This window comes from Streptomyces sp. NPDC048111 (assembly GCF_043202815.1).
Taxonomy (GTDB): Bacteria; Actinomycetota; Actinomycetes; order Streptomycetales; family Streptomycetaceae; genus Streptomyces.
Genome location: NZ_JBIDBD010000008.1, coordinates 1 through 57,047 on the forward strand (window position 1 = coordinate 1; position 57,047 = coordinate 57,047).

The window sequence follows — 57,047 nt, forward strand, 5'->3', positions numbered from 1 at the left end:
CGCCCGGTTACATTCCGAACCCGGAAGCTAAGCCTTTCAGCGCCGATGGTACTGCAGGGGGGACCCTGTGGGAGAGTAGGACGCCGCCGAACAATATTTCAGGACCCTTGGTCCCAGCGTTCACGCTGGGACCAAGGGTCCTTTTTGTTTTTCCGCTCTGTTTTGCCGAAGCGCGTCGGGCAGCCGACTGCGCGAGAATGACTGCAGTACCCGAAGACTAGGAGTCACGATGTCCCCCAACTCTCCCGACGACCGTCCGGAGCGCGAGCCGCGCCGTCAGGACGGTGGCGACCGGGGCGGCTACCGCGGTGGTCGAGACGACCGCGGTCCGCGTCGTGACAACGACCGGGGTGGCTACGCCGGGCGTCGTGACGACAGTCGTGGTGGCTCCTCCGGCGGTGGCTACGCCCGCCGTGACGACCGCGGCGGCCGTCCCGCCGGCGGTGGCTCGTCTTCGTACGGTGGCCGTCGCGATGACCGTCCGGCTCCGCGTCGTGATGATGACCGTGGCGGGTTCCGTCGCGATGACAACCGCGGTGGCGGTGGCTTCGCCGGGCGTCGTGATGACAACCGTGGCGGGTCGTCTTCGTACGGGCGTCGTGATGACCGTCCGGCTCCGCGTCGTGATGATGACCGTGGCGGGTTCCGCCGGGACGACAACCGTGGTGGCGGCGGTGGCTACGCCGGCCGCCGTGACGACAACCGCGGTGGCGGTGGCGGGTACGCCGGGCGTCGTGATGACCGTCCGGCTCCGCGTCGTGATGATGACCGTGGCGGGTTCCGCCGCGATGACAACCGTGGTGGTGGCGGCGGTGGCTTCGCCGGCCGCCGTGACGACAACCGTGGTGGGTCGTCTTCGTACGGGCGTCGTGATGACCGTCCGGCTCCGCGTCGTGATGACGACCGTGGTGGGTTCCGTCGGGACGACAGCCGTGGTGGTGGCGGCGGTGGCTTCGCCGGGCGTCGTGATGACAATCGCGGTGGGTCGTCTTCGTACGGGCGTCGTGATGACCGTCCGGCTCCGCGTCGTGATGACGACCGTGGTGGGTTCCGTCGCGACGACAACCGTGGTGGCGGTGGCTTCGCCGGGCGCCGGGATGACAACCGTGGCGGCTCGTCCTCGTACGGGCGTCGTGATGACCGTCCGGCTCCTCGCCGCGACGACGACCGCGGTGGCTCGTCTTCGTACGGTCGTCGTGACGATCGTCCGGCTCCGCGTCGTGATGACGATCGTGGTGGGTTCCGTCGCGATGACAGCCGTGGTGGTGGCTTCGGCGGGCGTCGTGATGACAACCGTGGTGGGTCGTCTTCGTACGGGCGTCGTGATGACCGTCCGGCTCCGCGTCGTGATGACGACCGTGGTGGGTTCCGTCGGGACGACAGCCGTGGTGGTGGCGGTGGCTATGCCGGGCGGCGCGACGACCGTCCCGCTCCTCGCCGCGATGACGAGCGCGGTGGCTCGTCTTCGTACGGGCGTCGTGATGACCGTCCGGCTCCTCGCCGCGATGACGACCGTGGTGGGTTCCGCCGGGACGACCGCGGTGACCGTGGCGACCGTGGTGGCTATCGCGGGCGCGACGACCGTCGGGACGACCGGGGTCGCGACGAGCGCGGTGGCTATGGCCGCCGTGACGACCGTGACCGGGACCGCGACCGCGAGCCCGTCAAGCGGCTGCCGATCGACGAGGACATCACCGGCGACGAGATCGACGCCGATGTGCGCCAGGAGCTGATGAGCCTGCCCAAGGGGCTCGCCGAGGACGTGGCGAGCAACCTGGTGATGGTGGCGCGGCTCATCGACGAGGAGCCCGAGCAGGCCTACGCCTACTCCCGCATCGCGCTGCGCCTCGCCTCCCGTGTGGCCGCCGTGCGCGAGGCCGCCGGCTTCGCCGCGTACGCCACGCAGAAGTACTCGGAGGCGCTCGCGGAGTTCCGTGCCGCGCGCCGGATGACCGGGACCGTTGAGCTGTGGCCCGTCATGGCGGACTGCGAGCGCGGGCTCGGCCGTCCCGAGCGGGCGCTGGCCATGGCCGGTGAGCCCGAGGTGCAGAAGCTGGACAAGGCCGGCCAGGTCGAGATGCGTCTGGTCGCGGCCGGCGCCCGCCGGGACATGGGGCAGCTGGACGCCGCCATCGTGACCCTGCAGAGCCCCGAGCTCGCGTCCAACTCCGTCCAGCCGTGGACCGCCCGCCTGCGCTACGCCTACGCCGACGCGCTGCTCGCGGCGACGCGTGAGGACGAGGCCCGTGAGTGGTTCGCCAAGGCGCTCGAGGCCGACAAGGACGGCTCGACCGACGCCTCCGACCGGCTCGCCGAGCTCGACGGTGTCGACTTCGTCGACGCCATGGTCGAGGACGATGTCGAGGCGAACGACGGCGTGGACGCGCCCCGTTCCGAGGTCCAGGACGGCCCCGAGATCGAGGACGCGCCCGAGTTCGACGACGAGGGCGAGGAGGAGGACGACTTCGAGGGTGACGACGCCGATGTCGCCGCCACCGCCGAGATCGTCGACGCCGACCTCGTGGAGCCCTCGCCGGGTGAGGCCGCCGCGACCGCGCCGGTCGAGAAGGACGCCGAGGACGCCGACGCCGCCAAGGACGTCGCCAAGGGTGACAAGAGCGCCTGATGGTCCTGGCGCCCGGCGTCGGATGACGGTTGGCGGGTTCTGACGGTCGGCGGTGTGATGTCGTCGGATGTCAGTCGTCAACCGTCAGCCGTCAACTGCCGGGTGTCGGCGGGCGCTTGAGGGACAGCGCAGGCCGACTGCACGACGAAGAGGCGGTACCCGAACCGGGTACCGCCTCTTCGTCGTGCAGTCGGCCGTATTCAGTCGGCCCTGTTCAGTTGACCGTCAGGCTGCGCAGGACCAGGCCCGTGGCCGGCTTCGGGCCGAACGACGTCGACTTGCGCGGCATCGTCACGCCCTGGCGGGCCAGCTCCCGGACGACCTCCTCGCGTACCGGGTGCATCAGGACCGCCGTCTTGCCGTGGCGTTCCGCCTGTTCGACGGCGGCGGCCGTGTCATGGATGTACGCGATCTCGTCGGGGGTGTCGGGGATGCGCCAGATCTCGTCCAGCAGCGTCGAGTGGAGGACCGTCGCGTCCAGCGAACGCCAGGCCGGCGGGCGGTCGGCGCGGATGGTGCGGGCGAGCAGCGCCTCGTCCGGGCGGTCGAGGAGGTGGAAGCGGCCGTCGCCGGCGAGCAGGAAGGCGTTGCCCTGCTGGGCCGCCTCTGCGAGGACGTCCATGGCGTGCGCCAGGGGCACGTCGAGGGTGCGGACGCGGAAGGCGCCCGCCTCGGTGACCGCCGCGAGGGCCCCGGACACCGGCAGGCGGTGCAGCAGGCGGTGGATGGCGCGGACGCGCAGCGGGTAGCGGACGGTGTCCACGAGGAGGACGAGTCCGAAGTCCCAGGGGCCGGGGGAGCTTTGTTCGTCGCGCAGGCGCAGATAGGTCGCCCAGCGGTGGTGGCCGTCGGCGATCACCGCCTGGTGGTGGGCGAGGTCGGTCCGGACCTCGGCGAGGTCGGCCGGATCCGTGAGCGCCCACAGCCGGTGGCGGAAACCGTCCTCCGTGGTGGTGCGCAGCAGTGGCTCGCGCTCGATCGCGCGGTCGATGACGGCGGTCGCGCCGTGCGTGGTGCCGTCGCCGCGGTAGGTCAGCAGGAGGGGTTCGAGGTGGGCGGCGGTGGTGCGCATCAGGGCCGCGCGGTCCTCGACGACGTGCGGCATCACGTCCTCGTGCGGCAGGACGATGCCCTCGGCCGGTTCGGAGAGCGCGAGGGCGCCGATGATGCCGCGTTGCAGGATGCCGTCGCCCTCCTGCTCGTACACGTAGAGGGCGGGCTGCGGGTCGGGGGCGAGGACGCCCTCGTCGAGCCAGTCGTCCAGGGTCAGGGCGGCCTGCTGGTTGCGGGCGGCCGGGGAGGCGGCCTGCGGGAGGATCAGCCGGACGATGTTGTACGGGTCCGCCGATTCCAGGTGCAGCAGCCCGTCGGGGCGTACGACGACGTCGTACGGCGGTGAGGTCACCGCCGCCAGGCTGCCCACCCGCTCGGGAACATAGCGCAGTCCGCGGAACGGGATCAGGCGCAGCCCGAGGTCCGCACGCCCAGTTGTGCTCATCTGGGCATCGTATGTGGGGGACGGGCATGCGCGATGATCGGGGGGAGAGCGTCGATCGAGGAGTGGATGAAGATGAGCCAGACCGGCCGGATCATGCCGAGCGGCAGCGAACGGGCGCTGAACGAGGCGTACGACACCGCCCTGCTGGATCTGGACGGGGTCGTCTACGCGGGCGGCGAGGCGATCGACCACGCCGTGGACGCGCTGGACCGGGCGCGGGACGGCGGGATGCACCTCGCGTATGTGACCAACAACGCGCTGCGGACGCCGGACGCGGTGGCCGCGCATCTGAGCGAGCTCGGGGTGCCGGCCGAGGCGTCCGATGTGATCACCTCGGCGCAGGCCGTCGCGCGGCTCGTGTCCGATCAACTGCCCGAAGGGTCAAGGGTGTTGCTCATCGGGGGCGAGGGGCTCCGGGTCGCGCTGGAGGAGCGGGGGCTGGTGCCGGTGGAGTCGGCGGACGACGATCCGGCCGCGGTCGTGCAGGGTTATGGGGGTCCGGACATCACCTGGTCGCGGTTTGCCGAGGCGTCCTACGCGGTGGCGCGCGGGGTGCCGTGGTTCGCGTCCAACACCGATCTGACGATTCCGAGCGGGCGGGGCATCGCGCCCGGCAATGGCGCCGCGGTGGAGGTGGTGCGGATCGCGACGGGGGCCGAGCCGCAGGTGGCGGGCAAGCCGCTGCCCCCGATGCACCGCGAGACCGTGCTGCGCACGGGCGCCGAGAAGCCGCTCGTGGTCGGGGACCGTCTGGACACGGACATCGAGGGCGCCTTCAACGGCGGCGTCGACTCGCTGCTGGTGCTGACCGGTGTCACCGACGGCGCCCAGCTCCTGGCCGCGCGTCCCGAGCACCGGCCGACGTTCGTGGACGCGGATCTGCGCGGTCTGCTGGCCGGGCAGCCCGAAGTCGGCGAGAAGGACGGCCGGTTCGGGTGCGGGGGGTGGACCGCGTCCGTGGCCGACGGCGGGTTTGCGCTGGACGGCGACGGGGAGGCGATGGACGGGCTGCGGGCGCTGTGCGCGGCGGCCTGGAGCCATGCCGGTGACGGTGTCTGCGAGCTGGACGCGTCCAAGGTGCTGGAGCGCCTCGGGCTGTAGGCGGCCGGGGGCTCGGCCGGAGCCGGCCGGGGGATCGGGTGGCAGCCGGCCGGTAGGCCGGCGCGGGCTGATTTCCGGCGTGCCAGGGGTCGCGAGCGTACGGGGAAGGGCCTCGGGGCCCGGCCTTGCGGTGTGGTGCGTTGCCGGGGGCATGCCAGGTAAAGTGCAGGGTAGGCTAACCTAACTTCCGTGTTGGTAGACAGTCCTCCTCAGCAGCGCGGCGGCACCACGTCCGCGCTCCCGGCCGCCTCCGCGAAGCGCCGTACGCTGCGCGCCGCGGGCCTGGCCGGGTCCGTGGGCGTGCTCGCGCTCGTCGCCGTCGCCAGCATCGCGGTCGGCGCGAAACCGATGCCGCTCGGCGACGTCTGGCACGGCCTTTTCCACGGGTCCGGCACCGCCAACGACGTCCTCGTCCATGACGTACGGGTGCCGAGAACGCTGCTCGGGCTGCTCGTCGGGGCGGCGCTCGGACTGGCCGGTGCGGTGATGCAGGCGCTCACCCGCAACCCGCTCGCCGAGCCCGGCGTCCTCGGGGTCAACGCGGGGGCGGCGGCGGCCGTGGTCTCCGCCATCAGTTTCCTCGGGGTCAACTCGTTCACCGGATATGTGTGGTTCGCGTTCCTCGGTGCGGGTGTGGTCTCGGCGGCGGTGTATCTGCTCGGCGGCAGCCGGGCCGCGACGCCCGTGCGGCTCGCCCTCGCCGGCACGGCGGCCGGCGCCGCGCTGTACGGCTACATCAACGCCGTCCAGCTCACCGACTCGGCCGCCCTCAACCAGCTGAGGTTCTGGCAGGTCGGGTCGCTGGCCTCGGCCGACATGGCGACCGTCCGCAAGGTCACGCCGTTCATCGTCGTGGGCGTCGTCGTGGCCCTGCTGCTGGCGCGCCCGCTCAACGCGATGGCCATGGGCGACGACACCGCTCGCGCGCTGGGCGCCCATCTGACCCGGACCCGCGTCGCCTCGATGGTCGTGATCACCCTGCTGTGCGGGGCCGCGACCGCCGCGTGCGGGCCGATCGTGTTCATCGGGCTCATGGTCCCGCACATCGTCCGGGCCATCACCGGACCCGACCTGCGGTGGATCCTGCCGTACGCGGCCGTGCTCTCGCCCGTCCTGCTGCTCGGCTCCGACGTGGTCGGCCGGGTCGTCACGCGGCCCGCCGAACTCCAGGTCGGCATCGTGACGGCGCTCATCGGCGGGCCCGTCTTCATCCATCTCGTACGGCGCAGGAGGATGGCCCAGCTGTGAAGGCGATACGTACCCCCGGAGGCCTCTCCTTCCGGGCCGAGCCGCGCGCGATGATCGTGGTGGGCGCCCTCGCGGTGCTGGCGCTCGCGGCCGCGGTCGTCCTGATCGGCACCGGTGACTTCACCATCGCGCCGGGCGACGTCGTCAGCAGCCTGCTCGGTTCGGGCACGCCCGCGCAGGACTTCGTCATCAACGAGCTGCGGTTGCCGCGCGTACTCGTGGCACTCCTGGTGGGGGCCTCGCTCGGCATCTCGGGGGCGCTGTTCCAGTCGATCTCCCGCAATCCGCTGGGCAGTCCGGACGTCATCGGCTTCGGGCAGGGCTCGTCGGTGGGGGCGCTGACCGTCATCGTGCTCTTCCAGGGCGGCGCCGTCGCCGTCTCCCTCGGCGCGCTGGCCGGCGGGCTCGTCACCGGCGTGGCCGTCTACCTCCTCGCGTGGAAGAAGGGCGTGCACGGCTACCGTCTGGTGCTCGTCGGCATCGGCGCCGCCGCCATGCTCACCGCCGGGATCCACTACCTGCTCACCAAGTCGACGCTGGTGGACGCGGCTCGCGCCATGGTCTGGCTCACCGGTTCCCTCGACGGGCGCGACTGGGCCCAGGTGTGGCCGCTGCTCGTGCTGTTCGTGGTGCTGCTTCCGGTCGTGCTCGTGTACGGGCGGGGGCTGCGGATGCTGGAGATGGGCGACGACGCGGCGTTCGCGCTCGGCGTGCCCGTGCAGCGCACCCGTACCGTCCTGATGCTCTGCGCGGTGCTGCTCAACGCCTCGGCGACCGCGGCGGCCGGGCCCATCTCCTTCGTCGCGCTGACCGCGCCCCAGCTGGCCCGCCGCCTGACCCGGGCCACCGGTCCGAACATCCTCGCCTCCGCGTGCATGGGCGCGGCGCTCCTGGTCGTCGCCGACTGGGCCGCGCAGCGGCTGTTCGGCGGGACGACGCTGCCGGTGGGGGTGCTGACGGGGATGGTCGGCGGGGTCTATCTGCTGTGGCTGCTCGTCACTGAGCGGCGGGCCGGGCGGATATGAGGGGGCGAGTGGGCAGGCTTGGTGCTGGTGCTGGTGCTGGTGCTGGTGCTGGTGCTGGTGCTGGTGCTGCTGGTGCTGCTGGTGGTGCTGGTGACGTGCGTGGTGTCGGCAGTGCTGGTGGTGTGCGTGGTGCCCGCAGTGCTGGTGGCGCGGGGGGTGCCGGCGGTGGGGAGTTCCGGGCCGGCTGCTCGTCGGGGCGCCGTTTCGATTCGCCGCCTCACCCCAACTCCCTTACGGCTTACGGTTCTTCTGGCAGGAGTACGAGCATGCAGCGCCTCAGCGCCGAATCGGTCACCCTCGGCTACGACCAGCGGGTGATCGCCGAGGATCTGTCGGTGGAGATCCCCGACCACTCCTTCACGGTGATCGTCGGGCCCAACGCCTGCGGCAAGTCCACGCTGTTGCGGGCCCTGTCCCGGATGCTCAAGCCGAACCAGGGGCGGGTGCTGCTCGACGGACAGAGCATCCACTCACTGCCCGCGAAGAAGGTCGCCAGGACGCTCGGGCTGCTGCCCCAGTCCTCCATCGCGCCGGACGGCATCACCGTGGGGGACCTCGTCGCGCGCGGGCGCTACCCGCACCAGGGGCTGCTGCGGCAGTGGTCGCCCGAGGACGAGCGGATCGTCCAGGAGTCCATGGAGGCGACGGGGGTCGGCGGGCTCGGGGAGCGGTACGTGGACGAGCTGTCCGGCGGGCAGCGCCAGCGCGTCTGGATCGCCATGGCGCTGGCTCAGCAGACGCCGCTGCTGCTGCTCGACGAGCCCACGACGTTCCTGGACATCCAGCACCAGATCGAGGTCCTCGACCTGTGCGCGCAGCTCCACGAGGAGCAGGGGCGCACGCTGGTCGCCGTGCTGCACGACCTCAACCAGGCGGCTCGGTACGCCTCTCATCTCATCGCCATGCGGGAGGGGGAGGTGGTGGCCCAGGGGGCGCCGGGTTCCGTGGTGACTGCGGAGCTGGTGGAGCGGGTGTTCGGGGTGCGGTGTCAGGTGATTCCGGATCCTGAGACGGGGACGCCGTTGGTGGTGCCGGGGGCTCCGCGGCGGGGGGTGTGCGCGGGGTGACCCCCGGGGGGCTTGGGGTTTCGGCCCCGGCCGGGGGGGGCTTGCCCACCCGCCCGCCCGTGCAGCGGGGTTGCGTCAGCTGAGCCCTGGGGCTGCGCCCCAGACCCGCTGAGGGGCTCCGCCCCTCGGACCCCGGCGGGGCTTCGCCCCTGCACCCCCGGGGGGCTTGCCCACCCGCCCGCCCGTGACGGGGGTCGGATAGGCCCGGCCCCTGGGGCTGCGCCCCAGACCCGCTGAGGGGCTCCGCCCCTCGGACCCCGGCGGGGGCTGCGCCCCCTGCACCCCCTATCGCGCCTGAACGGCGCTCGTCCTCAAACGCCGGACGGGCTGAGGATGCCGGTGCTGGCCCGCACCGTACCGCTAAGGGGCGCGGGGAACTGCGCGAGTAGCGACCGCGGCCCGCAGGCGACCGAGGGGTTGGGGGCGCGGGGAACTGCGCGAACTCCGGGTACTCCCAATACCGCCAGGGGCGCGGGGAACTGCGCGAAACCCCGGGCACCCCCAGCGCCCCCAGCACCCCCACGGGCGCGGGCCCGGGATGGCCCTGTGGGGGGTCAGAGCAGGGTGCGTAGGCGTAGGAGGTCTCGGAGGCCGGCCTCCAGGCGTACCCTTCCCGCGCCCCACGCCCGCGCGAAATTCAGCGCGCCCCCCACCAGGGCCACCAGATCATCACTCGTCATCGCCAACCGGATCTGCGCCTTCTGCGCCGGCGGCCCCGCCGCGGTGTCGCGTACCTCGATGCGTCCGTCCTTCAGGCGGCCCGAGAACGTCGTGTCCAGGTCCGTGATGTGGCAGCTCAGCGAGCGGTCGAGGGCCGCCGCCGCGCGGGCGTCGCCGTCCGCGCGGGCCAGATTGTCCGAAAGTCTGTCGAGTGCGCGGCGGCACTCCTCCATGGTCGCCATCGGGACCGACCGTACCTCAGGGCTTCGCGGTAGCGTCTTGGCATGAGTGACTCGACGCCCGGCCCGCAGGGCCCGCCCTCCGTCACGGCGCCCTCCGTCACGGCGCCCCCCGCCGCTGCGCCGTCCGACGAGGGGATCGCCGCGCTCGGGGTCGCCCGGACGCCCACCGGGGACGCCCGGGTCGACGGGCTGGTCGATCGGCTCGGTGATCTGGACCACCTCGGTACGGACGAGCACCTGGAGGTGTACGAGGATGTACACCGGGGGCTGCGCGACTCACTGACCGCGCTGGACACCCCCCGGCCGGGAACCTCCGGGCCGGTCCGGGCGTTGGCCGACCAGGTGGGCGACCGGCGGCCCTGAAGCCCGCCCGCCGGATTCCGATCAAGAACGCCGATCACGATGTCCGATCGCGCGCGCCGATCACGAACTACGACTACAGGAGCTGAACCGAACGTGGCAGGAGTGGCACGCCGCCGCCTCGACGCCGAGCTGGTGCGCCGGAAACTCGCCCGGTCGCGGGAGCACGCCGCCCAGCTGATCGCCGCGGGGCGGGTGAGCGTCGGCAAGACCGTCGCCACCAAATCCGCGACCCAGGTCGAGACCGCTGCCGCCATCGTCGTCGTCGAGGACGACAGCGATCCGGACTACGTCTCGCGCGGCGGGCACAAGCTGGCCGGGGCGTTCGAGGCCTTCGTCCCGCAGGGGCTGAAGGTCGAGGGGCGCCGGGCGCTCGACGCGGGGGCCTCCACCGGCGGCTTCACCGATGTGCTGCTGCGCGCGGGGGCCGGCCACGTCGTCGCCGTCGACGTCGGCTACGGGCAGCTCGCCTGGTCCCTGCAGAGCGACGAGCGGGTCACCGTCAAGGACCGTACCAATGTGCGGGAGTTGACCCTCGAAGACATCGACGGCCGGCCCGCCGACCTCGTGGTGGGGGACCTCTCCTTCATCGCGCTCGGTCTCGTACTGCCCGCCCTCGTGCGCTGTTCGGCGCCCGACGCCGACCTGGTGCTGATGGTCAAGCCGCAGTTCGAGATCGGCAAGGATCGGCTCGGCAGCGGCGGCGTCGTGCGCAGCCCGGAGCTGCGGGCCGAGACGGTGCGGACGGTGGCGGCCCAGGCCGCCGGGCTCGGCCTCGGCGTGGCCGGGGTCACCGCGAGCCCGCTGCCCGGGCCCTCCGGCAACGTCGAGTACTTTCTGTGGCTGCGGGCCGGGGCGCCCGCGCTGGATCCCGCGGACGTGGAGCGCGCAGTGGCGGAGGGACCTCGTTGAGTTCGTCAAGGAACGGCCTGGGGGACGACCCGGGCAGCAGGCCCGAGGACGGCGCCGCGGCGCGGACCGTCTTCCTGCTCGCGCACACCGGGCGGCCCGCGGCCATCCGCAGCGCGGAGCTGGTCGTACGGGGCCTGCTGCGCAGCGGTCTCGGCGTACGGGTGCTGAGGGCGGAGGCGGACGACCTGCCGCTGCCCGCCGACGCGGAGATCGTCGAGGACGCCACGCCCGAGTGCCTGGACGCCTGTGAGCTGCTCATCGTCCTCGGCGGCGACGGCACGCTGCTGCGCGGCGCGGAGCTGGCCCGGGCGTCGGGCGTGCCCATGCTCGGCGTCAACCTGGGGCGTGTCGGCTTCCTCGCGGAGGCCGAGCGCGACGACCTCGACAAGGTCGTCGACCGGGTCGTGACGCGGGCCTACGAGGTCGAGGAGCGGATGACGCTCGACGTCCTGGTGCACAACAACGGTGATGTCGTGCACCGGGACTGGGCACTGAACGAGGCCGCCGTGCAGAAGGTCTCGCCCGAGCGGATGCTGGAGGTCGTCCTGGAGATCGACGGCCGGCCCGTCACCGGGTTCGGCTGTGACGGCATCGTGTGCGCGACGCCGACCGGGTCGACCGCGTACGCCTTCTCGGCCGGCGGGCCGGTGGTGTGGCCCGAGGTTGAGGCGCTGCTCATGGTGCCGATCAGCGCGCACGCCCTGTTCGCCAAGCCCCTGGTCACCTCGCCCACGTCGGTGCTCGCGGTGGAGGTCCAGCCGCACACGCCGAACGGGGTGCTGTGGTGCGACGGCCGCCGCACCGTCGAACTGCCGTCGGGCGCGCGGGTGGAGGTGCGGCGCGGCGCCGTTCCGGTACGGCTCGCGCGGCTGCACCACGCCTCGTTCACCGACCGGCTGGTGGCGAAGTTCGCCCTGCCGGTGGCGGGGTGGCGCGGCGCGCCGCACTGACCTGGCCGAGCATGACCCTGCCGACCGTCACCCGGCCGAGCCCCACTTGGCCGACCTGACCGCCGGTCCGTACGCGGTGGTCCGATTCAGGACGCGGCCAGTGTCCTGATCGCCCGCCGGCGCAGCGCGGACCGCACCGGTATGCCCGTGGCCAGCAGGGTCAGGGCCAGGGTGGCGCCGGCTACGGCGAGCGCGGCGGGCCAGGGCAGGTAGGGGATCCACGAGCCGAACGCGGACGCCAGCATCGGTGCCAGGGTCGCCAGGGCGACCGCCGCCCCGAGCACCAGGGCCGTGGCCGCCACGATGCCCGCCTCCCACGCCGCCATCGAGCGGACCTGGCCCGGCAGGGTGCCGACCACGCGGAGCAGCGCTATGTCGCGGCGCCGCTCGAAGGAGATCATCGCCAGGGTGTTGGCCGCGGCGATCGCGGCGAAGCCGGCGTACAGACCGGTCCCGAAGTAGTCCAGCCAGACCTCGCCCGTGCTGCCGGGCGACCCCGTGCGGTACGCCGCCGTCGTGTGCATCGCGATCTTGGTGAGTCCGAAGCCCGTGACCAGGACGAGCGGCACCACCGCGGCCGCGAAACGGCGCGGCTGCGAGCGGACGTTGAGCATCGCCAGGCGTGCGCTGCCGCCGAACCGGCGGGCCGGCGCCGAGACCAGCCACGCGGCCGGGCCCACGATCCTCGGGCCGAGCAGCCCCGTGCCGGCGCAGAAGAGCAGCAGCACGAGGAACGAGGCCTGCGCCGCGTCGTCGGACGACTGGTGGGCGAGCGCCACGGACAGGCCGACGCCGCCCGCCACCGCCAGCACGCCGAGCGGGGCCCGCACCCGGCCGAGCCCGCGCCGGCCCGCGGAGGCCTCGTCGAGGGCCCGGGCCGGGCGCAGCAGCGAGAAGCGCAGCGAGGCCAGGAGCGCGGCGAGGGCCGAGGTGACCACGGCGACGGCCAGGCACACGGGCAGCGCGAGCCAGCTGAAGCGGTACGTCACCTCGGCCGGGACGAGTCCGTGCGCGCGCAGCCCCGCCAGCCAGACCCGGCTCACCAGGCCGCCGCCGAGCAGGGACCCGGCGAGCGCGGCCGGCACCGCGGCGGCCACCGCCTGGACCACCACGGCCCGCCGCACCTGCCGGGGCCGGGCGCCGATGGCCCGTACCAGCGCGAGTTCGCGGTGCTGCTGGGTCACCGCGGTCCCCATGGTCGAGGCGATCACGAAGATCGACAAGTAGATGGAGCCGATCAGCATCACGACTCCCGTGTCCCCGACGCCGTTCGCGGCGAGCGCGGCGCGCGCGGGCGCGGACAGGCCCTTGGCCGAGGTGCTGACCAGCAGGGTCATCGACGCGCTCACCACGGTGGCCGCGAACAGCGCCGCCACGAACGTCCCGGCGAACGCCGGGCGGTGGCCGCGCAGGGCGGAGTGGGCCAGTCCTGTACTCATGTGCCAAGCCTGGCGGGCACGGAGGTGCCGGGACCATCCGGCCGGCCCCATGATCATGCTGTGGTTTTCCCCCGTGTCCGGGGTTCGGGCTCCACGGGCGCGCGGGGGAGTGCGTGCACGAGGGGTGCGGGAGAGCGTGTGAACGCGGGGCGCGGACGGGGGACGAGAACGTGCACGAGTGGTGCACGAGAGGGTGACGGGCCGGGGGGCGTCGCACACAGGGCCCCGGACCTCGTAAGGTCGTGTCCGTGTTGGAGGAGATGCGGATACGGTCGCTCGGGGTCATCGACGATGCTGTCGTCGAGCTGTCACCCGGTTTCACCGCGGTGACCGGCGAGACCGGCGCGGGCAAGACCATGGTCGTCACCAGCCTGGGGCTGCTGCTCGGCGGACGGGCCGACCCCGCGCTCGTGCGGATCGGCGCCAAGGCGGCGGTCGTCGAGGGGCGGATCGCGCTGCGGCCCGGCACCTCGGCGGTGCTGCGCGCCGAGGAGGCCGGGGCCGAGCTCGACGACGGGGCGCTGCTCGTGAGCCGGACCGTTTCCGCGGAGGGCCGCTCCCGGGCGTTCCTCGGCGGGCGTTCGGTGCCGGTCGGCGTGCTGTCCGAACTCGCCGACGAACTCGTCGCGGTGCACGGCCAGACCGACCAGCAGGGCCTGCTGCGTCCGGCCCGGCAGCGCGAGGCACTCGACCGGTACGCCGGAGACGCCGTGGCGGGCCCGCTCGCCAAGTACGCGGGCGCCTACCGGCGGCTGCGGGCCGTCGCCGTCGAACTGGAGGAGCTGACCACGCGGGCGCGCGAGCGTGCCCAGGAGGCGGATCTGCTGCGGTTCGGCCTGGACGAGATCGCCGCCGTCGAGCCGCTGCCCGGCGAGGACGCCGAACTCGCCGCCGAGGCGGAACGGCTCGGCCACGCCGAGGCGCTCGCCTCCGCCGCGGCCCTCGCGCACGCGGGGCTGGCCGGCAACCCCGAGGACCCGGAGAGCGTGGATGCCACGACCCTGGTCGCCGGGGCGCACCGGGCGCTCGAATCCGTACGGTCGCACGACCCGGCGCTCGCGGCGCTCGCCGAACGCATCGGCGAGGTCGCGATCCTGCTCGGGGACGTGGCCGGGGAACTGGCCGGATACGCCGACGACCTGGACGCCGACCCGCTGCGGCTCGCCGTCGTGGAGGAGCGCCGGGCCGCGCTGACCGCGCTGACCCGCAAGTACGGCGAGGACATCGCGGCCGTGCTCGCCTGGGCGCAGGAGAGCGCGGCGCGCCTGACCGAACTCGACGGGGACGACGACCGGATCGAGGAGCTCACCGCCGAGCGGGACGGGCTGCGCGATGAACTCTCGGTCCTGGCACAGGAGTTGACCGACGCCCGCACCGAGGCCGCGGCCCGCTTCGCCGAGGCCGTCACCGCCGAACTCGCCTCGCTCGCGATGCCGCACGCCCGGGTGTCGTTCGCGGTCGGCCAGAGCGAGGACCCGGACGGCGTCGAGGTCGGCGGGCGCACCGTGGCGTACGGGCCGACCGGCGCCGACGAGGTCGAGCTGCTGCTCGCCCCGCATCCCGGTGCGCCGCCCCGGCCCATCGCCAAGGGTGCGTCCGGCGGTGAGCTGTCGCGGGTGATGCTGGCGGTGGAGGTCGTCTTCGCGGGCACGGATCCGGTGCCGACGTACCTCTTCGACGAGGTCGACGCGGGGGTCGGCGGGAAGGCGGCGGTCGAGATCGGCCGGCGGCTCGCCAAGCTCGCCAAGTCCGCGCAGGTCGTGGTGGTCACGCATCTGCCGCAGGTCGCGGCGTTCGCCGATCGCCAGCTGCTGGTCGAGAAGACCCACGACGGTACGGTCACCCGGTCCGGGGTCACTGTTCTCGAGGGTGAGGAGCGGGTGCGGGAGCTGTCTCGGATGCTGGCGGGGCAGGAGGACTCCGAGACGGCGCGGGCCCATGCCGAGGAGCTCCTCGCGACGGCCCGCGCGGACGGGTAGCCCCTTCCGGCCCGGCCCGGCCCCGGCCCGGCGCTTTTCGCCCCTTCGGCCCCTTCGGCCCGGCTTTTTCGGTCCGTTGCGTGCGGGCGGTTCGGCTGTGTGCCGGTGGGGTCGTCGGGTGCGGGTCGTGGGCTGTTGCGCAGTTCCCCGCGCCCCTGGGGGTGGTTGCTGTGGGGGGTTGTGTGCGGGTTGTGGTGGGCTCATCGCGCAGTTCCTCGCGCCCCTGGGGGGCTTGCGTCCCCTGTGGGTGCGGGTTGTGGTGGGCTGGTCGCGCAGTTCCTCGCGCCCCTGGGGGGCTTGCGTCTCCTGAGGGTGCGGGTTGTGGTGGGCTGGTCGCGCAGTTCCTCGCGCCCCTGAGGGGGGCCTCGCGTCTCTGCGCGTGCGGGTTGTGGGTGGCTGGGCGCGTAGTTCCTCGCGCCCCTTAGCGGGGTGGGGTGTTGCGCCCCCCTGGGTGTGCGGGCTGTCGGGGCGGGGGGCAGTTCCTCGCGCCCCTGGGGGCTGGGGGTGTCGTCGTCGGGGTTCCGCGGCACGTGCGGGGTTCACTCGTGCGGGTGGTGTCGGGGTGCTGGGTTCGGGCGGCGCGGGGCGGGGGAAAGCGCGGGCGGTGACGGAACGGTCGTGCGGGCTGGCATTCTGGCCGGGTACCACCGACCCCCATTCGCCGACTCCGCCGCTCCGGGAGCCTGTTCACGTGTCACAGCTGCGTACGGTCCAAGTGCTGGGCGGCGGCAGTGCGGGCAGCAGCGCGCATGTCAGGTCGCTCGCGGCCGGTCTGGTCGCGCGGGGCGTGCGCGTCACCGTGTGCGCCCCCGCCGAACTGGAGCGGGAGTACGACTTCCGCGCGGCCGGGGCGCGTTTCCTGGCGGTGCCGCGCCGCGGGGACGCCGCCGCGATCGGGGTGCTGCGCGGGGTCTGCGCCGAGGCCGACGTGGTGCACGCGCACGGGCTGCACGCGGCCGTGCGCGCGGCCCTCGCGCTGCGCGGGCGCCACGGCGTGCCGCTGGTCGTCACCTGGCACACCCGCTCGCACGCCGAGGGCGCCCGGGGCCAGGTGCTGCGGCTGCTGGAACGGCGGGTCTCGCGGGCCGCGTCCGTGGTGCTCGCCACCTCGTCCGACCTCGTCGACCGGGCCCGTCGCCGCGGCGCGCGCGACGCGCGCCTGGCGCCGGTCGCCGTGCCCGCGCCGCGTCTGGCCGCCGGGACCGCCGACGACAAGGCGCGGGCCGAACTGGGCGCCGTGGAAAGGCCGTTGGTGATGGCGGTGGGGAGCCTGGTCGCCCACCGCGGCTATGAGCTGCTCCTGGACGCCGCCCGCGTCTGGCGCGACCTGGACCCGGCGCCGCTGCTCGTGATCGCGGGGGAGGGCCCGGGGCGGGCCGACCTGCAGCGCAGGATCGTCGGCGAGCAGCTGGCGGTCCGGCTGATCGGGCGGCGCGAGGACATCACCGAACTGCTCGCCGTCGCGGACGTCGCGGTGCTGCCCAGCCGCTGGGAGGCCCGCTCGCTGCTCGCGCAGGAGGCGCTGCGCCTGGGGGTGCCGCTGGTCGCGACGGCCGTCGGCGGGGTGCCCGAACTGGTGGGGGACGCGGCCGTGCTGGTGCCGTACGGGGACGCGGAGGCGCTCGCGGACGCGGTCACCGCCCTGCTCGGGGATCCGCGGGCGCGGCGCGCCCTGGCCGAAGCCGGACCCGTACAGGCCGCGAGCTGGCCGACGGAGGACGAGACGGTCGCGCAAGTCCTGGCCGTGTACGACGAGTTGACCGGGCCGTAGGGCCGACCGTCGCCGCCGCGCGTTACTGGCCGGCCGCGTGCCGGCGGGCCCGCAGCGCGAGCGAGAGGGCGAGGACCGTCTGCGGGTCGTCCAGGTCGGTGCCGAGGAGGTCCGCGATGCGGGCCAGCCGGTTGTAGAGGGTCTGCCGGTTGAGGTGGAGCTCGCGAGCGGTCTCGGCCTTGCGGCCCGCGTGGGCGAGATAGGTCTCCAGGGTCGGGAGCAGGGCCGGGCGCGAGGCGCGGTCGTGTGCCTGGAGCGGACCGATCGCCCGCTCCACGAACGCCGCGAGGTCGGGGTGTTCGCGCAGCCGCCAGAGCAGCAGGTCGATGTCCAGGCGGCGGGCGTCGTACCAGGGCCGTTCGGGCAGCCCCTGCGCCGCGGCCGCGGTCTCCGCCGCGTGCCGCAGCCCGGCGCCGGCCGCCGCCCAGCCGCCGGCCACCCCCACCACGACGACCGGCTGCGTCCCGGCCCGCGCGCCCATCAGCCCGGCCCGCTCCACCCCCGCCCGCAGGGCCGCCGCGACCCGGTCGGCGACCGCGGTGCGCTCGGACTCCGAGCGCAGGCACAGCAGCAGCGGCACCCGGCCCTCGACGGGCCGTACGCCGAGCAGCACCGGGACGCCCACCGACGACAGCTCCTCCAGGACGGCCCGTGCCAGGACCGCCCAGTTGCCCGTCGGGGACAGTTCGGAGGCCAGGCGCATCACGACCGGCAGGAGCGGGCCGTCGCCGGGCTTGAAGCCGAGGACCTTGGCCTGGGCCGGGGCGTCGTCGGGGGTGATGCGGCCCTCGGCGAGGTCGGTCAGGAAGTCGCCGCGGCCGCGCGCGGCCAGCTCCTCCTCCTGGCGGGCCTGCATGAGGACGACCGCGAGGATGCCCGCGGCCCGCTCGGCCGCCATCCGGTGCACCGGCAGCAGGGGCGGGCCGACCGCGAGCAGCGCGATGCGGGCCCTGACCGAACCGGTGCCGGGCCCCCCGCCAGGGACGTCCACCAGGACCGCCCCGGCCGGCGGACCCGAGGCGCGGGCCTCGCGCTGGCCGCGCAGCCCCTCCCACACCTGGAGCGGGTCCGCGGCGGCCTCGCCCGCCTCGCAGGCCGCGGCGTACAGGAGCTGTCCGTCAGGGGTCTCCAGGAAGACGGGGTTGGCGGTGAAGTCGGCCAGGATGCCCAGGACTTGGGGGATGCCGCCACCGCCGAGCAGTGCCCCGGTGCACCGCCGGTGGACCTCCTCGGCGCGTTGCAGCAGGGCGTAGTGGCCGTTGACGATCTCGGTGTGGATCTCCTCGGTCACCGTGACGAACGGCACCTCGCGGTGCAGCTGGACCAGGGGGAGGCTGGCGGCCCGCGCGGTCTCCACGAGGGTGGCCGGAAGCCGGGCGAAGCGGGGGCCGAGTTCGACGACGAGGGCCGCGATGCCCCGCTCCGCGAGCCGCCGCACGAACGCGCGCTGTTCGGCGGGGCGGGTGCCGAGGCCGAGGCCGGTGGTCAGGAGCAGCTCGCCGCCCTTGAGCAGGGACGCGATGTTGGGCACCTCGCCCGCGTGCACCCAGCGCACCGTGCGCTGGAGCCGCTCGGCGCCCGCGACGACCTCCGGGAGACCGCCGCGCAGCCCCGGCAGTTCCAGGGCCCGCTGCACGGTGATCCCGCCCTGCGTGTCCACTGCGCCCACCTCTCGTCCTGCGGGACCCGGAGCCCGGTTCCCGGGGACGACACCGCATGCGGCGGACGCTACCCGCGCTGTCGCGCCGCCGCTCGCCCCTTGTGGCGCACGTCACGCGGGCCGGGCGGGCGCCCGGGCGCGTCGCCGCCGGGCGCCCGGGGCGCGGGCCCGGCCCAACTGGCCCCGGGGGCGCGCCCGTCAGCCGCCGTAGGCGCCGGACGCGGTGAGCCGCAGGGCGGTGTCGATGAGCGGGACGTGGCTGAAGGCCTGCGGGAAGTTGCCGACCTGGCGCTGGAGGTGCGGGTCCCACTCCTCGGCGAGCAGGCCGAGGTCGTTGCGCAGGGCGAGCAGCTTCTCGAAGAGCTTGCGGGCCTCGTCGACCCGGCCGATCATCGCGAGGTCGTCCGCCATCCAGAACGAGCAGGCCAGGAACGCGCCTTCCTCGCCCGCCAGGCCGTCCAGGTTGTCCGAGCCGCCGCCCGTGGTCGGGTAGCGCAGGATGAACCCGTCCGGGGTGGACAGCTCGCGCTGGATCGCCTCGATCGTGCCGATCACGCGCTTGTCGTCCGGCGGCAGGAAGCCCATCTGCGGGATGAGCAGCAGGGACGCGTCCAGTTCCTGGGAGCCGTAGGACTGGGTGAAGGTGTTGCGCTCCTTGTCGTAGCCCTTCTCGCACACGTCCCGGTGGATGTCGTCGCGCAACTGGCGCCACTTGTCGAGCGGGCCGTCCGCGTCGCCGGACTCGATGAGCTTGATGGTGCGGTCGACGGCCACCCAGGCCATCACCTTGGAGTGCACGAAGTGGCGGCGCGGGCCGCGCACCTCCCAGATGCCCTCGTCCGGCTGGTCCCAGTGGCTCTCCAGGTAGCGGATCAGCTTGAGCTGGAGCAGCGAGGCGTAGTCGTTGCGGGCCAGACCCGTCATGTGCGCCAGGTGCAGGGCCTCGGTGACCTCGCCGTACACGTCGAGCTGGAGCTGGTGGGCGGCGCCGTTGCCGGCCCGTACCGGCGTCGAGTTCTCGTAGCCGGGCAGCCAGTCCAGTTCGGTCTCGCCGAGCTCGCGCTCGCCCGCGATGCCGTACATGATCTGGAGGTTCTCGGGGTCGCCCGCCACCGACCTGAGCAGCCACTCGCGCCAGGCGCGGGCCTCCTCGCGGTAGCCGGTGCGCAGCAGCGAGGACAGGGTGATCGCGGCGTCCCGCAGCCAGGTGTAGCGGTAGTCCCAGTTGCGTTCGCCGCCGATGTGCTCGGGCAGCGAGGTGGTGGGCGCGGCCACGATCCCGCCGGTCGGGGCGTAGGTGAGCGCCTTGAGGGTGATCAGGGAGCGGACCACGGCCTCGCGGTAGGGGCCGTGGTACGTGCAGTGCTCCACCCACTCGCGCCAGAAGTCCTCGGTCGCCTCCAGGGACGCCTCGGGCTCCGGCAGCGCCGGCGGCTCGCGGTGCGAGGGCTGCCAGCTGATGGTGAAGGCGATGCGCTCGCCGGGCGAGACGGTGAAGTCGGAGTACGTGGTGAGGTCCTTGCCGTACGTCTCGGCCTCGGTGTCCAGCCACACGGAGTCGGGGCCCGCGACGGCCACCGTGCGCGTGTCGACCTTGTGCACCCAGGGCGTGATCCGCCCGTAGCTGAAGCGCATGCGCAGCATCGAGCGCATCGGGACCCGGCCGCTGACGCCCTCCACGATGCGGATCAGCTGCGGGGCGCCGTCGCGCGGCGGCATGAAGTCGATCACGCGGACCGTGCCGCGCCGGGTGTCCCACTCCGATTCCAGGATGAGCGAGTCGCCCCGGTAGCGCCGGCGGTCGGCGGTCGGCGGCGCCTCGTCGGCGCCGTGGGCCGGGCCGATGCGCCAGAAACCGTGTTCCTCGGTGCCGAGCAGTCCGGCGAAGACGGCGTGCGAGTCGAAACGGGGCAGGCAGAGCCAGTCCGCCGTACCGTCCCGGCAGACCAGGGCGGCGGTCTGCATGTCTCCGATGAGTGCGTAATCCTCGATGCGCCCGGCCACGTGCAATCTCCAGTCGAACGGCCACGTCGCCCCTCGGGGCGCTTACAGCGACAGCGGTCAAGGGTTCGCCAACGAGCGTATGTTCCGGATGACGGGCTGGGTGGTGCCGTGCTACCAGCTGGCTCGGCAAGCGAGTGTCCGAGCAGGATACGACGCACCCCAGTGATCCGCTGGAGCCTTCCTGGAACCGTACTGGGCCGAACGAGTGAGGCTCGTACTCAGGGCTGACCAGCGGCATACAGAGCGTGGCCGGACGCGGTCTCCCGCTGGCGCTGATACCCTGGTAGCCCGTGGCCGGGTGCTGAAAAAAGCCCCGAACCGCAGCGACGGCAGCCCTCTGGATCCGGCGGATTCCCGCACACGATCCACACAGGGTGACCGGTACGCACCACAGACAGCGACCACGGGAGCCCCCTCTTGGCCATGCAGACTCGATCCTTGGCATCCTCGACGACCAAGCACATCTTCGTCACCGGGGGTGTCGCCTCTTCCCTCGGCAAGGGTCTGACTGCCTCCAGCCTGGGTGCGCTCCTCAAGGCGCGGGGGCTGCGGGTCACGATGCAGAAGCTCGACCCGTACCTGAACGTCGACCCCGGCACGATGAACCCGTTCCAGCACGGCGAGGTGTTCGTCACCAACGACGGCGCCGAGACGGACCTGGACATCGGCCACTACGAGCGCTTCCTCGACGTGGACCTCGACGGCTCGGCCAACGTCACGACCGGCCAGGTCTACTCGCAGGTCATCGCCAAGGAGCGGCGCGGCGAGTACCTGGGCGACACGGTGCAGGTCATCCCGCACATCACCAACGAGATCAAGCACCGCATCCGCCGGATGGCCACCGACGACGTCGACGTGGTCATCACGGAGGTCGGCGGCACGGTCGGCGACATCGAGTCGCTGCCGTTCCTGGAGACCGTGCGCCAGGTCCGTCACGAGGTCGGCCGCGACAACGTGTTCGTGGTGCACATCTCGCTGCTGCCCTACATCGGCCCCTCGGGCGAGCTGAAGACCAAGCCGACGCAGCACTCGGTGGCGGCGCTGCGCAACATCGGCATCCAGCCCGACGCGATCGTGCTGCGCGCCGACCGCGAGGTGCCGCTGTCCATCAAGCGCAAGATCTCGCTGATGTGCGACGTCGACGAGGCCGCGGTGGTCGCCGCGATCGACGCCAAGTCGATCTACGACATCCCCAAGGTGCTGCACACCGAGGGCCTGGACGCCTATGTCGTGCGCAAGCTGGACCTGCCGTTCCGCGACGTGGACTGGACGCAGTGGGACGACCTGCTCGACCGGGTCCACAACCCGCTGCACGAGGTGACCGTCGCCCTGGTCGGCAAGTACATCGACCTGCCCGACGCCTACCTCTCGATCACCGAGGCCATGCGGGCCGGCGGCTTCGCCAACAAGGCGCGCGTCAAGGTCAAGTGGGTCACCTCCGACGACTGCAAGACGCCGGCCGGCGCGAAGAAGACCCTGGGCGACGTGGACGCGATCGTGGTCCCCGGCGGCTTCGGCGACCGCGGGGTGAACGGCAAGATCGGCGCGATCCAGTTCGCCCGTGAGAACAAGGTGCCGCTGCTCGGCATCTGCCTGGGCCTGCAGTGCATCGTCATCGAGGCCGCGCGCAACCTGGCCGGCATCCCGGACGCCAACTCCACCGAGTTCGACGCGGCCACCGCCCACCCCGTCATCTCGACGATGGAGGAGCAGCTGGCGTACGTCGAGGGCGCGGGCGACCTGGGCGGCACGATGCGCCTGGGCCTGTATCCGGCGAAGCTCGCCGAGGGGTCCGTCGTCCGCGAGGTCTACGACGACCAGCCCTACGTCGAGGAGCGCCACCGCCACCGCTACGAGGTGAACAACGCCTACCGCGCGGAGCTGGAGAAGAAGGCCGGCCTGAGCTTCTCGGGCACTTCGCCGGACAACAAGCTCGTCGAGTACGTCGAGTACCCGCGCGAGGTGCACCCCTACCTCGTCGCCACGCAGGCCCACCCGGAGCTGCGCTCGCGTCCCACCCGCCCCCACCCGCTGTTCGCCGGGCTCGTCAAGGCGGCCGTCGAGCGCAAGACGGGCAAGCCCGCCAAGTAGGACCGCGCCGTCGCGCGCGCGTTAACGTTGCCGGGGTACGGGTCCTTCAGGGGCCCGTGCCCCGGTTTCTGTTTTTTTGCGCGCACTTGTGGGAGGACGCCGTCATGGCCATCGAGGACACCGCCGAACACTGGCAGATCGTGGCGACCGCCACCCCCTTCACCGGCCACAAGACGAGCGTGCGCACCGACGACGTGGTGATGCCCGACGGCACCGTCCACCAGCGCGACTACCAGGTGCACCCCGGTTCGGTGGCGATCCTCGCCCTGGACGACGAGGGGCGGGTGCTGGTGCTGCGCCAGTACCGCCACCCGGTGCGCCACAAGCTCTGGGAGATCCCGGCCGGACTCCTCGACGTCCCCGGCGAGAACCCGCTGCACGCCGCCCAGCGCGAGCTGTACGAGGAGGCCCACGTCAAGGCCGAGCGGTGGCACGTCCTGAGCGATGTGTTCACCAGCCCGGGCGGCAGCGACGAGGCGGTCCGGATCTTCCTGGCCCAGGACCTGTCCGAGGCCGACGGCGAGCGCTACGAGGCCGCCGAGGAGGAGGCCGACATGGAGCTGGCGCGGGTTCCGCTCGGCGACCTGGTGCGCGGCGCCCTCGCCGGGGAGCTGCACAACACCTGTCTGGTGGTCGGGGCGCTCGCGCTGTCGGCCGTCCTGGCCGGCGACGGGGTCGAGTCGCTGCGCCCGGCGGGCGCGCCCTGGCCGGCCAGGCCCTTCGAGGACTAGGCGGGGCCGTCGGCGCGGTGTCGTGGTGATGTGCCGGTGACGGCGGCCCGGGGGTGGGGTCCCGGTGAGGGGGTCCCGTGATCGGTGTTCCGTCAACGGTGTTCCGTCGGTCACATGCGGTCGGATGTGATCCTTCGAGCCGCACATCCGGTCCCGCTTGATCTGAAAATCTGCTGATCCGATCGGGGGACATCTCCGCCGCGCCCCGCCGCGCTCCACCCAAACGGTCACGAAGGGTGAACTACGCTCGGACTGCCCGTGCGGAGACCCGTGCGGCCCCAGGTGCTCAGGCGGACGGAGCGTGGCCCGTGACGGATCAGGCGGTGGACGTGGGTGGCGCTGCCGCCGGGCAGCGCACGGACCAATTCCTGGGCAGGCAGCGGGAGTTGAAGGAACTCCGGGCCGACATCGAGCGGGCCGGACTTGACACCCTGTCAGGAAAGAAGTCGCCCCGCGCCCGGGTCCTGCTCATCGCCGGCCGCCCGGGATCGGGACGCAGCGCGCTCGCCGCCGAACTGGCCCGCCGGGTGGCCGGCGACTACCCCGACGGACTGCTGCACACCACCCTCACCGAACCCGGCGGCGCCCGCGTCCCCGCCGACCGCGTCGCCCGCGACCTGCTCGACGCGCTGGACGTACCGGCGCCCCCCGGAGCGGGCGAGGACGAACTCGCCGAACTGGTCCGCGGCGCCCTGGCGCGGCGCCGGGCGATCGTGCTGCTCGACGACGCGGCCGACGCCGAACAGGTCGGCCCGCTGCTCCCCGACACCTCCCGGTGCCTGATCGTGGCGACCGCCGCGGGGCCGCTGACCGGTATCCCGGACGTGCGGCCCTGCACCCTGGGCGGCCTCGACGTGAAGTCGGCCGTCGAACTCCTGGAGGGCTACGCCGGATCGGTGCGCGTCACCGTCGACCCGCGGGCCGCCGAGAACCTCGTGGAGGCCTGCCAGGGCCAGCCCGCCGCGCTCGTCCTGGTCGGCGGCTGGCTCGCCGCCCGGCCCAAGGCCACCGTCGCCGACGTGGCCAAGCGGCTGCGCGCGATGTCCGACGAGGAGAGCGAACTCCCCAGCGCCGCACGGCCGTTGGCGCGGGCCTTCCGGCTCGTCCACGAATCCCTGTCGCAGCCGGCCGCCCGGATACTGCGTCTGCTCGCGCTGGCCCCCGCCGGGCTCGCCGACGCGCACACCGCCTCGGCCCTCGCCGGCTGCTCCATCTCGGGCGCCCGTACGGCGCTCGCCGACTTCACCGCGTACGGGCTGCTGCGCGAGGACCCGGCCGCGCCCGAGCAGTACCGGGTGCCCGGCGCGCTCGTACCGCTGCTGCGGGCGGTGTGCGAGGCCACCGACCGGCCCGGCGAGGTGCAGCTGGCCCGCGCCCGCATGCTGGAGCGGACGGTGCGCCTGCTCCAGTCCTGCCGGGCGGTCACCGAGCCGGAGGGCTCACCCGCCCGCAAGAAGCTCGCCGGTCTGCCGCGCGCCCTGCGTTTTCCGAACGCGCCCGTCGCCGACGCCTGGCTCACCAGCCGGCAGCCCGCGCTGCTGGCCTCCGCCCGGCTCGCCGTCCAGGACGGGGAACTCGACACCCTGGCCAGGCGCCTGGTGGCCGCGCTGGTGCGGGCGCTCGCCGCGCACCGGGGCGCCGAGGCCGCGGCCCCCGAGCTGTACGGGCTGCACCAGCTGGTGCTCGACGTGGCCGAGCGCCGCGGGCTGCACCGCGAGAGGGCCGCGGCCCTGCTGAACCTCGGCGACCTCGACGCCGGGACCGGGCGCACGGCCGAGGCGCTGGCCCGCTACCGGGCGGCCCTGGACGCCGGCCGCGCGGCGAACGACCCGTACGCGACCGGGCGCGCCATGGAATCCGTAGGCGGCGCCCACCAGGAGCTGGGGGACTGGCAGCGGGCCGCCGACTGGTACGGGCGCGCCCTGTCCCAGCGGCTGGCGCGCGGCGAGCGCGCGGACGAGGCCCGCCTGTACGGCCGGCTCGCCACTGTGCACACGTACGCGGGCCGCTACGGCGAGGCGCTGCGCGGCTGGCGGGCCGCGGTGGCCGGATACCGACGGCTCGGTGATCTGCCCAGCCAGGCAAGGGCGTTGAGCGAGGCGGCCCGGGTGCAGGAGTACGCCGGCCGCCCCGAGGAGTCGCTGCGCACCTGCCGGGAGGCGGTGGAGCAGGCCCGCAAGGCGGGTGATCTGCGACTCCAGGCCGCGCTCCAGCTCCGGCTCGCCGACACCCTGGACCGGCTCGGGGATCCCGCGGCGGCCCGGCTGCACCGGGCCACGGCCGACCGATTGCTGGAAGATGAGCCAGCGAGCGCCGGGGACCTGCGAAATCCGTAGCGCTTCGGCCAAAGATTAAAGCTTTGTAAGGGTAGACAGCGCGAAGACCTTCATTAGACTGGGTGAGCCGCAACGTCCTGCGGTGTCTCCCGGTGCGCCTGTTTGCGTACGGGTATGTATGACATTGCCCCCGTTTACCCCTGAGTCAAGGACCGTGATCGACGTGAAGGTCGGCATCCCCCGCGAGGTCAAGAACAACGAGTTCCGGGTGGCCATCACCCCCGCCGGTGTGCACGAGCTGGTGCGCCACGGCCACCAGGTCTTCGTCGAGCAGAACGCCGGTGTCGGCTCCTCGATCACGGACGCCGAGTACGTCTCCGCGGGTGCGGAGATCCTCGGCAGCGCCGACGAGGTCTGGGCCACCGCCGACCTGCTCCTGAAGGTCAAGGAGCCGATCGCGGAGGAGTACCACCGCCTCCGCAAGGACCAGACGCTCTTCACCTACCTGCACCTGGCGGCCTCCCGCGAGTGCACGGACGCCCTCCTGGAGTCCGGCACCACCGCGATCGCCTACGAGACGGTCGAGACCGCGAACCGGCAGCTGCCCCTGCTGGCCCCGATGTCCGAGGTCGCGGGCCGCCTCGCCCCGCAGGTCGGCGCCTACCACCTGATGCGCTCGGCCGGCGGCCGCGGCGTGCTCCCCGGCGGCGTCCCCGGCACCCACGCCGGCCGTGCCGTCGTCATCGGCGGCGGCGTCTCCGGCTGGAACGCGGCGCAGATCGCCGTCGGCATGGGCTTCCACGTGACCCTGCTCGACAAGGACATCAACAAGCTCCGCGAGGCCGACAAGATCTTCGGCACCAAGGTGCAGACGATCGTCTCCAACGCCTACGAGCTGGAGAAGGCCGTCGTCGAGGCCGACCTCGTCATCGGCGCGGTGCTCATCCCCGGTGCCAAGGCCCCGAAGCTGGTCACCAACGAGCTCGTCGCCAAGATGAAGCCCGGAAGTGTCCTTGTCGACATCGCGATCGACCAGGGCGGCTGCTTCGAGGACTCGCGTCCCACCACCCACGCCGAGCCGACCTTCATGGTCCACAACTCGGTCTTCTACTGCGTGGCCAACATGCCGGGCGCGGTGCCGAACACCTCGACCTACGCGCTGACCAACGCCACGCTGCCCTACATCGTGTCGCTCGCGAACAACGGCTGGGTCGAGGCGCTGCGCCGCGACGCCGCCCTCGCGCTCGGCCTCAACACCCATGACGGCCAGGTCGTTTACGGCCCCGTCGCCGACGCCCACGGCCTGGAGAAGGTCGAGCTGCACTCGCTTCTGGGCTAGGGAAACGCCGGTTCGTCAACGCGGACCGTCAACCTTCTGCATCCGGCCGGACCTTGTCGAGCGAGGTCCGGCCGGATGTGTGTCACGACACGTCCGGCCGCCCGCCGAGGGCTCGCTCAACTCGCCTCGAACGTAACCCTTTAACCGTTTGGCGCACTGGTGAAACGTGCGCGTGAGTGCCCGTACGCCCTTGACAGAAGGGTGTTCGGTTGCCGACACATCGGGCCGGGTCCGGTGGATTGTGTTGCTGCGGACCGGTGACACGCCATAGAGTCGCCAACCGTCGGCATGGTGCCACGCTGACCTATCGATAAAGTTTCCTGGTCACGTCCAAGGAGGTAAGACGACTTGTGAATGAGTCGACATTTACTCCCGGAGGTGGTCAGTCAGGAATCCCTGCGGGGATGTCCGTACGGGGCCAGAGCCCTTCGGGGCCCGAGGCTGTCGGCTCCGTCGCGGTCCGCACCTTCGAAACCACTCCGGCCCCCGCCGACGCGGGGATGGTCCCCACCCAGCACATGACGACAGCCCCACGGATGATGGACGGCCTACACGTGAACGCCACGGCCGGCAACGAGAGCGGCCGGGACACCGCCGCTCTCGCCGACTTTGAGGAAGTGCCCCAGGGCCACTTCTACGACCCCGACGCCGAGTACGAGCCCGACCCCGAGTACGCGGCCACCCTCGCCCCGGACGCTGCCCGCCAGCGCCGCGAGCGGATCGGCCCGACCGGACGGCCGCTGCCGTACTTCCCGATCCCGGGCCCGCTGACCGACCACGGCCCGGCCAAGATCATCGCGATGTGCAACCAGAAGGGCGGCGTGGGCAAGACCACGTCGACCATCAACCTGGGTGCCGCGCTCGCCGAGTACGGCCGCCGGGTGCTGCTCGTCGACTTCGACCCGCAGGGTGCCCTGTCGGTCGGCCTCGGCGTCAACCCGATGGAACTCGACCTCACCGTCTACAACCTGCTCATGGAGCGGGGCATGTCGGCCGACGAGGTGCTGCTCAAGACCGCGGTCCCCAACATGGACCTGCTGCCGAGCAACATCGACCTGTCCGCCGCCGAGGTGCAGCTGGTGAGCGAGGTCGCGCGCGAGTCCACGCTCCAGCGGGCGCTCAAGCCGCTGATGCAGGACTACGACTACATCGTGATCGACTGTCAGCCCTCGCTCGGTCTGCTCACCGTGAACGCCCTGACGGCCGCTCACAAGGTGATCGTGCCGCTGGAGTGCGAGTTCTTCGCGCTGCGCGGTGTCGCGCTGCTGACCGAGACCATCGAGAAGGTGCAGGAACGCCTCAACCCCGACCTGGAGTTGGACGGCATCCTCGCCACGATGTACGACTCCCGCACGGTGCACAGCCGTGAGGTCCTGGCCCGCGTGGTCGAGGCCTTCGACGACCACGTCTACCACACGGTCATCGGCCGCACGGTGCGCTTCCCGGAGACCACGGTCGCCGGTGAGCCGATCACGACGTACGCCTCCAACTCCGTCGGCGCTGCCGCCTACCGCCAGCTCGCCAGGGAGGTGCTCGCCCGGTGTCACGCCGAGTGAGTCTGCCCGGGGCCGACGAACTGTTCCGTACGACCGGGGGGATGGCGCTGTCGCCGTCCACCCCGCGCCGGGGGGCCAACGGCGAGCCGCGGGTGCCCTCCCCGGCGGGCGAGAGCGAGCCCACGACCGCCGAGGCGGCCGCGCCGGAGCACACCGCGGCCGACGAGGACTCCGGCCAGGGCGAGCCGCGCAGCCGCGGCGCCGCGGAGGCGGAGGCCGCCACGGCGCGGCGCGCCCCCGCACAGGGTGGCTCGGGCACCGCCAAGGAGCGGCGCCGCCAGCGGGCCGCGAACCGGCGGCCCAGCGGACGCGAGCGGCACGACGAGAAGATCACCGTGTACGTCTCCGCCGAGGAGCTCATGGACCTGGAGCACGCGCGTCTGGTGCTGCGCGGCGAGCACGGGCTCGCCGTCGACCGCGGGCGGATCGTCCGCGAGGCGGTCGCCGTGGTCCTCGCGGACCTGGAGTCCCGGGGCGACGCGAGCATCCTCGTACGGCGCCTTCGGGGGCGGTAGGGCTAGCCTGCCGCTACGCCCGCCGTTTTCCCGCACTCCCTGGACCACCCCTTGCCGACTGCCGACGAACCCGTCGCTCCTTCCACGCGTCGTGCGCTGGGGCGGGGGCCGGGTTCTCTCCCCACCCCGCCCCTTCCCGAGACCCTCCGGGGGTCGGACCCGGGTGCGGCGGAGGGGACGGCACCGGGGGCCGCGCCCCCGGACCCCGGCCCCGGACCCGGTGAGCCCGACCCCGACCCCGAGCCCGACCGTGTGCCCGACCGTGTGCCCGACCCCGAGCCCGACCGTGTGCCCGAGCCCGAGCCCGGCCACGTACCCGAGCCCGACCGTGCGTCCGAGCCCGGCGACGGCCGGTTCACCGTTCGGCTGGACAACTTCGAGGGGCCCTTCGACCTCCTCCTCCAGCTGATCTCCAAGCACAGGATGGACGTCACCGAGGTCGCCCTCTCCCGGGTCACCGACGAGTTCATGGCGCACATCCGGGCCATGGGGCCGGACTGGGACCTGGACCAGACCACCGAGTTCCTCGTCGTGGCGGCCACCCTGCTCGACCTCAAGGCGGCCCGGCTGCTGCCCGCCGCCGAGGTGGAGGACGAGGCCGACCTCGCCCTCCTCGAAGCCCGGGACCTGCTGTTCGCGCGGCTGCTCCAGTACCGGGCGTACAAGCGCGTCGCCGACATCTTCAGCGAGCGGCTCGACACCGAGGCGCGCCGGTACCCGCGCACGGTCGGCCTGGAGGCGCACCTCGCCGGGCTGCTGCCCGACGTGGTCATCAGCATCGGCGCGGAGGGCTTCGCGAAGCTGGCCGTCAGGGCGATGCGGCCCAGGGCGGCGCCGCAGGTGTACGTGGACCACATCCACGCCCCGCTCGTCTCGGTGCGGGAGCAGGCCGCGATCGTCGTGGCGCGGCTGCGGGAGGCCGGCGAGGCCAGCTTCCGGGTGCTGGCCGAGGACGCGCCGGACACCCTCACCGTGGTGGCCCGGTTCCTGGCCCTGCTGGAGCTGTACCGCGAGAAGGCCGTCGTCCTGGACCAGGACGAGGCGCTGGGGGAGCTGATGGTGCGCTGGAGCGGCGGCGAGGGCGACGGGGCGCCGCTGGTGACCGACGAGTTCGACCACGTGGTGACGGAGGAGGAGAGCGCGTGACGGAGGAGATGGAGCTGAAGCCCGCCCTGGAAGCCGTGCTCATGGTCGTGGACGAGCCCGCCACCGAGGACCACCTCGCGAAAGTGCTCGACCGGCCGCGGCGGGCCGTGGCGGACGCGCTGCGGGAGCTGGCCGACGAGTACACCGTCCAGGGCCGCGGCTTCGAGCTGCGCCTGGTGGCGGGCGGCTGGCGCTTCTACAGCCGGGCCGCGTACGCGGACGCGGTGGAGGGCTTCGTCCTGGACGGTCAGCACGCCCGGCTCACCCAGGCGGCGCTGGAGACCCTCGCGGTCGTCGCCTACCGCCAGCCGGTGAGCCGCTCGCGGGTCTCCGCGGTGCGCGGAGTCAACTGCGACGGGGTCATGCGGACCCTGCTCCAGCGGGGTCTGGTCGACGAGGCGGGCACGGAACCCGAAACAGGTGCGATCCTGTACAGGACGACGAACTACTTTCTGGAGCGGATGGGCCTGCGCGGCCTGGACGAGCTCCCGGAGCTCGCGCCCTTCCTCCCCGAGGCGGACGCGATCGAGGCCGAGACGCTGGAGGGTGTGCCGTCGTTCGATCCGGACGCGCCCGACGCGCCGGATACCCCCGCAGACGACAAGACGGAAATGTGATGCGAAGCAGCAGCGGCAGGAACAGCAGCGGAAACAACGGCGGGAGCCGTGGTGGCAACAGCGGCGGCCGCGGCAGCAGTGGCGGTGGCGGCGGCCGGGGCGGATCCGGCGGCGGCCGGGACGGCCAGCGCCAGGGCGGCGGCCCGCGCCAGAGCGGCAGCGGCAAGCCGCGTCCGCTGCGTCCCGAGGAGCGCACCTACGACGTGCCCGGCGACGCCCCCCGCGGCGGACGCGGCGCCTCGGCGCGCGGCGGCGCCAAGGGCGGCCCCAAGGCGCCCCAGGGCGGCACCCCGGTGCGCCGCGGCCCGCACGGCCAGCGCCTGGGCCAGGCCCGTCCGCGCGAGCTCGACGCCAAGATCGAGCAGCGCAACCGCGACCGGTACGCGGACAAGCCGGATGTGAAGACGCCGAAGACCTTCCCCGGGGCCGAGCAGGAGGGCGAGCGGCTGCAGAAGGTGCTCGCCCGGGCCGGCATGGGCTCGCGCCGCGCCTGCGAGGAGCTGATCGAGCAGGCCCGCGTCGAGGTCAACGGCGAGATCGTCCTCGAACAGGGCAAGCGCGTCGACCCGGAGAAGGACGAGATCAAGGTGGACGGTCTGACCGTCGCCACCCAGTCGTACCTGTTCTTCGCCCTGAACAAGCCGGCCGGCGTCGTCTCCACCATGGAGGACCCGGACGGCCGCCAGTGCCTCGGTGACTACGTCACCAACCGCGAGACCCGGCTCTTCCACGTCGGCCGTCTCGACACCGAGACCGAGGGCATCATCCTGCTCACCAACCACGGCGAGCTGGCCCACCGTCTGACCCACCCCAAGTACGGCGTGAAGAAGACCTACCTGGCCGCCATCACGGGCCCGCTGCCGCGCGAGATCGGCAAGCGGCTCAAGGAGGGCATCCAGCTGGAGGACGGCTACGCGCGGGCCGACGCCTTCCGCGTCGTGCAGCAGACCGGCAAGAACTACCTCGTCGAGATCGAGCTGCACGAGGGCCGCAAGCACATCGTGCGCCGCATGATGGCCGAGGCCGGCTTCCCCGTCGAGAAGCTGGTCCGCGTCGCCTTCGGCCCGATCGGGCTCGGCGACCAGAAGTCCGGCTGGCTGCGCCGCCTCACCAACACCGAGGTCGGCATGCTGATGCGCGAGGTCGACCTCTAGGTCCGCCCAACTCCGGCCGCCCTAGCCCGGTTTCCCGTTCCGTAACGGGGAGCCGGGCTCTGTCGTCGTGTGCGCCCCCCGAAACCCCGTGCGCCCGTCCGAACAGGCTTGTGCGCCCTCCGCGCCGACCTTTATAGTCACAGTGACTATTAAGGAGGTCGGCGTGAGCCTCACCTGGACCGAGATCCTGGGCTTCGTCACGGGCGCGCTCTGCGTCTGGCTGGTGGCCCGGCAGCACATCGCCAACTGGCCGGTGGGGCTGGCCAACAACGTGTTCTTCATCGTGCTGTTCCTCCGGTCGGGCCTGTACGCCGACGCCGGCCTCCAAGTCGTCTTCATCGCCCTCGCCGCGTACGGCTGGTGGACCTGGGCCCACGGGGGTGGACCAGGTTCCGGCACGCTCGCGGTGCGGCGCACGACCCGCACCGAGTGGCTGTGGCTGCTCGCGGCGGGGGCGGTGGGGACCCTCGCGCTGGCTCTCCTGCTCGGCGCGGCCACCGACTCGACCGTCCCGTTCTGGGACGCGCTGACCACCGCCCTGTCCCTGACGGCGACGTACGGGCAGTGCCGCAAGCTCGTCGAGTCCTGGTGGCTGTGGATCGCGGCGGACGTGGTCTACATCCCGCTCTACGCCTACAAGGAGCTCTACGCGACCTCGCTGCTGTACGCCGGCTTCCTCACCCTGTGCCTGATCGGGCTGCGCAACTGGCGGCGCGAGCTCGGCGCCCGCCCGGGGCGGCTCGCGGAGGTGGCGGCGTGACGACCCGTCTCCATCAACACGGCCTGGTCCTCGGCAAGTTCTACCCGCCGCACGCCGGCCACCACCACCTCGTACGCACCGCGGCCGAGCGCTGCGAGCGGCTCACCGTGCTGGTGTGCGCGGCCTCCGTCGAGACGGTCCCGCTCGCCGAACGCGTCGAGTGGATGCGCGCGGCCCACCCGGACGTCCGCGTCCTGGGCGCCGTGGACGACACGGAGATGGACCTGCACGACCCGGCGATATGGGACGCCCACATGGCCGTCTTCCGGGGCGCCGTGCCCGAGCGGGTCGACGCGGTGTTCACCTCCGAGTCGTACGGCGACGAGCTGGCCCGGCGCTTCGGCGCCGAGCACGTCCTGGTCGACCTCGACCGCACGCTGTTCCCGGTCTCCGGCACCGCCGTGCGCAAGGACCCGGTCGGGGCCTGGGGGTTCCTCCAGGCGCCCGTACGGGCCTGGTTCGCCCGGCGCGTGGTCGTGCTCGGCGCCGAGTCCACCGGCACCACCACCATGGCCCGCGCCCTGGCCGCCCACTACCGCGCCCGCGGCGGGGTCTGGGCCACGACCCGCTGGGTGGCGGAGTACGGGCGCGAGTACAGCGAGGGCAAACTGGCCGCGCTGCGCGCCCACTGCCGCCAAGCCCAGTGGGAGGACGTCGAGTTCGGCTCGGACGAGTTCCCGGTGATCGCCGAGCGGCAGAACGAGCGCGAGGACGCGGCCGCCGGGCTCGGCTCGCCCGTGCTGTTCTGCGACACCGACTCCTTCGCCACCACCGTGTGGCACGAGCGCTACATGGGCGGCCGCAACCCGCGCGTCGAGGCGGTCGCCGAGCGGGCCGCGCCGCACCACCTGTGGCTGCTCACCGACCACGAGGGCGTGCCCTTCGAGGACGACGGGCTGCGCGACGGGGAGGAGCTGCGGCCCTGGATGACCGACCGGTTCCGGGCCGAACTGACGCGTACGGGGCGGGAGTTCATCGAGCTGCGCGGCCCGCACGAGGAGCGCCTCGCCACCGCGGTCGCAGCGGTGGACGCGTTGCTCGACCGCGGCTGGGGCCTCGCCGACCCGCTCCCGGAACGCCGGTGACCGCCGCGGGGCGGCCGGGGGGCGCCCGGGAGGCCGGGGGAGAGGTGCCCGAGAGGGCCGGGCCGGGCGCACCGGGCGGGCGGCCCGAGGGATACGACCCGTACGCCTTCGAGCCGTTCGCCGTCACCGTCGACCTCGCCGTGTTCACCGTGCGCGAGGGGGCCCTGCACGCCCTGCTCATCCGGCGCGGCCAGGACCCGTACGCGGGGGCGTGGGCGCTGCCCGGCGGGTTCGTGCTGCCGCGCGAGTCCGCCGAGCTGGCGGCGCGGCGCGAACTCGCCGAGGAGACCGGCCTGTCCGACGCCGTCGTCGCCGGGCTGCACCTGGAACAGCTGCGCACCTACAGCGAGCCGGACCGCGACCCCAGGATGCGCGTGGTGTCCGTGGCGTACACCGCCCTCGTGCCCGACCTGCCCGAACCGCGCGGCGGGGGCGACGCGGCGCACGCCGCGTGGGTGCCCGCCGACGGCCACCGCGACCTCGCCGTCGACCTCGCGTTCGACCACGCCCGGATCCTCGCCGACGCCCGCGAACGCGTCGGCGCCAAGCTGGAGTACACCTGCCTCGCCACCTCCTTCTGCCCGCCCGAGTTCACGCTCGGCGAGCTGCGGCAGGTGTACGAGACGGTGTGGGGCACCGCGCTCGACCGCCCCAACTTCCGCCGCAAGGTGCTCGCCACGCCCGGCTTCGTCGAGCAGGTGGCAGGGGCCTCGCGGCTGACCGGCGGCCGGGGCAAACCGGCCGCGCTCTACCGGACGGGCCCGGCCACCGCGCTGCACCCGCCGCTTCTGCGCCCGGAGGGACGACCGTCATGAACCGTGCCGCGAAACAGACCGCCACCGGAGCCCTGATCGGCCTCGCGCTGGGGGACGCCCTCGGCTTCCCCACCGAGTTCAGCGACGTGCCCGCCATCCTCGCGAAGTGCGGGCCGTGGCGCGAGATGGCGCTGCCCAAGCCCGCGATCGTCACCGACGACACCCAGATGACGCTCGCCCTGGGCCGCGGCATCCGCACCGCCATGGACCGCGGGCTGCTCGGCCCGCTGCGCCTGGAGCGGCCGGTGCGCGAGGAGTTCGTCGACTGGTACCGGTCGCCCGACAACAACCGGGCCCCCGGCCGCACCTGCCTGGTGGCCTGCGCCCAGCTGGCCGGCGGGCTGCCCTGGCAGCAGGCGAGCCAGATCGACTCCAAGGGCTGCGGCGCCAACATGCGGGTCGCGCCGCTCGGACTCGTCCCGGGGCTGAGCGAGGAACAGCGGGCGGGCGCGGCCCAGTTGCAGTCCGCGCTCACCCACGGCCACCCCACCGCGCTCGCCGCCTGCGACCTCACCGCCCGAGCCGTGTACCTGCTCGCCCAGGGCGCGGACCCGGCGGGCCTGGTCGGCCGGCTGCGCTCGTACGCGTACGAGAACCGCACCCGGTACCACGACCGCTGGCTCGGCGACCTGTGGACGCGCTCTCAGGATCCGACGCCCGCGCACTTCATCGCGCGCGGCTGGGACGACTGTCTGGACGCGCTCGACCGGGTGCTCAAGGCGCTGCGCGACCCCTCGCCCGAAACCGACCCGTGCCTGGACACCGGCGACGGCTGGATCGCCGAGGAGGCGCTCGCCACCGCCCTGCTCTGCTTCCTGCTCTTCCCCGACGAGCCCCTCACCGCCCTGCGCCGGGCCGCCTGCACCCAGGGCGACTCGGACTCCATCGCCTGTCTGACCGGCGCGTTCGCGGGGGCCCACCTGGGCGTCGCGGCCTGGCCCAAGGAATGGGCCGAGCGCATCGAGTACCGCAGCGAACTCCTGACCCTGGGGGCCCTCTGGGACGCTTGACCCATGATCCCCCTCAAGCCCGCCACCCTCGCCCCCGCAATCGCGGACCAGCCCGACCCGGTGCTGTTCGCCACGGTCTCGGGCGCGCACCTCTACGGCTTCCCCTCCCGCGACTCCGACGTCGATCTGCGCGGGGTCCACCTCCTGCCGACCGAGGCCCTGCTGGGACTGGGCCGGCCGGAGGAGACGCGGTCGCGGATGTGGGACCGGAACGGGGTGGAGATGGACCTCGTCACCCACGACCTGCGCAAGTTCGTACGCCTGATGCTGCGCAGGAACGGTTATGTCATGGAGCAGCTGCTCTCTCCCCTCGTTGTGCACACGACGGACGCGCACGCAGAACTGGTTGCACTCGCGCCGGACGTGCTCACCTCCCACCACGCCCACCACTACCGAGGGTTCGCGGGCACGCAGTGGCGGCTGTTCGAGAAGAGCGGTGAACTCAAGCCTCTGCTCTACGTGTTCAGGGTGCTGCTCACCGGCATCCACCTCATGCGCAGCGGCCAGGTGGAGGCGGACCTGACGCGGCTCGTCGGCGAGGTCGCGGCGCCCGGCTATCTGCCCGACCTGATAGCCGTGAAGGCCGAGGCCGAACACGGCGCGGCGACCGGACTCGACCACGAGCGCGTCGCCACGGACATCAAGGCGTTGCACAGCGCCCTGGACGAAGCACAGGCCGCCTCGTCCCTGCCCGAGACCGCCGCCGGGCACGATGCGCTGCACGACTTCGTCGTCCGCGTACGCCTGGGGCGCTGAGCCCCGCGCGCCCGGCCCGCGGGGTGGGCGCTGCCTGAACCCCCTGCCGGAGGTCAGCTACGCGTCCGCCTTCAGGGCCGAGTCGCGGCGCGTGCGGTACAGGAAGTCCGCGATCCGCGCCCGGTCCGGCTCGGTGGGCAGGGGGCTGCGCAGGGCCGCTTCGGCGGATTCGGCGGCGAGGTTGGCCATCGCGGACTCCACCTCCGGCCACGCCACCTCGCCCCGCTTGACCGCGAGCAGCCACTCGCGCTCCGCGCCGACGTCGATCGTGAGCACGCCGGTGCGCAGCAGGTCGCGGCAGCTCATCAGGAGCCGCACCAGATGCATGGCGTGCTTCCAGCGGGGCGCGCCGTGTTGGCGCACGTCCGCGTCGAGCTTCTTGCGCTGGCCCAGCGCGTACCGGGTGAAGGTCTCATGGGCCTGCCGGGAGAGGAACGACCCGCGCAGGGCCAGGAGTTCCTGCCCGGTGGCGTCGGCGTACTGGACCAGCGGGGAGTGCAGGCACTCCAGGGCGTTCGGGTTGGCGCGCAGGGCCAGCTCGCAGAACCGCTCCAGCTCCCAGCTGAACTGCTCGTCCGCCGGGCCCTCCACATGTGCCGGGGGCTTCTCGAAACGCCAGAACAGCGGGGTGGGCGCGAGGTAGATGCCCCGGATGTCGGTGTCGCTGTCCTCGGTCGCCAGGCCGAAGGCGCGCGAGCCCATGACACAGGAGTAGACGGTGTGGCCGGTCACGAGCTGCTCGGGGGTCATGGCGCCCATCGTCCCCGGTCAGGGCAGCAGGATCGAATCCTTATCCACGGTGATCCGGCGCGCGGGCAGCGGACGCTGCGCCGGCCCCTGCGCCACCGAGGCGTCCGTGATCCGGTACTTGCTGCCGTGGCACGGGCAGTCGATGGTGCCGTCGGCCACGGTGGAGACGGTGCAGCCCTGGTGGGTGCAGATCGCCGAGAAGCCCTTGAAGGTGCCGGCCTGCGGCTGCGTGACGACGACCTTCTGGTCGGCGAACACCTTGCCGCCGCCGACCGGGATGTCGGAGGTCCGGGCGAGGACCTGCCCGGCCCCGGCGGACGGACTCGACTGGCCGGGCGAGGCGGACGGGGCGCCGCTCGGCGCGGACGCGGAGGGGGATGCGGCCGGGGTCGCCGCGGCGTCCCCGCCGCCCCCGGAGCCCGAGCAGCCGGTGAGGGCCGCCGCGCCCGCCGCGCCCGCCGCCATGAGTACCGTCCTGCGACTGTTGACCGCTTCCGCTTCCATCGGGTGCTCCTCGGATCGTCACGCCGGGCGCGGGGCCCTCACGCCGGACGCGAAGTGGTACCCGCGCCCGGACGGCGCGCGGCAGGAGCATCCTGGCGTCGAAGGGCGCCGCGGCGAAGCACCGACGGGCCGCATGTTCCGCGCGCCCGGCGAGCGCACGAGCCCCGCCACCGGCCCTGCGCCACCCGCGCGCGGGCCCGCGCACGCCCCGCCGCCGGCCCCCGGGCCGCCCGCACGCGGGCCCGCGCACCCCCCGGGCCACCCGGCAGCGCGCCCCACGCCCCCGAGCCCCGCCCCCCCCGCCCCTCAGCCGCGCGGCGTGAGGGCGACCGCGTGGCCGTCCCCGTCCCTGCGGACGTCGAGCACCGCCGTCACGGCCGTCCGCGCGATGGGCCCGTACACGTGCGGGAACAGCACCCCCGCGCTCCCCTCCCAGCGCACCTCCGCATCGAGCGCCGACTCCTCGACGCACAGCACCACCAGCGGGCCCGGCGCCGCGCGGTAGCGGGCGTCGACGACGGCCAGGGCCGCCGCCTCGTCGGCCGAGCAGTGCACGAAGCCCTCGGCGTCCAGCGAGGGCGGGCGGTAGGGCAGAGCGGGGGAGGCCGACCACTCGTCCAGGGGAACCACATGCAGGATCATCCGTCGGTTCTACCCCGCGCCCCGCCCGGCGAGGGACGGCGGGGCCCGGATCGCCCGGGCGGCGCAGCCTCCCCGCCCGGGCCGACCGCCCGGGTCACCGCCGGGCCTGCCCCGCGCGGCCGCCTCCCTCGCGCCCGGCCGCGGACCGCGCTGACTACGCTGATCGGGAACGAAGAGCGAAGGCCGAGGTCCGAGGAGAACGTCGTGGCGGTACGAGCGGTACGAGGGGCCGTCCAGCTGGAACGGGACGAGGCCGGGCACATGGAGGAGCAGGTCGGCGCGCTGCTCACCGAGGCACTCGACCGCAACGGCCTCACCGCGGACGACCTCATCAGCATCTGGTTCACCGCCACCCCCGATCTGCACAGCGACTTCCCGGCCGCCGCCGCACGCCGCCTCGGCCTCACCGACGTGCCGCTGCTCTGCGCCCAGGAGCTCGACATCGCGGGGGCCATGCCCCGGGTGGTGCGGATCCTCGCGCACGTCGAGACCTATCTCGACCGCTCCGAGATCGCCCATGTCTACCTCGGCCCCGCCGCCGCCCTGCGCAAGGACATCGCCCAGTGAGAACCGCCCTCGTCATCGGTACCGGCCTCATCGGCACCTCCGCCGCCCTGGCCCTCGCGAGCCGCGGGATCACCGTGCACCTCGCCGATCACGACCCCGGCCAGGCCCGGACCGCCGCCGCGCTCGGCGCCGGCACGGACGAGGCGCCCGAGGGCCGCGTGGACCTCGCCGTGATCGCGGTGCCGCCCGCGCACGTGGCCACCACCCTGGCCGGGGCGATCCGCGCCGGCCTGGCGCGCGGCTACATCGACGTGGCCAGCGTCAAGGGCGGCCCGCGCCGCGAACTGCTCGCGCTCGGCTGCGACCTCGGCTCCTACATCGGCACCCACCCCATGTCCGGCAAGGAGCGCTCCGGCCCGCTGGCCGCCACCGCCGACCTCTTCGAGGGCCGGCCCTGGGTGCTCACGCCGACCCGGGACACCGACACCGAAGTGCTCAACCTGGCCCTCGAACTGGTCGCCCTGTGCCGCGCCGTGCCGGTCGTCATGGACGCGGACGCCCACGACCGGGCCGTGGCCCTCGTCTCGCACACCCCGCAGCTGGTCTCCTCGATGGTGGCCGCCCGCCTGGAGGAGGCCGACGAGACGGCGGTACGGCTGTGCGGCCAGGGCATCCGCGACGTGACCCGCATCGCCGCCTCCGACCCCCGGATGTGGGTGGAGATCCTCTCCGCCAACCCCGGCCCGGTCGCGGACGTCCTGTCCAAGATCGCCGCAGACCTCGAAGGGACGGTGCGCGCCCTGCGCTCCCTCGAGTCCGCCGACGAGGACGAGCGGACCGGGGGCGCGGCCGGCATCGAGGACGTGCTGCGGCGCGGCAACGCCGGCCGGGTCAGGGTGCCCGGCAAGCACGGCGCGGCGCCCGCCACGTACGAGGTCGTCGCGGTGCTGCTCAGTGACGAGCCGGGCGGGCTCGCGCGGCTCTTCGCGGACGCGGGCCGGGCCGGGGTCAACATCGAGGACGTCCGCATCGAGCACGCCACCGGCCAGCAGGCGGGCCTGGTCCAGCTCATGGTGGAGCCGGCCGCGGCCCCGGGCCTGACCGCGGCGCTGCGCGAGCGGGGCTGGTCGATCCGGCAGTGACGCGCGCCGGGGCCGGCCCGCCCCGCCCTGCCGGGGCCGGTCGAGGGCCCGTCGGGGGTGGGCCGGCGGCCGGCCCACCCCCGCCCGGGGCCGTCCCCGACCGGGCGGGACGGGGGCCTCGCACGAGCCAGTAACCTTGTAGGGGGCGGAAGTGCGCCCCGAGCATCCCCACCCCGTACCAGGAAGGTGTCCGTCACCGTGGAAAGCGCCGCCCGGACCACTCCGGCAGCAGTGATTGTCGCCATCGACGGCCCCTCCGGCACCGGCAAGTCCAGCACCTCGCGCGCGGTCGCCGCCAAGCTCGGTCTGAGCTACCTCGACACCGGGGCGCAGTACCGGGCGATCACCTGGTGGATGATCACCAACGGGATCGACATCACCGACCCCGCCGAGATCGCCGTCGCGGCCGCCAAGCCCGTCATCGTCTCCGGCACCGACCCGTCGGGGCCGACCATCACGGTCGACGGCGAGGACGCCTCGGGACCCATCCGCACCCAGGACGTCACCTCCAAGGTGAGCGCGGTCAGCGCCGTGCCCGAGGTGCGCGCCCTGATCACCCAGCTCCAGCGGGACATCGCGGCCGGCGCCGAGCAGGGCATCGTGGTCGAGGGCCGTGACATCGGCACCACCGTGCTGCCCGACGCCGACCTGAAGGTGTTCCTCACCGCCTCTCCCGAGGCGCGCGCGGCCCGCCGCAGCGGTGAGCTCAAGGGCGCCGACGTGAGCGCCACCCGCGAGGCCCTGCTCCAGCGGGACGCGGCCGACTCCGGCCGCAAGACCTCCCCGCTAGCCAAGGCCGGGGACGCCGTCGAGGTGGACACCACCGAGCTCACCCTCGACCAGGTCATCGAGTGCGTCGTCACCCTGGTCGAGGAGAAGCGGGCCGCCAAGTGACGGTTGTCTCCCCGCGGGGCGCCGAGATCGGGCGCCGCATCGGCGTCGGCCTGATGTACGGGCTGTGGAAGCCCCGGGTGCTGGGCGCCTGGCGGGTTCCGGCCAGCGGCCCGGTCATCCTGGCCGTGAACCACTCGCACAACATCGACGGCCCCATGGTCATGGGCACCGCCCCGCGCGGCACCCACTTCCTGATCAAGAAGGAAGCCTTCGTGGGCCCGCTCGGCCCCTTCCTCGAAGGCATCGGCCAGGTGAAGGTGGACCGGTCGGGCGCCGACCGCGCCGCGATCACCGACGCGCTCGCCGTGCTCGACGGCGGCGGCGTCCTCGGGATCTTCCCGGAGGGCACCCGGGGCGACGGCGACTTCGCCTCGCTGCGGGCCGGGCTCGCCTATTTCGCCGTACGGTCGGGCGCGCCCATCGTGCCGGTGGCGGTCCTGGGAAGCACCGAGCGCCGCGGCCGGTTGATAAAGGGGCTGCCGCCGCTGCGCAGCCGCGTCGACGTCGTGTTCGGAGACGCCTTCGCGGCGGGTGACGGCAGCGGCAGACGCACCCGCACAGCCCTGGACGAGGCCACCGTCCGCATCCAGGACCGGCTCACCGGCCACCTGGAGACCGCCAGGCGCCTGACCGGGCGCTAGGCCAGACTTTCAGTAGTGGACCGCCCGATCGCGGTCCACCGATCACCACGATGAACGAGGTACGGACTTCATGAACGACCAGCACGAACACGGAGCTCTCGGCGACGCCGAGTTCGCGGAGTTCATGGAGCTCGCCGCCGAAGAGGGCTTCGACGTCGAGGAGGTCGAGGACGCGCTCGGCGAGGCCGGCCACGGCCCGCTCCCCGCCCTCGCCGTCGTCGGCCGCCCCAATGTCGGCAAGTCGACCCTGGTGAACCGCATCATCGGGCGCCGCGAGGCCGTCGTCCAGGACAAGCCCGGTGTCACCCGCGACCGCGTCACCTACGAGGCCGAATGGGCCGGCCGCCGCTTCAAGGTCGTCGACACCGGCGGCTGGGAGCAGGACGTCCTGGGCCTCGACGCCTCGGTCGCCGCCCAGGCCGAGTACGCCATCGAGGCCGCCGACGCCGTGGTCTTCGTGGTCGACGCCACCGTGGGCGCCACCGACACCGACGAGGCCGTCGTCCGCCTCCTCCGCCGGGCCGGGAAGCCGGTCGTGCTCGCCGCCAACAAGGTCGACGGCATGTCCGGCGAGTCCGACGCCGCGGCCCTGTGGTCGCTGGGCCTCGGCGAGCCCTTCCCGATCTCGGCGCTGCACGGCCGCGGCACCGGCGACCTGCTCGACGAGATCCTCAAGGCGCTGCCCGAGGCCCCGCCGCAGCGCTTCGGCACCGCGACGGGCGGGCCCCGCCGCATCGCGCTGATCGGCCGCCCCAACGTCGGCAAGTCCTCGCTCCTGAACCAGGTGGCCAAGGAGGACCGGGTCGTCGTCAACGAGCAGTCGGGCACCACCCGCGACCCGGTGGACGAGTTGATCGAACTCGGCGGAATCACCTGGAAGTTCGTCGACACGGCCGGCATCCGCCGGCGCGTCCACCTCCAGGAGGGCGCCGACTACTACGCCTCGCTGCGCACCGCCGCCGCCGTCGAGAAGGCGGAGGTCGCGGTCGTCCTCATCGACACCAGCGAGTCCATCTCGGTGCAGGACCAGCGCATCATCACAATGGCCGTGGACGCCGGACGCGCCCTGGTCATCGCCTACAACAAGTGGGACACCCTCGACGAGGAGCGGCGCTACTACCTGGAGCGCGAGATCGAGACCGAGATGCAGCAGGTCGCCTGGGCGCCCCGCGTCAACGTCTCCGCGCTGACCGGCCGCCACATGGAGAAGCTGGTCCCGGCGATCGAGACGGCGCTGGCGGGCTGGGAGACGCGCGTCCCCACCGGCCGCCTCAACGCCTTCCTCGGCGAGCTGGTGGCCGGCCACCCGCACCCGATCCGCGGCGGAAAGCAGCCCCGCATCCTCTTCGGTACCCAGGCGGGCACCAAGCCGCCCCGCTTCGTCCTCTTCGCCTCGGGCTTCATCGAGGCCGGCTACCGGCGCTTCATCGAGCGCCGGCTGCGCGAGGAGTTCGGCTTCGACGGCACCCCGATCCACATCTCGGTGCGGGTGCGCGAGAAGCGCGGGCGCAAGAAGTAACTCCCGCACGGGAGCCCGCGGGGGAGCGCTTCCCGCGCGGGAGAAGGTCAGAGCCCCCGGCGGGGGCCGGGCGGCAGTGCCGCCGGGAGCTGGTGCCCGGCGTACTGCCGCCCGTTGGCGTTCATCGCCGGGTGCACGTGCCAGTTGCCGGCGTACGTGACCGGGAAGTGCTGGGTCTGGTGGCCGCCCTGCTGGCCGGTGCGGGCGCTGTGCATCCCCGTACCGAAGCCGCCGAGCACACCGAACCCGGTGAAGCCGAGGTCCTCCTCGCCGGACCGGTCACCGGGCAGGGCGCGGAAGGACCGCAGGTACTCCGAGTACAGCGCGTCGTAGATGGGCGTCGCGGAGTGGGTTCCCGAGGCCTCGCCCGAGGGGCGCATGGCGGGGATCTGGGACTGGTACGGCTGGCGGGAGGGGTCGTATGTGTGCACGTATGTGCCAACGACCCCGTACGGCCGGGGATGCGGGGTGTTCCGGCTTATCGGAAGCACGGCCGGCGCCGGGCGCCCCGCCTCGGTTCGGCCCGCCGCGGGCCCGGGCCCGGCCGCGGGCCCGCCGCCGCCCACGCGTGCGCCCGCCCCGGCGCCGGCCGGGACGGGCGTGTGACGGGGCCGCCCGGGCGTGGGGCGGCCCTGCGGACCAGGGGCGGGATCAGGTGCCGGCCAGCGGCATGGCGGCGGCCACCAGGCGGCCGTCGGCCGCGGCCTTCTCCAGGGCGTCCCTCAGCAGGTCCTCGCGCGGCTGCTGGCCGACCGCGCCGACCGGGACCGCGTAGACCAGCACGCGCTGCGACTTGTTGGCGGCGGCGCGCCAGCCCTCCGTCACCTGGAGCGGCTGGTGGGCCTGCCACCACGACACCGAGCTGCTGCCGCCGCCGGTGCCGGGCTGCAGGACGGCGTGCAGCTGGCCCATCGCGAGCAGGACGGACCAGCCGGCCAGCACCGACGGCGCCCGGCCCATGTCGGTCACCGGCACGAAGCCCTGCTCGATCAGGAGCGGCAGGAATTCGTCGGAGGTGCCGCCCGAGCCGGGGCGGGCGATCGGGCCGGTCGGCTCGACGACGAGCGCCGGGTGCAGCTCGCCCTCGATCAGGACCAGGCCGCTGGTGATGCCGAGCACGGCCTGCTCGGGCGCGCCCGGGGACGGGTCCTCGCCGGTGATGGAGCGTACGGCGCCCTGGAGCTGCTCCTCGGCGACCTGGACGACCTGGGAGGGGATGCAGCTGGCGTGGGCGAAGGCGAGCACGGCCGTTTCCTCGCCCACGAACAGGACGGTGCTGGTGCGCTCCTGCTCGGAGTCGCCCGGCGTGCGGCAGGAGGTGCAGTCGTAGCTGCCCGGGGCGTTCTCGCCGGCGAGCAGCCGCTCGGCTTCTTCGTCGCCGATCTCGGCGCGGACGTCCTCGCTGACGTCGAGCATGCGCGGCACGGGTGGCTCCTAGGAACTGAGTGGATGCGCCGGGCGGTTCCCGGCTTCTCTCGTACGAACGACAACGGAGGATCCGCGGCCGGAGTCACGCGCGCGGGCGCACGGGATCGAACCGGGGTGAGCGGGGGACGGGGGGCGCGGGCAAAACCGTTCACTCTTGGTCAACCCCCGCGGGCCGTCGCGCAGTTGACGGGAAGCGGGCCGGGTCGCGGACCGCGTCGGCCGCGCGTCCGAGGTGAGGCCGGGCCCCGCGCGGTCCGCCGCCGAGCGCCCGGTCCGCCGTGGCGGGGCGGGCTCCGGGCGGGGCCCGGGGTGATCGGTCCCCCGGAACGGATCACCGGTACGCCCAGTAGAGTCGAATATTGATGGAAAGAGTTTCGGTCCTGACCATGCCCGACCGGTCGCATGATCACGCGCATGTTCGGCCGATCGACCGACCGACCAAGGGACGCGTGGCGCATGCACCTCTCCTTCCTGCTGCACAACGCGTACAGCCTGGGCGGCACCATACGATCGACCTTCAACCTCGCCGGTGAGCTGGCCCGGCGGCACGACGTCGAGATCGTCTCCGTCTTCCGCCACCACGACGAGCCCACCCTGCCCGCCCCCCGGGGCGTCCGTCTGCGGCACCTCGTGGACCTGCGCAAGGACAGCCCGGGCTACGACGGCGAGGACCCCGAGCACCGCAGGCCGGCCAAGGTCTTCCCGCGCGGTGACGGCCGCCACAGCCAGTACAGCCGCCTCACGGACGCCCGGATCGGCGCCCACCTGGCGCAGACCGGCGCCGACGTCGTCATCGGCACCCGGCCCGGCCTGAACGTGCACATCGCGCGCGGGGCCCGCCCCGGCGTCGTGCGCGTCGGCCAGGAACACCTCACCCTCACCGGGCACAGCTACCGGCTGCGCAGCGAGATAGCCCACAGCTATCCGCTGCTCGACGCCGTCACCACCGTCACCCGCGCCGACGCGGAGGCCTACCGCGCCCTGAACCTGCCCGGTGTCCGCGTCGACGCCGTGCCCAACTCCGTGCCCGCGCCCCGCCTCGCGCCCGCCTCCGGAGACAGCAGGCTGGTGGTGGCGGCCGGACGGCTCACCCCGGTCAAGCGGTACGACCTGCTGGTGCGGGCCTTCGCCCAGGTCGTCGCCGTACGCCCGGACTGGCGGCTGCGCATCCACGGCTCGGGCGACGCCTTCGGAAACGAACGCGAGTCGCTGCGCAACCTCATCGACGATCTCGGCCTCTACAACCATGTGTTCCTCATGGGCCTGTCCGGCGATCTCGACAGCGAGTGGGTCAAGGGTTCCCTCGCGGCCGTCACCTCGAGCCACGAGTCCTTCGGCATGACCATCGTCGAGGCGATGCGCTGCGGTCTGCCCGTGGTCTCCACCGACTGCCCGCAGGGACCGCGCGAGATCATCCACGACACGGTGGACGGCCGGCTGGTCGAGACCGGCAGCGCGGACGCGGTCGCGGCGGGCCTGCTCGAACTGATCCAGGACGACGCGCTGCGCCACCGCATGGCCCGGGCGGCCCTGGAGAACTCCCGGCGCTTCGACCCCGCCGCCATCGCCGGGCAGCACGAGGCGCTCTTCGCCGACCTGCACGCCCGCGGCGGCGGCAGCCGCTCCGCGGGGCCGCTGCGCCAGACGGTGCACCGCGCCCGCACCACCGCCCTCGACGGGGCGTACGCCCTGCGCCACAAGGCCGCCTCCGCGCTCCGGAAGGGGCAGACCGCATGACCACCACCGCCGAGTCACCGGACACCGGGAGCACGCCGGCCGTGCCGCGCGCCGACTGCATAGCCGACTCCGCGGGCGGCCTGACCTTCGACGTCACCGCGGCCGGTGGCCCGGGCGCCTCGCTCGTGCTGTCCCGGCGCGGCACCGCGGCCGGCGCCGATGTGCTGCTGCCCCTGACGCCCGCCGCGAAGGGCCTGCTGCGCGCGGTGCTGCCCAGCACCGTCGACCTCGCCGAAGGCGTGTGGGAGGCCCGGGTGCGCTTCGCCGAGGGCGACGAGCGGCGCCTGGAGCCGGGCGCCCGGGATCTGCGCGCCCTGGTGGACCGGGAGCCGGGGCCGGACGCCGACCGGGTCGCGGTCCGCATCCCCCACGCCGGCCGCTCCGGTGAGCTCGTCGTCCGCAGCTGGCTGCGCAGGCCGCACGCCGAGACCGGCACCATCGGCTTCGACGGCGGCGCGGTGACCGTCCGGGGCCGCCTGTACGGAACGGCGTTCGGACCGGACGCCGTCGTCGAGGCACGGCTGCGCGGCGCCGGCGGACGCACCCACCGGGTCCCGGCCGCGGCCGACGGCGAGCACTTCACGTTCACGCTGCCCTACGAGCCCCTCGCCGAGGGCCTCGACGCCAAGGAATGGCTCTGGGACCTGTGGCTGCTCGCCGGCTCCGGCGCGCCCGCCGTGCGCCTGGCCCGCCTTCTGGACGACGTCCCGCTGAAGCAGGCCATATTCGTCTACCCCGGCAGGCGGACCGGGCCCGGGGTGGTCCGCCCGTACTACACGGGCGCGAACGATCTGAGCGTGCGGGTCGACGCGGTACGGGACTGAGCGGGCCGCCACCGCATGCCCCGGACGCGCCCGTACGTAGGGATTGTGTAAGGGTGCGGTGAATTGCCAACGCCCTGTCAATTCCGTCCCGCGGGCCGCGACGTGGGAATTGCCCGGGTGTTCGGCGGGAAAAGGAAGCCTCTCCGGGAATTGTGTGCGGGTGGCTGGAACCCGCGTGTGCGATAACTGGGCAAGCGGTCAGGAACTGCCCGTACGAGTGACGGAGTTCGAGGCATACGCGAGTCCCGATCCTGTGACAGAAGTGTGACTGGTGGGGTACCCGGGGCGGACAACGGGCGGGTTCGGCCGGGGCGCGCGGGCCTGCGGGAGCCCCCGTTTCCGTCCGCGCGCCGCCCCGCCTACGGTGGACGCATGGCACCCATACCGTCCCACTCCGCCCATCCCGACGACGCCCCCGAGTCCTATGTCGGCCTCGGCGCCGAGGAGGCCGAGCGGCTCGCCTCCGCGCGCGGCTGGTCCACCGTCAGGTCGCTCCCGCCGGGCTCGGTCATCACCATGGAGTACCTGGCGGGGCGGCTGAACTTCGAGGTCGAGGACGGCACCGTACGCCGCTGCTGGCACGGCTGAGCCCCGCCCCCGCCCGCCCGACGGCCATCCACGGCCACGACGACGAAGGCCCCCGGCACAGTGCCGGGGGCCTTCGCGGTGCGTGCGGGCGGTGGCCGCGCCGTCAGCCGCCCAGGGGGCGGGCCGGGGCCGGCCGGGGCGGGCGCTCGGTGTGGGCGGAGCGGCGGGTGCCGGCCGGGACGGCGGCGGGCCGCTCCGGGCGGGCCGGCTGGTGGGGCCGGGCCGGCAGTGGTCGTCCGGCGCCGCGTCCGCTCGCCGCGCCGACCGGCTCGCGCACCGGGGCGTCGTCCTCGTCGTGGCCCCGCTGGGGGACCATCGCGGGCGCGACGGGGGCCGGCACCGGGGCCGGGACGCCCGCGCCGCGGGTCCGCCGGCGCTCGCGCACCTTCTCGCGGACGGCGAAGACGAAGGCCTCGGCCCGCGCGATCAGCGGCTCGAACCAGGGCAGCGCCAGCAGGATCAGCAGCCCGGCCGCCCAGCCGAGCAGCACATCGCTCACCCAGTGGGTGCCGAGGTACACGGTGGTCGCCCCGACGCCGAGGGCGACCATGGCCGAGATGACCGAGAGCCAGCGCCTGGCGCGCGGCGTGGTGGCGAGGTAGGCGAGGATGCCCCAGGTCACCACCGCGTTGGCGGTGTGCCCCGAGGGAAATATGTCACCGCCGGCGAACAGCTCGGCGGACCCTATCTGCGTGGCGTAGTGGGGGCCGAGGCGTCCGAGGCCCAGCTTGACCGAACCGACCGTCATGTTGAGCAGCAGAAGGGCCGCCCCGAGGGTCAGGAGCGGCCGCAGTGTGTGCTGGCGCCAGGAGCGCCAGCCGAGCCAGGCCATGACCATCACCGCGGTCGGACCGCGCTGGCCGAGGACCACGAAGTAGTCCAGGAAGGCGTGCAGCTGCGGCCACTGCTCGTACGGCCGGTACAGCATGACCTTCCAGTCCAGTTCGACGAGCCAGGAGGAGCCCAGCACGGCGACGACGATGGCGAGGTAGAACGCCATCGTCGCGCTGAAGAGGACCACGCGGTGGCGGCTCATCCGCGGGATCTCTATCTTCGGTGGCTCGGGCTCCCGGTCCAGGCGGGCGAAGATTCGGTCAGTACGCACTCAATCGACGTTACAGCGAGTGAGTGAGGGCCCAGGCCGATCCCGGGGCTTTGTGATGACCATGTGATGTGGAGTATGTCTCACGCCCGCCTTTATTCCCGGGCCCCGTCGAATACCCCGGGACCTCTTCCTCTATTCATTCGGAAGGTCACGGGAAGGCGCGTTTGTAACCGTCCGAATTCTGTTTGCCGGGCCGGTCCGCGCCATTCGTCGCGCGGTCACCGGGCCGGTACGGAGCGTAAAGGTCGCCCCAGGGCGCGCACCGGCGTGGCGCACACCACACCCCGGCCCCGCGCGGGGTGAGAGGTGGGCCACGCGCCCCCGGGGCGAACTCGCGTACGCTGACGAATCACTCGCCCGTCGATGCCGGGCCCCGGGGACATGGATCAGGGCTGATCCCTGGTCCGCCGGGCCTGCCGACCGCGACAGTGGTGACGGCACGGTCCGTTGCGGCCGCACCGTCCCGGACCCCTGGGTCCGCAGTACTGGGAGGTACGTACATGACAGGGACGACCATGACCGGGGCGCGACCGCGCGCCCACGCCGGCGGCGCCAACCGCTGGGTCGTCCTCGTCGTCCTGTGCGTGAGCCTGCTGTTCGTGGCGCTCGACGCCACCGTGCTGCACGTCGCGATCCCCTCGGTCACCGAGGACCTGCGGCCGGGCTCGGTGGAACTCCTGTGGATCGTGGACGCCTACCCGCTGGTCTGCGCCGCCCTCCTCATCCTCTTCGGCACCCTCGGCGACCGGGTGGGCCGGCGCAAGGTGCTGCTGCTGGGCTACGGCATCTTCGGCGCCGCCTCGGCGGTCGCCGCCCTCGCCGACTCGGCGCCGGTGCTCATCGCGGCCCGCGCGCTGCTCGGCATCGGCGGCGCGATGATCATGCCCGCCACGCTCTCCATCCTGCGCGTGGTCTTCCCCGACCGCCGCGAGCGGGCCACCGCCATCGGCATCTGGACCGCGGTCGCCGCGATCGGCGCCGCCACCGGGCCGGTGCTGGGCGGTTTCCTCGTCCAGCACTTCTGGTGGGGCTCGGTCTTCCTCATCAACATCCCGCTGATGGCGCTGATCCTGCCGCTCGGCCGCTGGATCCTGCCCGAGTCCAAGGGCAGTTCCGACGGCCCCTGGGACGTGCTCGGCGCGCTGATGGCGGCCGGCGGGATACTCGCGCTGGTCTACGGGGTGAAGCGGCTCGGCACCGGAGCCGGCCTCCTCGACGGCCGCACCCTCGCCGCGCTCTGCGTCGGCGCCGCCCTGCTGGTCCTCTTCGTCCGCAGGCAGCGCCGCCGCGCGCACCCCCTCATCGACATCACGATGTTCTCCCGGCCGGCCTTCGCCACCTCCGTCGGCTGCATCATCGTCGCCATGCTGGCGCTCGTCGGCCTCGAACTGATAGCGGTCCAGTACCTCCAGCTCGTCCTCGGGCTCTCCCCGCTCCAGACCGGGCTGCGGATGCTCCCGCTCACCTTCGCCGCGATGGCGGCCGGGGCGACCGGGTCGTACACGCTGCGCCGGCTCGGCCCGCGCCGGATGGTCTGTACCGGCTTCGTGCTGACCGCGGGCGCCGTGCTCCTGCTGGTCCTGATGGGCCAGACCGACTGGCCGTCGCTGATGATCGTCTCGTTCGTGATGCTCGGCTTCGGGCTCCAAACCACCCTGTTCGCCGCCTACGAATCGATGCTCAGCGAGGCACCGCCGGAGCGGGCCGGCGGCGCCGCCGCGATCGGCGAGACCTCCTACCAACTCGGCGCGGGCATGGGCATCGCGCTGCTCGGCAGCGTCATGAACGCCGCCTACGCGCCCGGTCTCTCCTCGGTCGACGGGGTTCCCGCCGGCGCCTCGGCCGCCGCGTCCAACTCGCTCGGCGAGGCCTACGACGTCGCCTCCCGGCTCGGCGGCCCGGCCGGCGCGGCCCTGCGCAGCGCGGCCCGCACCTCCTTCGTGCACGGCGTGCACATGACCCTGTTCGTGAGCGCCGCGCTGCTGCTGCTCGGCGCGGTGGCAGGACTGCGGCTGCCGCGGATCATGGACTGCTCGGTCGCGGCGCCGGAACGGGAGCCGGACCGCGAGCCGGAGACCCGCCGGGCCAAGGAGTGCGCGGTCAAGGAGTACAGCGCCAAGGTGCCCTCGCCCGCGCGGCCCGGCGATGTGGCGGCCGTGGACTCTGGACGCACGGGTCGCTGACCCGTAACGTCGGCGCTCAGACCTTAACTACCACTGCTAGTTTCAGTGTCACAGCCCTAGTTGAGCGAGAGCCGCGGAGGCACCCTCATGTCCGCTCCTTCCTCCAAGCTGCCCCCCTTCGATGCGGCCGACCCGCTCGGCATCGACGACCTGCTGAGCCCCGAGGACCTCGCGATCCGCGACACCGTCCGCACCTGGGCCGCCGACCGGGTCCTGCCGCACATCGCCGAGTGGTACGAGAACGGCGAGCTGCCCGGCATCCGTGAACTGGCCCGCGAACTCGGCTCGATCGGCGCGCTCGGCATGTCCCTGACCGGCTACGGCTGCGCGGGCGCCACCGCCGTCCAGTACGGCCTGGCCTGCCTGGAGCTGGAGGCGGCCGACTCGGGCATCCGCTCCCTGGTCTCGGTCCAGGGCTCGCTCGCCATGTACGCGATCTGGCGCTTCGGCTCGGAGGAGCAGAAGAAGCGCTGGCTGCCCGGGATGGCGGCGGGCGAGATCATCGGCTGCTTCGGCCTCACCGAACCCGACCACGGCTCCGACCCGGCCGGCATGCGCACCTACGCCAAGAAGGACGGCGGCGACTGGGTCCTCAGCGGCCGCAAGATGTGGATCACCAACGGTTCGGTGGCCGGTGTCGCCGTGGTCTGGGCCCAGACCGACGAGGGCATCCGCGGCTTCGCCGTGCCCACCGACAGCCCCGGCTTCTCGGCCCCCGAGATCAAGCACAAGTGGTCACTGCGCGCCAGCGTCACCAGTGAACTGGTCATGGACGAGGTGCGGCTGCCCGCCGACGCGGTGCTCCCCGGGGTCACCGGTCTCAAGGGCCCGCTCAGCTGCCTCTCGCACGCGCGCTACGGCATCGTGTGGGGCGCCATGGGCGCGGCCAGGGCCTCCTTCGAGGCGGCGCTCGACTACGCGAAAACCCGCGAGCAGTTCGGCAGGCCCATCGGCGGCTTCCAGCTCACCCAGGCCAAGCTCGCCGACATGGCCCTCGAACTGCACAAGGGGATCCTGCTCGCCCACCACCTGGGCCGCCGCATGGACGCGGGGCGGCTGCGTCCGGAGCAGGTCAGCTTCGGCAAGCTCAACAACGTGCGCGAGGCGATCGACATCTGCCGCACCGCCCGCACGATCCTCGGCGCCAACGGGATCTCGCTCGAGTACCCCGTGATGCGCCACGCCACCAACCTCGAATCCGTGCTCACCTACGAGGGCACGGTGGAGATGCACCAGCTCGTGCTGGGCAAGGCCCTCACCGGACTGGACGCGTTCCGCTAGGGCGTGCCGGCCCCGCGACCCGGGCAGGATCCGCAAGGCACGCCCCGGGGCCGGTCCGGCGGATCCGGTCGCCGCCGAGGCGGCTCGGCCCCGTGGTGCCGCGTCCCGGACCAGAGCCGCCGGACAGGCCCCGGTGACGGCCGGTCCGGCGAGCGGCTCCACCGGACGGCACGTCAGCTCTGGTTGAAGAAGCCGCCGGTCCGGCGGCCGGCGGCTTCGCCGCTGACGATCTGGGTGTCGGCGGGGGTGAGCAGGAAGACCCGCGTCGCCACGCGCTCGATGGAGCCGCGCAGCCCGAAGGTGAGACCGGCCGCGAAGTCGACCACGCGCTTGGCGTCGCCGGCGTCCATGGCGGTGAGGTTCACGATCACCGGCACGCCCTCGCGGAACAGTTCGCCGATGCCCCGTGCGTCCCGGAAGCCGTCGGGGGTGACGGTGGCGATCCGGCGGCCCTGCTCCTCGGCCGTCTCGGAGGCCACCCGCACCCGCGGGTCGGTCACCCAGGCCTCGCCGGGCTCGGCGGCACCGCCTTCGGTGTACTCGTCGTCGTAGTAGCGGTCGTCGTTGTCCTCGACAAGCCCCAGCCAGGCACTGGCCTTGCGCACCGATCCCATGGACGCCTCCTCTCACTCACTGCGGTCTGCTTCTCGGTTCTTCTTCTGTCCCGTATCCCTATGGTCGTCCATGATGCGGATACCGCGCCAAGTGGATAGTCGCCGCGCAGGTGATTCGTGACGGTACTGGCACAGACCATGTGGCGATTCGTCAGGAATCCTCTGGGATACGCCCGGTACAGGTACCCCGGCGTAACAAAATTATGAATGTCCCTCCACACGAGTGACACAGAGGTCGTACGGGTGAACGGCCGGCTCGACAGGGCGCCTGGCGCACTGAAGAGCGATGCGCCACGACGGCCTGGACCACCCGGTCCTGACGGAGGCTCAGCCACCGGCGCCCCGGCCGGGCACGGTCGCCCGTGGCCCGGTCGCGAGGGCCCGGCCGCGCGGGGAGAGGATGGGCGCATGAGCGCCTACGCCCCGAACGACCCCCCGGCCGACCACGAACTCGCCTGGAAGCGGTGGCGCGAACACCGCGCCGAGGCCGTCTCGGCGCCCTTCGGACCGCTCGCCCTGACCGCCACCCACTGGCTCGCCGACGGGGTGCCCGAGGAGTTCGGATCCTGGCGCGAGGAGGGCGACGAGGTGGTCGTGGCCGCCGGTCCCGGGCACCGACTCGCTCTGGACGGCGCGCCGTTCAGTGGCGAGGTGCGGCTCGGCCCGGACCCGGCGCCGGGCGGCTCCCGGCTCTCCCTCGGCGCCCGCCGCCTCGTGGTGCTGCGGCGCGAAGGACTGTGGGCGGTACGGGTGTGGGACCCCGGCGCCCCGGCCCGCACCGCGTTCGCGGGCATCGACGCCGCCCCGTACGACGAACGTTTCCGGCTGCCCGGCACCTTCCGGCCGTACGAGCGCCGCGAGGTGCGGGTGGCCAACGCGGACGGTGTGGAGCGCGGGCTCGCACTCGCCGGGGAGGTCGCCTTCACACTGGGCGGCCGGGACCACACCCTCCAGGTCTCGGTGGAGGCCGACGGTTCGCTGTGGGCCGTGTTCGCCGACGGCACCAGCGGGAAGTCCACTTTCCGGTTCCGCTTCCTGCGGCCCGCCGCGCCGGCCCCCGACGGCTCGGTGACCGTGGACCTCAACCGGGCGGAGCTGCCGCCCTGCGCCTTCGCGGAGCACTTCATCTGCCCCTTCCCGCCCGCGGGCAACACCCTCCCCATCGACGTCCCGGTGGGGGAGCGCACCATCCGCACCAGCTGACTCCTGCGTACACAGCCCCACGAGTTCCGGCCAGAACGCACCCTTGCGCGCCTCGCGGGCGCCCCCGAATACTCCTCCGCAGCGCTTGTCAGGAGCACGGCCGGGCGTCTCCTCGTGCTGCCCGTCCTCCTCCTCGGCTGCGCCTCACGGGGTCCCCCACCCAAGGACCCCTCGATTCCCCTCGGGAGGAAAAGAAGTGAGGATCAAGCGCACCACCCCCACACCCCCCGCCGGCTTCGCCAGACGCTTCCGGCCGGCCGCCGTCGCCATCGGTCTGGTCGCCGCGGCGGCCATCGCGGTCCCCACGGCCAGCGCCACCCCGGCGGTCACCTACGGCGCTTCGGCACTGAGCGCCGCAAGTGACGCCGTACGCACCGCGGACGTCGCCGGAACCGCCTGGAGCGTGGACAGCGCCACCGGCCGGGTCGTCGTCACCGCGGACTCGACCGTCTCGGCCGCGGACCTCGCCCATATCAGACGCGAGGCCGGAGCCAACGCGGGCGCGATACGCGTCGAGCGCACCCCCGGCAAGTTCACCAAGCTGCTCTCCGGCGGCGACGCCATCTACACCACCAGCTGGCGCTGCTCCCTCGGCTTCAACGTCAAGAAGGGCTCCACGTACTACTTCCTGACGGCCGGTCACTGCACGGAGGGCTACCCGAACTACTACACCAACTCCTCCCACTCGACGAGCATCGGCCCGACGGTCGGCACCAGCTTCCCGGGCAACGACTACGGCCTCGTGCAGTACACCAACACCTCGCTCGCGCACCCGAGCGCGGTCGGCAGCCAGCACATCTCCAGCGCCGCCAACCCGACCGTCGGCCAGACGGTCACCCGGCGGGGCTCGACCACCGGCATCCACAGCGGCAAGGTCACCGCGCTCAACCAGACGGTCAACTACGGGAACGGTGACATCGTCTCCGGCCTGATCAAGACCACCGTGTGCGCTGAGCCGGGCGACTCCGGCGGCCCGCTCTACGCCGGGTCGACCGCCCTCGGCCTCACCTCGGGCGGCAGCGGCAACTGCTCCTCCGGCGGCACGACGTTCTTCCAGCCGGTCGTCGAGGCCATGAACGCCTATGGCGTGAGCCTGTTCTGACGGTTCGTCACTTCTGACGTCCCGCCGCTTCCGTCACGTACCGCCCAGCACGCTGGCGAGCCCCCGTCCGGGAACGACCGGGCGGGGGCTTCGGGCTGGACGTGTTGCGCGGTTTTGAGAGGATGTGCAGGGGCAGGACGCATACGGGTCATGCGGTGACCGGCGCCGGACACACGGGGTGAGACGCATTGAAGCGCATCGGAGTGACCGGCCACCGGAACATCCCGCCCGACGCCCTGGAGGAGATCCGCGACCGCCTGCGGGCGCTGCTCCGCGGCCACGAGGGCTCCCTGGAGGCCCTCTCCAGCCTGGCCACCGGGGCCGACCAGCTCTTCGCCGCCATCGCCCTGGAGTGCGGCGCCGCCCTCACCGTGGTCATCCCGAGCGGCGACTACGAGGCGGGCTTCGCCGACGCCGCCGAACTGGCCCGCTACCGGGGCCTCAAACGCCGGGCCAGCCAGGAGGTCGCGCTCGGCTATCCGCACTCCACGGACGAGGCCTACTACGCGGCCGGCGCCTACATCGCCGACAACTGCGACCGGCTCGTCGCCGTGTGGGACGGCCTGCCGGCCCGCGGCCTCGGCGGCACCGGCGACATCGTGCAGTACGCCCGCGGCCTTGGCCGCCCGGTCACCGTGGTGTGGCGCGAGGGCAGCCGGCGGGCATGACTGTTTCGCGTCAACTCCGCAGCCGCGCCAGCCAGTCGGTGTGCTGCGGCGAGACGACGCGCTCGGTCTCGTAGACGGCCTGCGGCCACTGCCGTTCCGTCACCGTGTTCTCCATGGCCACGTGCATCTCCATCAGGTCCTGCTCCACCAGCGCGTGGGCCGTTATCAGCGGCTGGTGGCGGCGGATCTCGCTCCACGCCAGACAGGCCGCGGCCGAGGCCGAGAGCAGACCCGCCATGTTTACGTCCCCGGCGGCCGAGAAGGTTTGGAGCGTGGCGAAAAGGAGGGCGAGGAGGGTGAGCACCGTGATCGCCGTCGACCACAGCCTCGTGGCGCGCCGCGAGGTCTCCTGGCGCCGGCGGTACCAGTTGCGCTGCTCGATGAGCCGGTCGCGCACGTACGTCTCCTTGCGTACGGTGAACGACTTGGCCCGTAACTCCCGCATGCTCGGCGTGACGAGGCCCCCGGAGGCGAGTTCGCCCTCCTCGCGGGGATCGCGCCAGCCGACCTTCTTCAGCTCGCGCAGGCCCTCCTCGACCCGGGCGACGAACAGGCCCTCCGGGTCGGGGGCGCCCTGGTCGAAGGGGGCACCGTGCACGGCGTAGCGCCAGCACATCGATTTGATGAACTCGGCCGCGGATCGGTTGAGTTGCCAGTGCGAGGCGGCATGGCGCCGCGCCGCACCGACGCCGGCCAGCAGCACGCCGGCGTAGGCGAGTGCGCTCAGCGCGCTCAGCAGCTGGAAGTCGGCGCCGACGCGCACCCGCGGCAGCGTCGCCGCGAGGGCGCCGACGACCAGGAGCGAGAGCTGGGTGCGGGTCAGCTTGACCGCGGACTGCTGCCGGCCGATCGCCAGTGTGTCCGCGTGATGGAAGAGGCCCGGCAGATCCGCGTTCCGGAAGACCATGCTCTGCGGTGGGCCGGGAATCGCCGTCACATGCACCCCCGTCTGCGGTTTTACCCTCATTCTTTCTCCGGGACGCACGTCGTGCGCTGCTTTTGCGCACTCCGTCCCTCGATGGGGATGAGAGTAAAGTCGTCCTGCCGACACTGCAATGGTGCATGTGCCGGTGCCACTGTCCACGTGCGGTTATCACTCACCCCAGGGACGAACGTGAAAACCTCCGTAAACGCAGTCTCATTCACCGCAGCGAACCAGGCCCGGGTGCCCTTGGCCGAACTGGCCGAACGGGCCGCCAAGGCCGACGACCCGGCCGTCGAAAGGAGGATCGCCAGGGTGGCCACCACCTCCGGCGGCCGTCGGACGTTGACGGTCTCCTCCTTCAACTCCGCGCTCTGACAGGCGAGTTGGGCCACCGCCT

General features: G+C 73.1%; 52 protein-coding genes, 1 rRNA gene and 1 pseudogene. 41 read left to right on the forward strand and 13 right to left on the reverse strand.

The features are described 5' to 3' along the window. From rrf to ACGF3I_RS16020, 3 genes and pseudogenes are all read left to right on the forward strand, one after another. Positions 1-92: ribosomal RNA gene (gene rrf / locus ACGF3I_RS16010) — 5S ribosomal RNA — on the forward strand; the annotation flags it as partial. A gap of 137 nt (positions 93-229) precedes the next feature. Then, positions 230-1,507 (forward strand): annotated as a pseudogene (locus ACGF3I_RS16015) (hypothetical protein); the annotation flags it as partial. Positions 1,508-1,717: 210 nt separating this feature from the next. Next, positions 1,718-2,626, forward strand: a complete 909-nt coding sequence (locus ACGF3I_RS16020; RefSeq protein WP_393132754.1) for a hypothetical protein — start codon at positions 1,718-1,720, stop codon at positions 2,624-2,626. A 214-nt stretch (positions 2,627-2,840) separates the two neighbouring features. Here ACGF3I_RS16020 and ACGF3I_RS16025 read toward each other — a convergent pair whose 3' ends face one another. Beyond that, the gene (locus tag ACGF3I_RS16025) at positions 2,841-4,124 is read right to left on the reverse strand and encodes a DUF1015 domain-containing protein (RefSeq protein ID WP_393132305.1); all 1,284 of its coding nucleotides are present in this window, start codon (positions 4,122-4,124) and stop codon (positions 2,841-2,843) included. A 72-nt stretch (positions 4,125-4,196) separates the two neighbouring features. On the opposite strand from ACGF3I_RS16025, the gene ACGF3I_RS16030 reads away from it, so the two are divergent. From ACGF3I_RS16030 to ACGF3I_RS16050, 5 genes are all read left to right on the forward strand, one after another. Beyond that, complete coding sequence (locus ACGF3I_RS16030; protein ID WP_393132307.1) at positions 4,197-5,225, forward strand: HAD-IIA family hydrolase; 1,029 nt, start codon at positions 4,197-4,199, stop codon at positions 5,223-5,225. A gap of 189 nt (positions 5,226-5,414) precedes the next feature. Continuing rightward, positions 5,415-6,473, forward strand: a complete 1,059-nt coding sequence (locus ACGF3I_RS16035) for an iron chelate uptake ABC transporter family permease subunit (RefSeq protein WP_393132309.1) — start codon at positions 5,415-5,417, stop codon at positions 6,471-6,473. 50 nt (positions 6,474-6,523) lie between these two features. After that, positions 6,524-7,498: a FecCD family ABC transporter permease gene (locus ACGF3I_RS16040; protein WP_393132756.1), complete on the forward strand. Its 975-nt coding sequence runs from the start codon at positions 6,524-6,526 to the stop codon at positions 7,496-7,498. Between the two features lie 18 nt (positions 7,499-7,516). After that, positions 7,517-7,816: a hypothetical protein gene (locus tag ACGF3I_RS16045; RefSeq protein WP_393132311.1), complete on the forward strand. Its 300-nt coding sequence runs from the start codon at positions 7,517-7,519 to the stop codon at positions 7,814-7,816. After that, entirely contained in the window at positions 7,765-8,565 is an 801-nt protein-coding gene (locus ACGF3I_RS16050) for an ABC transporter ATP-binding protein (RefSeq protein ID WP_393132313.1), read from the forward strand. Before ACGF3I_RS16045 ends, ACGF3I_RS16050 begins: the two co-directional genes overlap by 52 nt. 554 nt (positions 8,566-9,119) lie before the next feature. On the opposite strand, the gene ACGF3I_RS16055 is transcribed toward ACGF3I_RS16050, so the two are convergent. Then, positions 9,120-9,467 carry an SCP2 sterol-binding domain-containing protein gene (locus ACGF3I_RS16055; RefSeq protein WP_393132315.1) on the reverse strand — a complete coding sequence of 116 codons (348 nt, stop codon included), beginning with the start codon at positions 9,465-9,467 and terminating at the stop codon, positions 9,120-9,122. 42 nt (positions 9,468-9,509) lie between these two features. Here ACGF3I_RS16055 and ACGF3I_RS16060 point away from each other — a divergent pair, with 42 nt between their 5' ends. The 3 genes from ACGF3I_RS16060 (at position 9,510) to ACGF3I_RS16070 (ending at position 11,689) form a co-directional block, all read left to right on the forward strand. Beyond that, positions 9,510-9,830 (forward strand): hypothetical protein, encoded by a 321-nt coding sequence (locus tag ACGF3I_RS16060; protein ID WP_393132317.1) that lies wholly within the window; start codon positions 9,510-9,512, stop codon positions 9,828-9,830. Positions 9,831-9,923: 93 nt separating this feature from the next. Beyond that, entirely contained in the window at positions 9,924-10,739 is an 816-nt protein-coding gene (locus ACGF3I_RS16065; RefSeq protein WP_393132319.1) for a TlyA family RNA methyltransferase, read from the forward strand. A 17-nt stretch (positions 10,740-10,756) separates the two neighbouring features. Further along, entirely contained in the window at positions 10,757-11,689 is a 933-nt protein-coding gene (locus tag ACGF3I_RS16070; protein WP_393132758.1) for an NAD kinase, read from the forward strand. An 86-nt stretch (positions 11,690-11,775) separates the two neighbouring features. Here the strand turns inward: ACGF3I_RS16070 and ACGF3I_RS16075 are convergent, their stop codons facing one another. Beyond that, positions 11,776-13,128: an FtsX-like permease family protein gene (locus ACGF3I_RS16075; protein WP_393132321.1), complete on the reverse strand. Its 1,353-nt coding sequence runs from the start codon at positions 13,126-13,128 to the stop codon at positions 11,776-11,778. Positions 13,129-13,388: 260 nt separating this feature from the next. Between ACGF3I_RS16075 and recN the strand changes: the two genes are divergently transcribed. After that, positions 13,389-15,107 (forward strand): DNA repair protein RecN, encoded by a 1,719-nt coding sequence (recN, locus tag ACGF3I_RS16080; RefSeq protein ID WP_393132760.1) that lies wholly within the window; start codon positions 13,389-13,391, stop codon positions 15,105-15,107. A gap of 691 nt (positions 15,108-15,798) precedes the next feature. Further along, entirely contained in the window at positions 15,799-16,878 is a 1,080-nt protein-coding gene (locus ACGF3I_RS16085; protein WP_393132323.1) for a glycosyltransferase family 4 protein, read from the forward strand. 22 nt (positions 16,879-16,900) lie between these two features. Here ACGF3I_RS16085 and ACGF3I_RS16090 read toward each other — a convergent pair whose 3' ends face one another. Together ACGF3I_RS16090 and ACGF3I_RS16095 are read right to left on the reverse strand one after the other, a co-directional pair. Continuing rightward, entirely contained in the window at positions 16,901-18,538 is a 1,638-nt protein-coding gene (locus ACGF3I_RS16090) for a PucR family transcriptional regulator (RefSeq protein ID WP_393132325.1), read from the reverse strand. A gap of 198 nt (positions 18,539-18,736) precedes the next feature. Next, positions 18,737-20,542, reverse strand: a complete 1,806-nt coding sequence (locus ACGF3I_RS16095; protein ID WP_393132327.1) for a glycoside hydrolase family 15 protein — start codon at positions 20,540-20,542, stop codon at positions 18,737-18,739. Between the two features lie 423 nt (positions 20,543-20,965). On the opposite strand from ACGF3I_RS16095, the gene ACGF3I_RS16100 reads away from it, so the two are divergent. The 14 genes from ACGF3I_RS16100 to ACGF3I_RS16165 all read left to right on the forward strand — a co-directional run bounded on the left by ACGF3I_RS16100 (position 20,966) and on the right by ACGF3I_RS16165 (position 36,393). Beyond that, entirely contained in the window at positions 20,966-22,633 is a 1,668-nt protein-coding gene (locus tag ACGF3I_RS16100; RefSeq protein WP_393132329.1) for a CTP synthase, read from the forward strand. Between the two features lie 104 nt (positions 22,634-22,737). After that, positions 22,738-23,364, forward strand: a complete 627-nt coding sequence (locus tag ACGF3I_RS16105) for an NUDIX domain-containing protein (protein WP_393132331.1) — start codon at positions 22,738-22,740, stop codon at positions 23,362-23,364. Positions 23,365-23,672: 308 nt separating this feature from the next. Then, positions 23,673-25,700, forward strand: coding sequence for a tetratricopeptide repeat protein (locus ACGF3I_RS16110; protein ID WP_393132333.1), 2,028 nt, complete (start codon positions 23,673-23,675; stop codon positions 25,698-25,700). A gap of 163 nt (positions 25,701-25,863) precedes the next feature. Continuing rightward, on the forward strand, positions 25,864-26,979 hold the full coding sequence (ald, locus tag ACGF3I_RS16115) for an alanine dehydrogenase (protein ID WP_393132762.1): 1,116 nt from the start codon (positions 25,864-25,866) through the stop codon (positions 26,977-26,979). 404 nt (positions 26,980-27,383) lie between these two features. Next, entirely contained in the window at positions 27,384-28,535 is a 1,152-nt protein-coding gene (locus tag ACGF3I_RS16120; protein ID WP_393132335.1) for a ParA family protein, read from the forward strand. After that, positions 28,520-29,050: a hypothetical protein gene (locus ACGF3I_RS16125; protein WP_393132337.1), complete on the forward strand. Its 531-nt coding sequence runs from the start codon at positions 28,520-28,522 to the stop codon at positions 29,048-29,050. The genes ACGF3I_RS16120 and ACGF3I_RS16125 overlap by 16 nt, the downstream gene beginning before the upstream one ends. Before the next feature lie 51 nt (positions 29,051-29,101). Next, entirely contained in the window at positions 29,102-30,196 is a 1,095-nt protein-coding gene (locus ACGF3I_RS16130) for a segregation/condensation protein A (protein ID WP_393132339.1), read from the forward strand. A gap of 8 nt (positions 30,197-30,204) precedes the next feature. Continuing rightward, complete coding sequence (gene scpB, locus ACGF3I_RS16135; protein ID WP_393132764.1) at positions 30,205-30,813, forward strand: SMC-Scp complex subunit ScpB; 609 nt, start codon at positions 30,205-30,207, stop codon at positions 30,811-30,813. After that, complete coding sequence (locus tag ACGF3I_RS16140) at positions 30,813-31,967, forward strand: pseudouridine synthase (protein WP_393132341.1); 1,155 nt, start codon at positions 30,813-30,815, stop codon at positions 31,965-31,967. Before scpB ends, ACGF3I_RS16140 begins: the two co-directional genes overlap by 1 nt. 163 nt (positions 31,968-32,130) lie before the next feature. Continuing rightward, the gene (gene pnuC / locus ACGF3I_RS16145; RefSeq protein ID WP_393132343.1) at positions 32,131-32,727 is read left to right on the forward strand and encodes a nicotinamide riboside transporter PnuC; all 597 of its coding nucleotides are present in this window, start codon (positions 32,131-32,133) and stop codon (positions 32,725-32,727) included. Then, positions 32,724-33,812: an AAA family ATPase gene (locus ACGF3I_RS16150; RefSeq protein ID WP_393132345.1), complete on the forward strand. Its 1,089-nt coding sequence runs from the start codon at positions 32,724-32,726 to the stop codon at positions 33,810-33,812. The genes pnuC and ACGF3I_RS16150 overlap by 4 nt, the downstream gene beginning before the upstream one ends. A gap of 44 nt (positions 33,813-33,856) precedes the next feature. Next, positions 33,857-34,627, forward strand: coding sequence for an NUDIX domain-containing protein (locus ACGF3I_RS16155; protein WP_393132347.1), 771 nt, complete (start codon positions 33,857-33,859; stop codon positions 34,625-34,627). Beyond that, positions 34,624-35,637 carry an ADP-ribosylglycohydrolase family protein gene (locus ACGF3I_RS16160; protein ID WP_393132349.1) on the forward strand — a complete coding sequence of 338 codons (1,014 nt, stop codon included), beginning with the start codon at positions 34,624-34,626 and terminating at the stop codon, positions 35,635-35,637. Before ACGF3I_RS16155 ends, ACGF3I_RS16160 begins: the two co-directional genes overlap by 4 nt. A 3-nt stretch (positions 35,638-35,640) precedes the next feature. After that, positions 35,641-36,393, forward strand: coding sequence for a DNA polymerase beta superfamily protein (locus ACGF3I_RS16165; protein ID WP_393132351.1), 753 nt, complete (start codon positions 35,641-35,643; stop codon positions 36,391-36,393). Positions 36,394-36,450: 57 nt separating this feature from the next. On the opposite strand, the gene ACGF3I_RS16170 is transcribed toward ACGF3I_RS16165, so the two are convergent. The 3 genes from ACGF3I_RS16170 to ACGF3I_RS16180 form a co-directional block, all read right to left on the reverse strand. Beyond that, a complete protein-coding gene (locus tag ACGF3I_RS16170) occupies positions 36,451-37,143 on the reverse strand; it encodes a DNA polymerase beta superfamily protein (protein WP_393132353.1) in 693 nt (230 codons plus the stop codon). 18 nt (positions 37,144-37,161) lie between these two features. Continuing rightward, on the reverse strand, positions 37,162-37,647 hold the full coding sequence (locus tag ACGF3I_RS16175) for a Rieske (2Fe-2S) protein (RefSeq protein ID WP_393132355.1): 486 nt from the start codon (positions 37,645-37,647) through the stop codon (positions 37,162-37,164). Between the two features lie 306 nt (positions 37,648-37,953). Then, positions 37,954-38,289 carry a DUF952 domain-containing protein gene (locus ACGF3I_RS16180; protein ID WP_393132357.1) on the reverse strand — a complete coding sequence of 112 codons (336 nt, stop codon included), beginning with the start codon at positions 38,287-38,289 and terminating at the stop codon, positions 37,954-37,956. Between the two features lie 204 nt (positions 38,290-38,493). On the opposite strand from ACGF3I_RS16180, the gene aroH reads away from it, so the two are divergent. The 5 genes from aroH (at position 38,494) to der (ending at position 42,992) form a co-directional block, all read left to right on the forward strand. Continuing rightward, positions 38,494-38,856 (forward strand): chorismate mutase, encoded by a 363-nt coding sequence (gene aroH, locus ACGF3I_RS16185; RefSeq protein WP_393132359.1) that lies wholly within the window; start codon positions 38,494-38,496, stop codon positions 38,854-38,856. Next, complete coding sequence (locus ACGF3I_RS16190) at positions 38,853-39,938, forward strand: prephenate dehydrogenase (protein ID WP_393132361.1); 1,086 nt, start codon at positions 38,853-38,855, stop codon at positions 39,936-39,938. Before aroH ends, ACGF3I_RS16190 begins: the two co-directional genes overlap by 4 nt. Positions 39,939-40,124: 186 nt before the next feature. Then, on the forward strand, positions 40,125-40,832 hold the full coding sequence (cmk, locus tag ACGF3I_RS16195; protein WP_393132363.1) for a (d)CMP kinase: 708 nt from the start codon (positions 40,125-40,127) through the stop codon (positions 40,830-40,832). Continuing rightward, complete coding sequence (locus ACGF3I_RS16200; protein ID WP_393132365.1) at positions 40,790-41,473, forward strand: lysophospholipid acyltransferase family protein; 684 nt, start codon at positions 40,790-40,792, stop codon at positions 41,471-41,473. The genes cmk and ACGF3I_RS16200 overlap by 43 nt, the downstream gene beginning before the upstream one ends. Positions 41,474-41,543: 70 nt before the next feature. Continuing rightward, the gene (gene der / locus ACGF3I_RS16205) at positions 41,544-42,992 is read left to right on the forward strand and encodes a ribosome biogenesis GTPase Der (protein WP_393132367.1); all 1,449 of its coding nucleotides are present in this window, start codon (positions 41,544-41,546) and stop codon (positions 42,990-42,992) included. 47 nt (positions 42,993-43,039) lie between these two features. Here the strand turns inward: der and ACGF3I_RS16210 are convergent, their stop codons facing one another. Together ACGF3I_RS16210 and ACGF3I_RS16215 are read right to left on the reverse strand one after the other, a co-directional pair. Next, positions 43,040-43,423, reverse strand: coding sequence for a hypothetical protein (locus tag ACGF3I_RS16210; RefSeq protein WP_393132369.1), 384 nt, complete (start codon positions 43,421-43,423; stop codon positions 43,040-43,042). A gap of 220 nt (positions 43,424-43,643) precedes the next feature. Then, positions 43,644-44,417 carry a hypothetical protein gene (locus ACGF3I_RS16215; protein WP_393132371.1) on the reverse strand — a complete coding sequence of 258 codons (774 nt, stop codon included), beginning with the start codon at positions 44,415-44,417 and terminating at the stop codon, positions 43,644-43,646. Positions 44,418-44,876: 459 nt separating this feature from the next. On the opposite strand from ACGF3I_RS16215, the gene ACGF3I_RS16220 reads away from it, so the two are divergent. The 3 genes from ACGF3I_RS16220 to ACGF3I_RS16230 all read left to right on the forward strand — a co-directional run bounded on the left by ACGF3I_RS16220 (position 44,877) and on the right by ACGF3I_RS16230 (position 47,569). After that, positions 44,877-46,157 carry a glycosyltransferase family 4 protein gene (locus tag ACGF3I_RS16220; RefSeq protein WP_393132766.1) on the forward strand — a complete coding sequence of 427 codons (1,281 nt, stop codon included), beginning with the start codon at positions 44,877-44,879 and terminating at the stop codon, positions 46,155-46,157. Next, a complete protein-coding gene (locus tag ACGF3I_RS16225) occupies positions 46,154-46,981 on the forward strand; it encodes a hypothetical protein (RefSeq protein WP_393132373.1) in 828 nt (275 codons plus the stop codon). The genes ACGF3I_RS16220 and ACGF3I_RS16225 overlap by 4 nt, the downstream gene beginning before the upstream one ends. A gap of 372 nt (positions 46,982-47,353) precedes the next feature. After that, positions 47,354-47,569, forward strand: a complete 216-nt coding sequence (locus ACGF3I_RS16230; RefSeq protein WP_393132375.1) for an I78 family peptidase inhibitor — start codon at positions 47,354-47,356, stop codon at positions 47,567-47,569. Between the two features lie 103 nt (positions 47,570-47,672). Here the strand turns inward: ACGF3I_RS16230 and ACGF3I_RS16235 are convergent, their stop codons facing one another. After that, the gene (locus ACGF3I_RS16235; RefSeq protein WP_393132377.1) at positions 47,673-48,674 is read right to left on the reverse strand and encodes a phosphatase PAP2 family protein; all 1,002 of its coding nucleotides are present in this window, start codon (positions 48,672-48,674) and stop codon (positions 47,673-47,675) included. 500 nt (positions 48,675-49,174) lie between these two features. On the opposite strand from ACGF3I_RS16235, the gene ACGF3I_RS16240 reads away from it, so the two are divergent. Both ACGF3I_RS16240 and ACGF3I_RS16245 read left to right on the forward strand, forming a co-directional pair. Then, entirely contained in the window at positions 49,175-50,857 is a 1,683-nt protein-coding gene (locus ACGF3I_RS16240) for an MFS transporter (RefSeq protein ID WP_393132379.1), read from the forward strand. A gap of 87 nt (positions 50,858-50,944) precedes the next feature. Beyond that, positions 50,945-52,138: an acyl-CoA dehydrogenase family protein gene (locus ACGF3I_RS16245; protein WP_393132381.1), complete on the forward strand. Its 1,194-nt coding sequence runs from the start codon at positions 50,945-50,947 to the stop codon at positions 52,136-52,138. 173 nt (positions 52,139-52,311) lie between these two features. On the opposite strand, the gene ACGF3I_RS16250 is transcribed toward ACGF3I_RS16245, so the two are convergent. Then, positions 52,312-52,752 (reverse strand): cell division protein SepF, encoded by a 441-nt coding sequence (locus tag ACGF3I_RS16250; protein WP_393132383.1) that lies wholly within the window; start codon positions 52,750-52,752, stop codon positions 52,312-52,314. A gap of 408 nt (positions 52,753-53,160) precedes the next feature. Between ACGF3I_RS16250 and ACGF3I_RS16255 the strand changes: the two genes are divergently transcribed. From ACGF3I_RS16255 to ACGF3I_RS16265, 3 genes are all read left to right on the forward strand, one after another. Continuing rightward, the gene (locus tag ACGF3I_RS16255) at positions 53,161-53,955 is read left to right on the forward strand and encodes a DUF1684 domain-containing protein (RefSeq protein ID WP_393132385.1); all 795 of its coding nucleotides are present in this window, start codon (positions 53,161-53,163) and stop codon (positions 53,953-53,955) included. A 196-nt stretch (positions 53,956-54,151) separates the two neighbouring features. Further along, the gene (locus ACGF3I_RS16260) at positions 54,152-55,057 is read left to right on the forward strand and encodes a S1 family peptidase (protein WP_393132387.1); all 906 of its coding nucleotides are present in this window, start codon (positions 54,152-54,154) and stop codon (positions 55,055-55,057) included. 188 nt (positions 55,058-55,245) lie between these two features. Continuing rightward, positions 55,246-55,725, forward strand: a complete 480-nt coding sequence (locus ACGF3I_RS16265; protein ID WP_393132389.1) for a hypothetical protein — start codon at positions 55,246-55,248, stop codon at positions 55,723-55,725. A 10-nt stretch (positions 55,726-55,735) separates the two neighbouring features. Here ACGF3I_RS16265 and ACGF3I_RS16270 read toward each other — a convergent pair whose 3' ends face one another. Next, positions 55,736-56,632, reverse strand: a complete 897-nt coding sequence (locus tag ACGF3I_RS16270; RefSeq protein ID WP_393132768.1) for a DUF4231 domain-containing protein — start codon at positions 56,630-56,632, stop codon at positions 55,736-55,738. A gap of 258 nt (positions 56,633-56,890) precedes the next feature. Between ACGF3I_RS16270 and ACGF3I_RS16275 the strand changes: the two genes are divergently transcribed. Further along, positions 56,891-57,025: a hypothetical protein gene (locus ACGF3I_RS16275; RefSeq protein WP_393132391.1), complete on the forward strand. Its 135-nt coding sequence runs from the start codon at positions 56,891-56,893 to the stop codon at positions 57,023-57,025. Positions 57,026-57,047: the final 22 nt, after the last annotated feature.

Coding starts and splice junctions, on each gene's coding strand:
- ACGF3I_RS16025 (WP_393132305.1), bottom strand. CDS start 4,124: ATGAGCACAACTGGGCGTGCGGACCTCGGGCTGCGCCTGATCCCGTTC.
- ACGF3I_RS16030 (WP_393132307.1), top strand. CDS start 4,197: ATGAGCCAGACCGGCCGGATCATGCCGAGCGGCAGCGAACGGGCGCTG.
- ACGF3I_RS16040 (WP_393132756.1), top strand. CDS start 6,524: ATGATCGTGGTGGGCGCCCTCGCGGTGCTGGCGCTCGCGGCCGCGGTC.
- ACGF3I_RS16050 (WP_393132313.1), top strand. CDS start 7,765: ATGCAGCGCCTCAGCGCCGAATCGGTCACCCTCGGCTACGACCAGCGG.
- ACGF3I_RS16055 (WP_393132315.1), bottom strand. CDS start 9,467: ATGGCGACCATGGAGGAGTGCCGCCGCGCACTCGACAGACTTTCGGAC.
- ACGF3I_RS16060 (WP_393132317.1), top strand. CDS start 9,510: ATGAGTGACTCGACGCCCGGCCCGCAGGGCCCGCCCTCCGTCACGGCG.
- ACGF3I_RS16075 (WP_393132321.1), bottom strand. CDS start 13,128: ATGAGTACAGGACTGGCCCACTCCGCCCTGCGCGGCCACCGCCCGGCG.
- recN (WP_393132760.1), top strand. CDS start 13,389: ATGCGGATACGGTCGCTCGGGGTCATCGACGATGCTGTCGTCGAGCTG.
- ACGF3I_RS16100 (WP_393132329.1), top strand. CDS start 20,966: ATGCAGACTCGATCCTTGGCATCCTCGACGACCAAGCACATCTTCGTC.
- ACGF3I_RS16105 (WP_393132331.1), top strand. CDS start 22,738: ATGGCCATCGAGGACACCGCCGAACACTGGCAGATCGTGGCGACCGCC.
- ACGF3I_RS16120 (WP_393132335.1), top strand. CDS start 27,384: ATGTCCGTACGGGGCCAGAGCCCTTCGGGGCCCGAGGCTGTCGGCTCC.
- scpB (WP_393132764.1), top strand. CDS start 30,205: ATGGAGCTGAAGCCCGCCCTGGAAGCCGTGCTCATGGTCGTGGACGAG.
- ACGF3I_RS16140 (WP_393132341.1), top strand. CDS start 30,813: ATGCGAAGCAGCAGCGGCAGGAACAGCAGCGGAAACAACGGCGGGAGC.
- ACGF3I_RS16160 (WP_393132349.1), top strand. CDS start 34,624: ATGAACCGTGCCGCGAAACAGACCGCCACCGGAGCCCTGATCGGCCTC.
- ACGF3I_RS16165 (WP_393132351.1), top strand. CDS start 35,641: ATGATCCCCCTCAAGCCCGCCACCCTCGCCCCCGCAATCGCGGACCAG.
- ACGF3I_RS16170 (WP_393132353.1), bottom strand. CDS start 37,143: ATGACCCCCGAGCAGCTCGTGACCGGCCACACCGTCTACTCCTGTGTC.
- ACGF3I_RS16175 (WP_393132355.1), bottom strand. CDS start 37,647: ATGGAAGCGGAAGCGGTCAACAGTCGCAGGACGGTACTCATGGCGGCG.
- ACGF3I_RS16180 (WP_393132357.1), bottom strand. CDS start 38,289: ATGATCCTGCATGTGGTTCCCCTGGACGAGTGGTCGGCCTCCCCCGCT.
- der (WP_393132367.1), top strand. CDS start 41,544: ATGAACGACCAGCACGAACACGGAGCTCTCGGCGACGCCGAGTTCGCG.
- ACGF3I_RS16220 (WP_393132766.1), top strand. CDS start 44,877: ATGCACCTCTCCTTCCTGCTGCACAACGCGTACAGCCTGGGCGGCACC.
- ACGF3I_RS16225 (WP_393132373.1), top strand. CDS start 46,154: ATGACCACCACCGCCGAGTCACCGGACACCGGGAGCACGCCGGCCGTG.
- ACGF3I_RS16230 (WP_393132375.1), top strand. CDS start 47,354: ATGGCACCCATACCGTCCCACTCCGCCCATCCCGACGACGCCCCCGAG.
- ACGF3I_RS16240 (WP_393132379.1), top strand. CDS start 49,175: ATGACAGGGACGACCATGACCGGGGCGCGACCGCGCGCCCACGCCGGC.
- ACGF3I_RS16245 (WP_393132381.1), top strand. CDS start 50,945: ATGTCCGCTCCTTCCTCCAAGCTGCCCCCCTTCGATGCGGCCGACCCG.
- ACGF3I_RS16250 (WP_393132383.1), bottom strand. CDS start 52,752: ATGGGATCGGTGCGCAAGGCCAGTGCCTGGCTGGGGCTTGTCGAGGAC.
- ACGF3I_RS16255 (WP_393132385.1), top strand. CDS start 53,161: ATGAGCGCCTACGCCCCGAACGACCCCCCGGCCGACCACGAACTCGCC.
- ACGF3I_RS16270 (WP_393132768.1), bottom strand. CDS start 56,632: ATGGTCTTCCGGAACGCGGATCTGCCGGGCCTCTTCCATCACGCGGAC.